The 57,671-nt window shown below is 43.0% G+C and carries 57 protein-coding genes, 1 pseudogene and 1 other annotated feature; of the genes and pseudogenes, 43 read left to right on the plus strand and 15 right to left on the minus strand.

The features are described 5' to 3' along the window. The first annotated feature begins 770 nt into the window (after positions 1-770). Both HCJ66_RS11475 and HCJ66_RS16350 read left to right on the plus strand, forming a co-directional pair. Positions 771-1,403 (plus strand): NlpC/P60 family protein, encoded by a 633-nt coding sequence (locus HCJ66_RS11475; protein ID WP_181676619.1) that lies wholly within the window; start codon positions 771-773, stop codon positions 1,401-1,403. Between the two features lie 225 nt (positions 1,404-1,628). Beyond that, complete coding sequence (locus tag HCJ66_RS16350; protein ID WP_281384420.1) at positions 1,629-1,751, plus strand: hypothetical protein; 123 nt, start codon at positions 1,629-1,631, stop codon at positions 1,749-1,751. A 23-nt stretch (positions 1,752-1,774) separates the two neighbouring features. Here HCJ66_RS16350 and HCJ66_RS11480 read toward each other — a convergent pair whose 3' ends face one another. From HCJ66_RS11480 to HCJ66_RS11490, 3 genes are all read right to left on the minus strand, one after another. Next, positions 1,775-3,430, minus strand: a complete 1,656-nt coding sequence (locus HCJ66_RS11480; protein WP_187133254.1) for a peptide ABC transporter substrate-binding protein — start codon at positions 3,428-3,430, stop codon at positions 1,775-1,777. 442 nt (positions 3,431-3,872) lie between these two features. Next, positions 3,873-5,582 (minus strand): aminodeoxychorismate synthase component I, encoded by a 1,710-nt coding sequence (gene pabB / locus HCJ66_RS11485; protein WP_187133255.1) that lies wholly within the window; start codon positions 5,580-5,582, stop codon positions 3,873-3,875. Then, on the minus strand, positions 5,560-6,162 hold the full coding sequence (locus HCJ66_RS11490; RefSeq protein WP_187133256.1) for a glutamine amidotransferase-related protein: 603 nt from the start codon (positions 6,160-6,162) through the stop codon (positions 5,560-5,562). The genes pabB and HCJ66_RS11490 overlap by 23 nt, the downstream gene beginning before the upstream one ends. A gap of 485 nt (positions 6,163-6,647) precedes the next feature. After that, positions 6,648-6,864 (plus strand) — a binding site (T-box leader). 255 nt (positions 6,865-7,119) lie between these two features. On the opposite strand from HCJ66_RS11490, the gene serS reads away from it, so the two are divergent. From serS to HCJ66_RS11515, 5 genes are all read left to right on the plus strand, one after another. Further along, complete coding sequence (gene serS / locus HCJ66_RS11495; RefSeq protein WP_187133257.1) at positions 7,120-8,406, plus strand: serine--tRNA ligase; 1,287 nt, start codon at positions 7,120-7,122, stop codon at positions 8,404-8,406. Positions 8,407-8,970: 564 nt separating this feature from the next. Then, positions 8,971-9,624, plus strand: coding sequence for an HI_0552 family protein (locus HCJ66_RS11500; protein ID WP_187133258.1), 654 nt, complete (start codon positions 8,971-8,973; stop codon positions 9,622-9,624). 180 nt (positions 9,625-9,804) lie between these two features. Continuing rightward, positions 9,805-10,650: a BglG family transcription antiterminator LicT gene (licT, locus tag HCJ66_RS11505; RefSeq protein WP_187133259.1), complete on the plus strand. Its 846-nt coding sequence runs from the start codon at positions 9,805-9,807 to the stop codon at positions 10,648-10,650. A gap of 282 nt (positions 10,651-10,932) precedes the next feature. After that, on the plus strand, positions 10,933-11,652 hold the full coding sequence (locus HCJ66_RS11510) for a glucosamine-6-phosphate deaminase (RefSeq protein WP_281384421.1): 720 nt from the start codon (positions 10,933-10,935) through the stop codon (positions 11,650-11,652). 21 nt (positions 11,653-11,673) lie between these two features. Next, positions 11,674-13,107, plus strand: a complete 1,434-nt coding sequence (locus tag HCJ66_RS11515; protein WP_187133261.1) for a 6-phospho-beta-glucosidase — start codon at positions 11,674-11,676, stop codon at positions 13,105-13,107. 60 nt (positions 13,108-13,167) lie between these two features. Here HCJ66_RS11515 and HCJ66_RS11520 read toward each other — a convergent pair whose 3' ends face one another. Continuing rightward, positions 13,168-14,337, minus strand: a complete 1,170-nt coding sequence (locus tag HCJ66_RS11520) for a DUF262 domain-containing protein (protein ID WP_222717487.1) — start codon at positions 14,335-14,337, stop codon at positions 13,168-13,170. Positions 14,338-14,558: 221 nt separating this feature from the next. Here HCJ66_RS11520 and HCJ66_RS11525 point away from each other — a divergent pair, with 221 nt between their 5' ends. From HCJ66_RS11525 to HCJ66_RS11580, 12 genes are all read left to right on the plus strand, one after another. Then, positions 14,559-16,019 (plus strand): glycoside hydrolase family 1 protein, encoded by a 1,461-nt coding sequence (locus HCJ66_RS11525; RefSeq protein WP_187133262.1) that lies wholly within the window; start codon positions 14,559-14,561, stop codon positions 16,017-16,019. 110 nt (positions 16,020-16,129) lie between these two features. Continuing rightward, positions 16,130-16,657: a TetR/AcrR family transcriptional regulator gene (locus HCJ66_RS11530; protein WP_187133263.1), complete on the plus strand. Its 528-nt coding sequence runs from the start codon at positions 16,130-16,132 to the stop codon at positions 16,655-16,657. Between the two features lie 54 nt (positions 16,658-16,711). Then, entirely contained in the window at positions 16,712-17,128 is a 417-nt protein-coding gene (locus HCJ66_RS11535; protein WP_181676565.1) for a MarR family winged helix-turn-helix transcriptional regulator, read from the plus strand. 14 nt (positions 17,129-17,142) lie between these two features. Beyond that, complete coding sequence (locus HCJ66_RS11540; RefSeq protein WP_187133264.1) at positions 17,143-18,102, plus strand: ring-cleaving dioxygenase; 960 nt, start codon at positions 17,143-17,145, stop codon at positions 18,100-18,102. A gap of 66 nt (positions 18,103-18,168) precedes the next feature. Next, the gene (locus HCJ66_RS11545) at positions 18,169-18,939 is read left to right on the plus strand and encodes an alpha/beta hydrolase (protein ID WP_181676567.1); all 771 of its coding nucleotides are present in this window, start codon (positions 18,169-18,171) and stop codon (positions 18,937-18,939) included. Between the two features lie 58 nt (positions 18,940-18,997). Then, the gene (locus tag HCJ66_RS11550; protein WP_220132291.1) at positions 18,998-19,642 is read left to right on the plus strand and encodes a histidine phosphatase family protein; all 645 of its coding nucleotides are present in this window, start codon (positions 18,998-19,000) and stop codon (positions 19,640-19,642) included. A 3-nt stretch (positions 19,643-19,645) separates the two neighbouring features. Further along, a complete protein-coding gene (gene yidA / locus HCJ66_RS11555) occupies positions 19,646-20,458 on the plus strand; it encodes a sugar-phosphatase (protein ID WP_181676568.1) in 813 nt (270 codons plus the stop codon). A 9-nt stretch (positions 20,459-20,467) separates the two neighbouring features. Then, the gene (locus HCJ66_RS11560; RefSeq protein ID WP_181676569.1) at positions 20,468-20,695 is read left to right on the plus strand and encodes a (4Fe-4S)-binding protein; all 228 of its coding nucleotides are present in this window, start codon (positions 20,468-20,470) and stop codon (positions 20,693-20,695) included. Positions 20,696-20,707: 12 nt separating this feature from the next. Further along, complete coding sequence (locus tag HCJ66_RS11565) at positions 20,708-20,983, plus strand: GNAT family N-acetyltransferase (RefSeq protein ID WP_187133265.1); 276 nt, start codon at positions 20,708-20,710, stop codon at positions 20,981-20,983. Positions 20,984-21,117: 134 nt separating this feature from the next. After that, positions 21,118-22,554: a glycoside hydrolase family 1 protein gene (locus HCJ66_RS11570; RefSeq protein WP_187133266.1), complete on the plus strand. Its 1,437-nt coding sequence runs from the start codon at positions 21,118-21,120 to the stop codon at positions 22,552-22,554. A gap of 195 nt (positions 22,555-22,749) precedes the next feature. Next, positions 22,750-23,133: a dsRNA-binding motif domain-containing protein gene (locus HCJ66_RS11575; RefSeq protein WP_187133267.1), complete on the plus strand. Its 384-nt coding sequence runs from the start codon at positions 22,750-22,752 to the stop codon at positions 23,131-23,133. 4 nt (positions 23,134-23,137) lie between these two features. After that, on the plus strand, positions 23,138-23,710 hold the full coding sequence (locus tag HCJ66_RS11580; protein ID WP_187133268.1) for a VanZ family protein: 573 nt from the start codon (positions 23,138-23,140) through the stop codon (positions 23,708-23,710). Positions 23,711-23,875: 165 nt separating this feature from the next. On the opposite strand, the gene HCJ66_RS11585 is transcribed toward HCJ66_RS11580, so the two are convergent. Further along, the gene (locus tag HCJ66_RS11585; RefSeq protein WP_187133269.1) at positions 23,876-24,757 is read right to left on the minus strand and encodes a hypothetical protein; all 882 of its coding nucleotides are present in this window, start codon (positions 24,755-24,757) and stop codon (positions 23,876-23,878) included. Positions 24,758-25,168: 411 nt separating this feature from the next. On the opposite strand from HCJ66_RS11585, the gene HCJ66_RS11590 reads away from it, so the two are divergent. The 3 genes from HCJ66_RS11590 to HCJ66_RS11600 all read left to right on the plus strand — a co-directional run bounded on the left by HCJ66_RS11590 (position 25,169) and on the right by HCJ66_RS11600 (position 27,385). Next, positions 25,169-26,242 (plus strand): chitinase, encoded by a 1,074-nt coding sequence (locus tag HCJ66_RS11590; protein ID WP_187133270.1) that lies wholly within the window; start codon positions 25,169-25,171, stop codon positions 26,240-26,242. Between the two features lie 210 nt (positions 26,243-26,452). After that, a complete protein-coding gene (locus tag HCJ66_RS11595; protein ID WP_187133271.1) occupies positions 26,453-26,755 on the plus strand; it encodes a DUF3116 family protein in 303 nt (100 codons plus the stop codon). A 105-nt stretch (positions 26,756-26,860) separates the two neighbouring features. Next, positions 26,861-27,385: an HdeD family acid-resistance protein gene (locus HCJ66_RS11600; RefSeq protein WP_187133272.1), complete on the plus strand. Its 525-nt coding sequence runs from the start codon at positions 26,861-26,863 to the stop codon at positions 27,383-27,385. A 199-nt stretch (positions 27,386-27,584) separates the two neighbouring features. Here HCJ66_RS11600 and HCJ66_RS16490 read toward each other — a convergent pair whose 3' ends face one another. Beyond that, positions 27,585-27,695, minus strand: a complete 111-nt coding sequence (locus HCJ66_RS16490) for a putative holin-like toxin (protein WP_281384422.1) — start codon at positions 27,693-27,695, stop codon at positions 27,585-27,587. Positions 27,696-27,862: 167 nt separating this feature from the next. Here HCJ66_RS16490 and HCJ66_RS11610 point away from each other — a divergent pair, with 167 nt between their 5' ends. From HCJ66_RS11610 to crcB (HCJ66_RS11620), 3 genes are read left to right on the plus strand one after another with little or no spacing between them, the layout of a single operon-like run. Continuing rightward, positions 27,863-28,663, plus strand: a complete 801-nt coding sequence (locus HCJ66_RS11610) for a ChbG/HpnK family deacetylase (RefSeq protein ID WP_187133274.1) — start codon at positions 27,863-27,865, stop codon at positions 28,661-28,663. Beyond that, entirely contained in the window at positions 28,660-29,073 is a 414-nt protein-coding gene (gene crcB / locus HCJ66_RS11615) for a fluoride efflux transporter CrcB (RefSeq protein WP_187133275.1), read from the plus strand. The genes HCJ66_RS11610 and crcB (HCJ66_RS11615) overlap by 4 nt, the downstream gene beginning before the upstream one ends. After that, positions 29,073-29,435: a fluoride efflux transporter CrcB gene (gene crcB, locus HCJ66_RS11620; RefSeq protein ID WP_222717492.1), complete on the plus strand. Its 363-nt coding sequence runs from the start codon at positions 29,073-29,075 to the stop codon at positions 29,433-29,435. The genes crcB (HCJ66_RS11615) and crcB (HCJ66_RS11620) overlap by 1 nt, the downstream gene beginning before the upstream one ends. Before the next feature lie 21 nt (positions 29,436-29,456). On the opposite strand, the pseudogene HCJ66_RS11625 reads toward crcB (HCJ66_RS11620), so the two are convergent. Further along, positions 29,457-29,608: pseudogene (locus tag HCJ66_RS11625) on the minus strand (IS3 family transposase); the annotation flags it as partial. A gap of 209 nt (positions 29,609-29,817) precedes the next feature. Between HCJ66_RS11625 and HCJ66_RS11630 the strand changes: the two are divergent. Continuing rightward, the gene (locus HCJ66_RS11630; protein ID WP_187133278.1) at positions 29,818-30,033 is read left to right on the plus strand and encodes a hypothetical protein; all 216 of its coding nucleotides are present in this window, start codon (positions 29,818-29,820) and stop codon (positions 30,031-30,033) included. A 64-nt stretch (positions 30,034-30,097) separates the two neighbouring features. On the opposite strand, the gene HCJ66_RS11635 is transcribed toward HCJ66_RS11630, so the two are convergent. Then, positions 30,098-30,436 carry a DUF1622 domain-containing protein gene (locus tag HCJ66_RS11635; RefSeq protein WP_187133279.1) on the minus strand — a complete coding sequence of 113 codons (339 nt, stop codon included), beginning with the start codon at positions 30,434-30,436 and terminating at the stop codon, positions 30,098-30,100. A gap of 199 nt (positions 30,437-30,635) precedes the next feature. Here HCJ66_RS11635 and HCJ66_RS11640 point away from each other — a divergent pair, with 199 nt between their 5' ends. Further along, positions 30,636-34,142, plus strand: a complete 3,507-nt coding sequence (locus HCJ66_RS11640) for a pectate lyase-like adhesive domain-containing protein (protein WP_187133280.1) — start codon at positions 30,636-30,638, stop codon at positions 34,140-34,142. Positions 34,143-34,458: 316 nt separating this feature from the next. Here the strand turns inward: HCJ66_RS11640 and HCJ66_RS11645 are convergent, their stop codons facing one another. The 3 genes from HCJ66_RS11645 to HCJ66_RS11655 are packed head-to-tail and all read right to left on the minus strand — an operon-like array spanning position 34,459 to position 37,977. Continuing rightward, the gene (locus tag HCJ66_RS11645) at positions 34,459-35,508 is read right to left on the minus strand and encodes a sensor histidine kinase (protein WP_187133281.1); all 1,050 of its coding nucleotides are present in this window, start codon (positions 35,506-35,508) and stop codon (positions 34,459-34,461) included. Further along, positions 35,509-36,180, minus strand: coding sequence for a response regulator transcription factor (locus HCJ66_RS11650; protein ID WP_187133282.1), 672 nt, complete (start codon positions 36,178-36,180; stop codon positions 35,509-35,511). Positions 36,181-36,234: 54 nt separating this feature from the next. Continuing rightward, entirely contained in the window at positions 36,235-37,977 is a 1,743-nt protein-coding gene (locus HCJ66_RS11655; RefSeq protein WP_187133283.1) for an ABC transporter ATP-binding protein, read from the minus strand. Positions 37,978-38,311: 334 nt separating this feature from the next. Here HCJ66_RS11655 and HCJ66_RS11660 point away from each other — a divergent pair, with 334 nt between their 5' ends. From HCJ66_RS11660 to HCJ66_RS11670, 3 genes are all read left to right on the plus strand, one after another. Next, positions 38,312-38,986, plus strand: coding sequence for a Crp/Fnr family transcriptional regulator (locus HCJ66_RS11660; RefSeq protein ID WP_187133284.1), 675 nt, complete (start codon positions 38,312-38,314; stop codon positions 38,984-38,986). Positions 38,987-39,120: 134 nt separating this feature from the next. Further along, positions 39,121-39,765, plus strand: coding sequence for a fructose-6-phosphate aldolase (fsa, locus tag HCJ66_RS11665; RefSeq protein ID WP_187133285.1), 645 nt, complete (start codon positions 39,121-39,123; stop codon positions 39,763-39,765). After that, positions 39,765-40,109, plus strand: coding sequence for an SH3 domain-containing protein (locus tag HCJ66_RS11670; RefSeq protein WP_187133286.1), 345 nt, complete (start codon positions 39,765-39,767; stop codon positions 40,107-40,109). Before fsa ends, HCJ66_RS11670 begins: the two co-directional genes overlap by 1 nt. A 21-nt stretch (positions 40,110-40,130) precedes the next feature. On the opposite strand, the gene HCJ66_RS11675 is transcribed toward HCJ66_RS11670, so the two are convergent. Beyond that, entirely contained in the window at positions 40,131-41,030 is a 900-nt protein-coding gene (locus tag HCJ66_RS11675; RefSeq protein WP_187133287.1) for an alpha/beta hydrolase fold domain-containing protein, read from the minus strand. An 80-nt stretch (positions 41,031-41,110) separates the two neighbouring features. Between HCJ66_RS11675 and HCJ66_RS11680 the strand changes: the two genes are divergently transcribed. The 7 genes from HCJ66_RS11680 (at position 41,111) to HCJ66_RS11710 (ending at position 46,597) form a co-directional block, all read left to right on the plus strand. Then, entirely contained in the window at positions 41,111-41,383 is a 273-nt protein-coding gene (locus tag HCJ66_RS11680; protein WP_187133288.1) for a helix-hairpin-helix domain-containing protein, read from the plus strand. After that, positions 41,383-42,078 (plus strand): NAD-dependent protein deacylase, encoded by a 696-nt coding sequence (locus HCJ66_RS11685; protein WP_187133315.1) that lies wholly within the window; start codon positions 41,383-41,385, stop codon positions 42,076-42,078. Before HCJ66_RS11680 ends, HCJ66_RS11685 begins: the two co-directional genes overlap by 1 nt. A gap of 154 nt (positions 42,079-42,232) precedes the next feature. Next, positions 42,233-43,570 (plus strand): hemolysin family protein, encoded by a 1,338-nt coding sequence (locus HCJ66_RS11690; protein ID WP_187133289.1) that lies wholly within the window; start codon positions 42,233-42,235, stop codon positions 43,568-43,570. 72 nt (positions 43,571-43,642) lie between these two features. After that, positions 43,643-44,488 (plus strand): RCC1 domain-containing protein, encoded by an 846-nt coding sequence (locus tag HCJ66_RS11695; protein ID WP_246438659.1) that lies wholly within the window; start codon positions 43,643-43,645, stop codon positions 44,486-44,488. A 93-nt stretch (positions 44,489-44,581) separates the two neighbouring features. Beyond that, entirely contained in the window at positions 44,582-45,535 is a 954-nt protein-coding gene (locus HCJ66_RS11700) for a LacI family DNA-binding transcriptional regulator (protein ID WP_187133291.1), read from the plus strand. 64 nt (positions 45,536-45,599) lie between these two features. After that, on the plus strand, positions 45,600-45,968 hold the full coding sequence (locus HCJ66_RS11705) for a hypothetical protein (RefSeq protein ID WP_187133292.1): 369 nt from the start codon (positions 45,600-45,602) through the stop codon (positions 45,966-45,968). 20 nt (positions 45,969-45,988) lie between these two features. Next, complete coding sequence (locus HCJ66_RS11710) at positions 45,989-46,597, plus strand: HAD family hydrolase (protein ID WP_187133293.1); 609 nt, start codon at positions 45,989-45,991, stop codon at positions 46,595-46,597. Between the two features lie 40 nt (positions 46,598-46,637). Here HCJ66_RS11710 and HCJ66_RS11715 read toward each other — a convergent pair whose 3' ends face one another. Both HCJ66_RS11715 and HCJ66_RS11720 read right to left on the minus strand, forming a co-directional pair. Beyond that, positions 46,638-47,453 carry an aldo/keto reductase gene (locus HCJ66_RS11715; RefSeq protein WP_187133294.1) on the minus strand — a complete coding sequence of 272 codons (816 nt, stop codon included), beginning with the start codon at positions 47,451-47,453 and terminating at the stop codon, positions 46,638-46,640. A 2-nt stretch (positions 47,454-47,455) separates the two neighbouring features. Beyond that, the gene (locus HCJ66_RS11720; protein WP_187133295.1) at positions 47,456-48,637 is read right to left on the minus strand and encodes an MFS transporter; all 1,182 of its coding nucleotides are present in this window, start codon (positions 48,635-48,637) and stop codon (positions 47,456-47,458) included. Between the two features lie 131 nt (positions 48,638-48,768). Between HCJ66_RS11720 and HCJ66_RS11725 the strand changes: the two genes are divergently transcribed. Continuing rightward, positions 48,769-49,128: a winged helix-turn-helix transcriptional regulator gene (locus HCJ66_RS11725; protein WP_187133296.1), complete on the plus strand. Its 360-nt coding sequence runs from the start codon at positions 48,769-48,771 to the stop codon at positions 49,126-49,128. A 49-nt stretch (positions 49,129-49,177) separates the two neighbouring features. Here the strand turns inward: HCJ66_RS11725 and HCJ66_RS11730 are convergent, their stop codons facing one another. Continuing rightward, entirely contained in the window at positions 49,178-50,290 is a 1,113-nt protein-coding gene (locus HCJ66_RS11730) for an ABC transporter ATP-binding protein (protein ID WP_187133297.1), read from the minus strand. Between the two features lie 458 nt (positions 50,291-50,748). Between HCJ66_RS11730 and HCJ66_RS11735 the strand changes: the two genes are divergently transcribed. The 5 genes from HCJ66_RS11735 to HCJ66_RS11755 all read left to right on the plus strand — a co-directional run bounded on the left by HCJ66_RS11735 (position 50,749) and on the right by HCJ66_RS11755 (position 57,603). Then, positions 50,749-53,565: an Ig-like domain-containing protein gene (locus tag HCJ66_RS11735; protein ID WP_187133298.1), complete on the plus strand. Its 2,817-nt coding sequence runs from the start codon at positions 50,749-50,751 to the stop codon at positions 53,563-53,565. A 133-nt stretch (positions 53,566-53,698) separates the two neighbouring features. After that, positions 53,699-54,439 (plus strand): WxL domain-containing protein, encoded by a 741-nt coding sequence (locus tag HCJ66_RS11740; protein ID WP_036059005.1) that lies wholly within the window; start codon positions 53,699-53,701, stop codon positions 54,437-54,439. Between the two features lie 333 nt (positions 54,440-54,772). Then, positions 54,773-55,336: an alkyl hydroperoxide reductase subunit C gene (gene ahpC / locus HCJ66_RS11745; RefSeq protein WP_187133299.1), complete on the plus strand. Its 564-nt coding sequence runs from the start codon at positions 54,773-54,775 to the stop codon at positions 55,334-55,336. 2 nt (positions 55,337-55,338) lie between these two features. Continuing rightward, positions 55,339-56,868, plus strand: coding sequence for an alkyl hydroperoxide reductase subunit F (ahpF, locus tag HCJ66_RS11750; protein WP_187133300.1), 1,530 nt, complete (start codon positions 55,339-55,341; stop codon positions 56,866-56,868). Positions 56,869-56,985: 117 nt separating this feature from the next. After that, positions 56,986-57,603 (plus strand): acetyltransferase, encoded by a 618-nt coding sequence (locus HCJ66_RS11755; RefSeq protein WP_187133301.1) that lies wholly within the window; start codon positions 56,986-56,988, stop codon positions 57,601-57,603. The last annotated feature ends 68 nt before the right edge of the window (positions 57,604-57,671 follow it).

Below are 57,671 nucleotides of genomic sequence, written 5' to 3' on the forward strand. Positions count from 1 at the left end.
ATACAAAAAACTCCCTTATAAAGTAGATTTGGAATTTTTGTTTTTTCCATTGTCTACTCTATAGGGAGCATATCATTTTCATCTTTTTGCTCCTTTTTTTGTTAAAATTTTATCTCGACAGCTGAGGGCAACTGTTGAAAACTAGAAATACTGGTCAAAAAAAGAAACCCAAACGGATTCGAGGAGGCATCAAAAAAAGACGCGACTTCAAATCCACTTAGGTTATGCCCGAATAAACGGTAACAATCCTTGAAAGGAAATGTATTATTAATTACGGAATTTTACTAGGTCTAATATAACATGAATTGAAAACGGTTTCAAGTTAATTATAAAAAATTTTTTCCGAATATAAAAACCACAGTATGCTCCGCTTCGGTACGCGCTTTTGCCTAGGATCTGAGCATTTGTCGCTCCGCTGAGGTTTGGAGGGTCCTTCTGTATTAGGAAATTAGACAACAATTTCTAAAAACATAATAAAAAACCACCGCGGAAAAGGGAGTAACCGCGGTGGTCAAAAAGGGAGTTTGGGATTTTCATTCTTTAGGGAAAGTATGAAAATTTATTTGCTTGTTGTTAGCTTATAAACATATAATAAACGTTGGAGAAAAAAATTTGCTGTGAGTTAGATTAGAATTTGATGAAAAATAACTTTTGGATTTAAAGGGATTGACGCGGGATTGTCGCTTCTTTGTAATATGCGTTTGGTAAGATGGGTTGCAAATGGGGAAAAGGGAGTGCATGTTTTGACGTTGAAATCTAGTAAGAAATGTATGGCTATGTTACTTGTAATCATTCTGGCAGTAAGTGTCTTGATATTACCGAAGTCTGGGGAAGCGGCAACAACTTACAAAATGACCACAACTGTAGAGAGCAATATTCGAACTGGGGACAGCGTAAAGTATGCAATTATTGGATATTACAAAGCAGGGACAACAGTTACATTTAACGCCAAAACTAAAAATAACTGGTACCGTATTACATACAAAGGCAAAGTGGGCTATGTATCGGGGAAATGCTTAGCGCCATATAAAGCACAGTCATTTACCGCACTGAATGTCGAAGCAAAAAAACACTTAGGCAAAAAATATAAATGGGGCGCAACTGGTCCAACTTCATTTGATTGTTCTGGCTACACAAGCTACGTTTTCAAACAATCGATCAACAAAGTGATTCCACGTACAGCGAAGCAACAATACAATGCATCTACTAAAATTAAAGCGAATCAGTTAAAAGCAGGCGATTTAGTGTTCTTCAATTACGGTAGTGGCATCGCGCATGTCGGTATCTACGTTGGCAGTGGTAAAATGATTAACGCACAAAATAATGGTGTGAAGTACGATAACATTTCAAGTGGTTATTGGAAAAGGTATATCGCAGGATACGGTCGCGTAGTTAATTTTTAAAAAATAAGAGGTTTGGAGAATTCTCCAAGCCTCTTATTTGCGTTCAGCGAAGCGACAACCCCAATATGCAGGAAAACAAAGTGAGCCTGTAATCCATGCCTAGGATCTAAGCATTTGTCGCTTCGCTGAGGTTTGGTGGTTCCGTCAAAGTTAAGAATTAAGAGACATATAAAAATACTTAAATAAAAACACAAAAAAACCACCGTGGAAAAGGGAGGAACCACGATGGTCAAAAAGGGAGTTTTACGAGCTTTCATCCAAAAAGGGGGAAAGAATGAAAGTTCGTTTGTTGTTGTTAGCTTATACTTACATATTAACGGTCGGGAAGGAAAACTTGCTGTGAGTTAAATGAGAAATTGGTGAATGTTTTCCTAGTTTTTTGCCATTTCAATGAATTTATAACTGTATGGTGAGCCGAAAGCGTGTTTTTGAACGCCTGTTACTTTTGGATTTTGTAAAACGGCTGTCTGGTGTTGATATAGTGGCAGGATTGCGGCGTCATCGTCAAGTAGTACTTTTTCTGAGTCGACAAAGGCATTCCATCTTGCAGTTGGCTCTGTGGCTAGTGTTGTATCTGTTGATTTGACGAGCTGATCGTATTTGGGACTGTTGTAATTCATACTGTTGTTGTAGTAATCGGATAGGAAAAGACTGCTATACGTCCAAGGATCCTTAAAGTCAGGCATCCAAGCCGCTAGGGAAAGGTCGTAATTGCTAGTTCGAGTCAGCTCAGTCGCGCTCTTTGCAGGCATTGTTTTAATATTTATCGTCACACCAGGTAGATTCTTCTCAAATTGATCTTTTAGGAAGGTAAAAATCGTTTTTGTCGTATCTTGGTCATCGCCTAGGAGTTCCAGCGTGATTGTATCGGTTCCTAGTTCTTTTTTTGCTTGGGCTAAATATTTGCTCGCTTCGACTTTATTAAAAGTGAGATGATCCCCGCTGTCGGCTCGAAAATCAGCACCAGTTTCTGGATTTTGTACGAAGTCTTTTGGCAATAAACCGTTCGCAGGAAACGATCCGTCGCCTAGTATTTCGCTTGTTAGTGCTTTTTTATCCACTGCTAAATTGAGTGCATGGCGCAGGGCATTATTGGCAAGTGGTGTGGCTTTGCCGTCACGTTTTTGATTTAGACGTAAGTAGCTGATGAGTGCGTCTTTTTCGGTTAGAAAATCAGAACGGTCCTTATACTGTTTCGCGTATTCGCCGGAGAGGGGTGCACGATCGGCTTCTTTTGTTGTGTATAGATTTACTCCAGCATTAATGTCTTTTGCCACCTGTACAGAGATTTCATCAATGGCTACTTGTTTTTTATCCCAGTATTCGTCATTTTTCGCATAGGTCCATTTTTTTGCGGTATTTCCATCCCAGTTTTTCATAATGAAGGGCCCATTATACAATGTGTGTGCTGCATCTGTGCCATACTTGTCGCCCTGCTTCTCGACAAAAGCTTGTTTTTGCGGTAAAAAAGTTTCGAATGATAGTAGAGATATGAAGTAAGGCACTGGTTTTTTGAGTGTTATTTTTAAGGTTTCGTTGTCTGGCGCAGTAACGCCGAGTTCTGATACAGGCAGCTTACCTTCGTGAATTTCCGTTGCATTTTTAATAGAATCTTTAAAAAGAGCCGCATAACTTGGTGCTGTTTTTGGATCGACTGCGCGTTGCCATGCATATACAAAATCATTCGCGGTGACTTGCGAGCCATCAGACCATTTTGCGTTATCTCTCAATTTTATCGTATATTCCGTCTGGTCTTTGCTAATTACTGGCATGCTTGCTGCAACGCCAGGCACGAAACTATCTTTCTTATCCAGCGTATAAAGGCCTTCAAATACTTGGTTTTGCGCAGTGAAACTAACAAAGTCTTCCTCCGCAGTCGTATTGAGTGTGAGTAATTCCCCAGTTTCTAAAAAGTTAATTTGGTCTGACGCCTTTTCATTTGTTTTGCCTGCGCTATCTCCGCAAGCTGCTAAAAATAGAACGCTTACTATTGAAATTGTTACAAATGTCATTTTTGTGAAATGCATGTTGTTCCTCCTTTTTTCTGACTATTTTTATTAAGTATATGTATTCCTATCGGATATGTCAACATTCAGCGAAGCGACAAATGCTCATCTCCGTCGTTAAAAGCTGTGTTCCGATGCTCACATACTCTAGTATGCTCCGCTTCGGTACGCGCTTTTGCCTAGGATCTAAGCATTTGTCGCTTCGCTGAGGTTTGGTGGTGCCTTCAAGGTTGGGAATTAAGAGACATATAAAAATACTTAAATCTAAACACAAAAAAAACCACCGTGGAAAAGGGAGGAACCACGGTGGTCAAAAAGGGAGTTTTACGAGCTTTCATCCAAAAAGGGGGAAAGAATGAAAGTTCGTTTGTTGTTAGCTTATACTTATATAATAACGGTCGGGAAGGAAAGCTTGCTGTGAGTTAAATGAGAAATTGATGAATGTTTGGCGAACTTTTTTTCATTAATGTAAATCGATGTTGACCCAGCCGCGGACGCTATTGATTAGCCAGGTTTTTGTGGCTTTTAGTAGGTCATTGCGGTGTAGGACGCGCTCTGTAATCGTGTTTTCTGTTAGGAGAGTTTCGCGCATGGTGCCCCCTAGTAAGCCGGATGATTGTTTTGGCGTGACCAGCTGCCCGTCTATTTCTGCGACTAGATTGCCATTGATGAATTCTGTAATCTCGCCGCGTTCATTCCATAGTAATGTTTCATCATAGTCAATCCGGCGTCGTTTTTCATACATCGTTCGGTTGGTCGTTTTGTGATAGAGAAATGGGTCGGTGCTATTGATGGATTTGTCGGCAAAATGGGCGGTCCATGTAATCGGGTCGGAAATGATGAGTGTGCCTTCCACAGTAATGTCGCCAGTTTTACTTGAGAGCAGGCGAACTTTCCAAATGTCGCTGGGATGTTCTTTTGCGAACGCTTCTAGAGCCTCATTTGCAGCGTCAATGTTCCACGTGAAACCAAAATAATGGGCACTTTTTTCGATGCGCTTTAGATGTAAATCGGTGCGATAATAGGTACCATCTTCTAAGCGTAGGCTTTCTAATAGTTCAAATTTTGGTAAATAGGTGGTCAGAAGAGCCGCTTTTGCTTGGACTTCCTCATACTCAGCGCCGCTACGTGAATCCCAAACAATGCCGCCGCCAACGCCGTATTCCGCTGTTTTTTCTTCGGTATCGACAACAACAGTTCGGATGGGTACGTTAAAAATGGCTTCCTTATGAGGTGTGACGTAGCCGATCGCGCCACAGTAAACATTGCGGGGAGAGGTTTCTGATTCGGCAATAAGTTGCATCGTTTTTACTTTCGGTGCGCCTGTGATGGAACCACATGGGAAAAGTGCTTCGAAAATAGCTGTTAAATGGACTTCTGGTAATGTTTCAGCAACTACTGTCGAGGTCATCTGCCAAACGGTTGGGTAGCGTTCGACGTCAAATAGACGGGGAACTTTAACAGAACCTGGTTTGGCGATTTGGCCAAGGTCATTGCGTAATAAATCTACGATCATCACGTTTTCAGCTTGATTTTTAGCGGAAGCTGCGAGCCAGTCACGTGCGTTGAAATCTTCTTCCAGTGTCATACCGCGTTTTGCAGTACCTTTCATCGGCTTGGTTTGGATGATGCCGTCTTTCCAATGGAAGAAAAGTTCGGGCGAGGCGGATAAAATGTGAAACCTGCCAGTTGATAAGTACGCTGAATAATCCGCTTGTTGCGCTATTTTCAGTTGCTCATAGAAATTCTCGTCTTCATCTGTGAAATCACTTTGCAATCGGATTGTATAATTAGTCTGATATGTATTCCCTGCTGCAATTTGTTCTCGAATAAAATGGATACCTTTTGCATAGGAACTGTAATCGGTAGTTGGTTGCCAGTCTAATTTCAGCGCTTGTGAAAGAGGCGTTGTTGTTTGCTCAATTTCGCGCATTTCACGAAAAACACCAAACCAAAGAAGCGGCATTTTACCATGTGGGTGCGTGGTTAGATTTTTATTGAAGGCAGCAGCTGCTTCATAACCAATGTACCCGGCGACATAATAACCGAGATCGACAGCTTGTTCGACTTGTTGCATTCGTTCCATCACGTCATCTAACTTATCGGTTTGAATAATGGCTTCGGGGGACGAGAATAGTTGTGTTTTTCCTTTAAAATCGAACTGCATTTTCATTTTCGTAGCTCCGTTCCGTTAGTTTTACAAAGTTCTCCAAGATTTCGTGTCCGTGTTCGGAAAGAATGGCTTCGGGATGGAATTGAACTCCTTCTACTAAGAATTTGCGGTGACGAACGGCCATGATAAGGTCATCCTCGGTTTTTGCGGTGATGGTTAATTCATTCGGAAAATGGGATTCTGCGGCTATGAGTGAATGATATCTGGTCACAGAAAAACGCGCGCTTAAGCTTGTAAACACGCCTTCTTGGTCATTTGTAATTATCGATGTTTTGCCGTGAACGGGTTCAGGAGCGCGAATGATTTCACCACCAAATGCTTGAACGATAGCTTGGTGACCCAAACAGATGCCAAGAATAGGGATTTTGCTAGCAAATTCGCGGATGACGGCTAGACTGATTCCCGCGTCATCGGGTGTACCGGGTCCAGGTGAAATGACAATTGATTCGGGATTTATTTCACAAACTTCGGCTACAGTTATTTGATCATTTTTCACAACGCGTACTTGTTTGCCGAGCTCTAATAAATATTGATATAAGTTGTATGTAAACGAGTCGTAATTATCGATTAACAGGATCACAATATCACTCCTAAATGGAATTTCAATGGATATACGTCCACCCTATTTATAGCAAAATAGTGGCAGTTTGTCCAATAAGCAGACTTGTGATTTCACAAACTTTGTTGGGTTGAAATTCGGGGGTGAGGGATTGTTATAATGAATGAGAAAGGGAAGACATACGACCAACATGTTTTCCTGATACAAACACCATTTAAGATGGTGACAGCCTGAATATTTCAAGAGCCACTAAGCCGTCAAGCGTATAAAGTGGCTTTTATTTTTTGTCATCTTTACTGTTCATTATCATCACAATAAGCCCCGCAAATGCGATTGTTGTAGTCCATCTCAATCATGACTCGAATACAGTCACGCGTTTTCAGGGTTTATCTGATGATTGTGTAATGCAATTTTTAGATGGATATTACAAATTTTGAATGGTGGGAAGTTTTCTGTTTTGGCTTGCTAATTCTGGGGTTATGGGGTAGAATGTTCTTACATAATGAATTAAAACGTTGACAAGAGCTAGTAGTAGAAGTTGTGCTTTTTAGAGAGCTGATGGTTGGTGGGAATCAGTAGGAACGCTTTTATGAATCCGTCTTGGAGTGAGCAGAGGAAATGTGAGTAATCTGCTTCGGTGGAAACCGTTATATCAATTGAGCTGGAGTTTGGGATGTTTCTCGGACTCAATTAGGGTGGCAACGCGGTACTTCCGTCCCTTTCCATGTATTTATTTGGGGAGAGATTTGGGGGTCTTTTTTTCGTTCACAGAAAGTATAGTATGCTTTCTGTGAACGAAAAAAGCCTAGCGACAAACAGTCATCTGCGTTGTTAAAGCTTCCGTTCCAGTGCTCATGTACAAGTCGTACACTCCGCGCTGGTACTCGGCTTTGCCTAGCATCTAACCATTTGTCGCTAGGCTGGTCGAACTAAAACTAAATAAAAAACGAGATTATCATTTTGTGAGGAGGAAAAGATATGTTGGATGTTAAGTTATTACGTGAGGATTTTGAAGGTGTGAAGGCGAAGTTATCGCATCGTGGGGAAGAACTTGGGGAATTTGAGAAGTTTGGTGCGTTGGATACGCGGCGTCGGACGTTGATTATTGAAGTGGAGACGCTTAAAAGTCAACGCAATGAGGTTTCGCAAGAGATTGCTCAGTTGAAGCGTGATAAACAGGATGCGGACGAGAAAATTGAGGAAATGCGTGTTGTTGGGGATCGGATTAAGACGTTTGATATTGAGTTGAACGAGATTGATGAGAAGTTGCGTAATATTTTGATGGCGATTCCGAATATCCCGCATGAGTCTACGCCGATTGGTGATACGGAAGATGATAATGTGGAGGTTCGCAAATGGGGCGAGGTTCGGACGTTTGATTTTGAGCCAAAAGCACATTGGGATTTGGGTACAGATTTAGGAATTTTGGATTTTGAGAATGCGGCGAAGGTTGCGGGAAGCCGGTTTGTTTTTTATAAGAAACTGGGTGCTAGACTGGAGCGGGCGTTGATTAATTTTATGATGGATTTGCATGCGACGGAGCACGGGTATGATGAGATGTTGCCGCCGTACATGGTGAATCGCGATAGTATGACGGGTACGGGGCAGTTGCCGAAGTTCGAAGAGGATGCGTTCTTGATTGAGAAGGAGGACTATTTCTTGATTCCGACGGCGGAGGTTCCAGTGACGAACTATCATCGTGATCAGATTATGAATGTGGATGATCTTCCGCAAAAATACACGGCTTACAGTGCGTGCTTCCGTTCTGAGGCGGGTTCTGCGGGGCGCGATACGCGTGGCTTGATTCGCCAACATCAGTTTAATAAAGTGGAAATGGTTCAGTTTGTGAAACCTGAGGATTCGTATGCGGCGCTCGAGGCTTTGACGGATAATGCGGAGGAAGTGTTGCGTCTGTTGGAATTGCCGTATCGTGTGCTTAGCATGTGTACTGCTGATTTAGGGTTCACGGCTGCGAAAAAATATGATATCGAAGTGTGGATTCCGAGTGGTGACAGCTACCGCGAGATTTCTTCTTGTAGTAATTTTGAGGCGTTCCAAGCGCGTCGTGCGAATATTCGTTTCCGCCGCGAGCCAGGTGGCAAGCCTGAATTTGTGCACACGCTGAACGGTTCTGGACTTGCGATTGGTCGTACTGTTGCGGCGATTTTGGAAAATTATCAGTTGGCTGACGGTTCTGTCGCGGTTCCAAAAGTATTGCAAAATTATATGGGTGGCGTGGAAGTTATTACGGCACCAAAAAAATAAATAGATTATGTGAAAAGGGCTTTTCTCTGAATGTGGAGGAGAGTCTTTTTTATGTGGTTTTTAAATGTAACGGATTTGCCTTATTTTTGTTTGGAATGGTATCCGATGAGGAGAAATTTTGTATTTATTTACGGTTCTTTTCTGTTACGCTAGGTTTGGTAGGGTTACTTTAAAATGATGTTATCAAATTTATGAGTAAGGGAGATTGGAATGAGTTATGGAATCGTTTGTGTTGTATAGTAACAGTATAGTAGCTATTCTGTTAGGAATCTCAACTCTATCAAAAAAAAATAGATATATAAAATTTTGTACACTGTTGAAAAAAACAATATATATCTTTTTTCCAATTCAAGTGATATTGCTGATAATCTTAGTGACATGGTTTTTCAAGCAATAATTTTAAATTTGCGAGACTAGGAAAATTATCGGGAATGGAGAATACAGCGGTATTAAACTCCTAGATTTACCTAGATGTATTGAAAAATTTCACTTTAAGGCTTGTTTTCATGCAAGCCTTTTTGGGGTATAATGGCATACAAAGATTAGATAAAGGAGTATGGCATAATGCGATTTTATGAGGAAGATTTTGCGCTTTTTGATCGGGATTATTTTCAGTTTCGGCAAATGAAGGAGTTTACGCCAACGCTTGTGGCGAGTGTGAAGGCGGAATATAGGGCTAGGTGGGATGTTTGGAAGGAGTTTGCGTTGTTGTGTCAGCGGGAAACGGTGGGTTTTGGGAAGCCGAAAGTGGAGAGTTGGACGAATGGATGGCAGGTTCGGTCGCATTTTTGGGCGTATTATAAGGGATTGTCACGGCAGGATTCGGCGAGTATGATTGCGATTTTGCTCAAAAAGGATAGTTTTCGGATTTATTTGGAGTGGCATGCGTATCGGAGTTCGGATTCGGTGACGAGTTATGAGGATCACGCGAAATGGGTGAAATTTTTGCCGGAGTGGGTTCGGGAATTGGGGATCGATGTGCGGGAGTATTGGGTGTGGACGTCGTATGAGGATGAACCGGATAATTTCGTGATGTTGGCGGATTATTTGGAGGACCCGGAGCCGGTTCATGCGCTCTTGGAAAACTCGAAAAAATGGCTTCGAATTGGGCGGGTTATTCCAAAAGAGGAAGCTGTGCAATGTGTTGCTATGGAAGAGATTGTAAGGGAAACGATGATGGAACTTTCTTACTTGTATAGCAAAACGGAAGAGCTGTAAAATGGGATGAAAAATCTTGTTGACAGCGCTTTCGATAAGGTGCTATACTTAGCCTTAGGAAAAGGATTGTTACTGATTCGATCAGGCATTACCAACATCGACGGGGAAGCACGTATTTGAGTACGTGTAGCTGCGTGTGATATTGGTATTTTTTTCGTCCATGAAAGCGAGGAGGCTTCTATGAAGATTATTAAAGCGATTAATAATAATGTTGCTCTGGCGGTGAATGAGCAGGGACATGAGCTCGTGATAATGGGCAAGGGTGTTGGATTCCAGAAGAAGTTGGATGATATTATTGATGATGCGGTGATTGAGAAGGTTTTTGTTTTGGAAACGGACGAATTGTCTGAGAAATTGATGGATTTACTTGGCGAAATTCCAGCAATTCACTTGGAAATAGCAGATGAGATTGTGAATTATGCGAAGGAAACTTTTGATGCGAAAATCAGTGATAATGTGTATTTAACGCTCACGGATCATATCAGTTTTGCGATTGCGCGGCATGAAAAAGGTATGCTGATTCGCAATGTGATGTTGTGGGAAATTAAGAAGTTTTACAAGGATGAGTTTAAGATTGGTCTGAAGGCGCTGGATATTATTAAGGAGCGGCTTGGGATTCAGCTTGGTGAGGATGAGGCTGGATTTATTGCGCTTCATATTGTGAATGCGCGGACGGACGGTCAGGCGATGAAGACAACGGTTGATATGACACAGGTTGTGCAGGATGTGCTGAACATTGTGACGTATCATTTTAATGTGGTGTTGGATGAATCGTCGCTGAATTATACGCGTTTTGTGACGCATTTACAGTATTTTGCGCAGCGGCTTTTGCGGAATGAGATTGTGGATTCTGGCGATGACTTTCTTTTTGATCAGGTGCAGGTGAAATATCCGGAGAGTTTTGAATGTACGGGAAAAATTGATGCGTATTTGCAAAAGGCGCACCATGCAACGCTTACGAAGGATGAACGGGTGTATTTGACGCTTCATATTCATCGGGTGACGGAGCGGAATCGGACAATTTGAATAGTAAAGTGATTAATAATGGATTGTTGTTGTGGCTCTTATGAAGTGTTTTTTGCTGAATTAGAGCCTCAATATGAGTGGGAGCGAAGCGAGCATTCGTTCCTCAAAAAGTTCTTATAGGTTAAACAATGAATAAGAGTTGGAATAATCGGATATTGATATTTGAAAAGACGAAATATAATAATGTGGAATGAATTTTTGCGCAGCTATATGCTTGACCTGTAATGCATTACACAGGTTACATTTGATTTAGGATATAAAATATAGATGGGAGCTGATTTTTTGAAATTTATTGTCACAGATTCATATGAAGAAATGAGTACGGTTGCAGGGCAGCATTTATTGGGCTACATGTATCAGGATTGCCGCGTGAATATGTCGATTACGGCTGGGAATACGCCACTTCGGATGTATGAGCAACTTGTTCCGCAGGTGAAGGGGAAATCTTATTTTGATAATGTTCACTATTATAATTTCGATGAGATTCCGCTAAAAGGAACTGGTGAGCCGGGTGTGACGATTAGCAATTTGGCAAAGTCGTTTTTCACGCCAGCTGGGATTCCGACAGAGCAGATTCATGTGTTGGATGAAACGAATTACGAGACGCATGACGCGAGGTTGAAAGTGGATGGCGGACTTGATGTGATGTTGCTTGGTATCGGCGCGGACGGTCATTTTTGTGGGAATTTGCCGGATACAACAGATGTTCATGATGAGACGGTTGCGGTTCCGACGACGCCTGAAATGAAGGAGATTTTGCTTGGTGAGGTTGGCGGAGATGCGTCGAAGGTTCCAGATTTTTATGTGACAATGGGGCCGAAAGCGGTGATGCAGGCGAAAAATATTATTATGTTTGCAAATGGGAAGCATAAAGCGGAAATCGTGAAAAAAGCCTTTTTCGGTGAAGTAACGAACGCTGTGCCATCTTCCATTTTACAATTGCATCCATCGATTACAGTTATTTTGGATAAAGAAGCAGCGTCATTGCTGCCAAACTTATAAATAGAGAGGAAGAAAATTATTATGACAAAATCACCATTTCCAGAAGGATTTTTATGGGGTGGCGCGGTTGCTGCCAATCAATGTGAGGGCGCGTATTTAGAGGATGGCAAGGGATTATCGCCTGTCGATGTTTTACCATCTGTTGAAGGAGGGCGTTGGGATGCGGTTATGAATCCGACGAAAGCGCTTGAAACGAAATATGATTATTATCCGAGTCATGAGTCGATCGATTTTTATCACCGCTATAAAGAGGATATTGCGTTGTTTGCGGAAATGGGATTCAAGTCGTTCCGTTTGTCGATTAGCTGGCCGCGTATTTTCCCAAATGGCGACGATGCGACGCCGAATGAGGCGGGTCTGGAGTTTTATGATCGTGTTTTTGCGGAGTGTGCGAAATATGGCATTGAGCCTGTCGTGACGATTAACCACTTTGATACGCCGGTGGAACTTTTCAAAAATTATGGTGGTTGGAAGAATCGCAAATGTATTGATTTTTACATGAATTTCTGTGAGGTTATTTTTAATCGGTATAAAGGAAAAGTGAAGTATTGGATGACGTTTAACGAGATTAATATGATTTTGCATCTGCCGTTTTTCGGTGGTGGCATGGATGTGAATGGGGAAGCGAACCCGGAAGAGGCGAAGTATCAAGCGGCGCATCACCAGTTGGTGGCTTCTGCAATGGCGACGAAATTGGCGCATGAGATTGATCCGGAAAACCAAGTTGGTTGTATGTTGGCGGCAGGCGCGACGTATGCATTCTCGTGTGATCCGAAAGATGTGTGGAAAGCAATGCAAGCTGATCGTGAGGGTTATTTCTTCATTGATGTGCAGGCGCGCGGCTACTACCCAAGTTACAGCAAGCGTTTCTTCAAGGAGCACAACATTAATTTAGTGATAGAAGATGGCGATTTAGACGTTCTGAAAAATCATACGGTAGATTATGTGGCGTTTAGTTATTATTCTTCTCGCCTAACAAGTGCAGATCCTGAAGTGATGAAGGAGACAGAAGGTAATGTTTTTGCGACATTGCGTAATCCGAATTTGGAAGCGAGCGAATGGGGTTGGCAAATCGATCCACTTGGTCTGCGTATCACAATGAACGCGATTTACGATCGTTATCAAAAACCACTTTTCGTTGTGGAAAATGGTCTGGGCGCAGTGGATACGGTTGAGGCTGATGGCTCGATTAATGATGATTACCGGATTGATTACATGCGTGAGCACGTGCGCGAAATGGGCGAAGCAATCGAGGACGGCGTGGATTTGATTGGCTATACGCCTTGGGGTTGTATCGACCTTGTCAGCGCTGGTTCTGGCGAGATGAAGAAGCGTTACGGTTTCATCTATGTTGACCGCGATAATGAAGGTAAAGGTACCTTGAATCGTTCTAAGAAGAAGTCGTTCCATTGGTATAAAAAAGTGATTGAGAGTAATGGTAGTGATTTGGCATAATATCATAGGCAAATAGGAGCAGACTCGACGTCTTACACGAGTGTCTACTCCTATTGTTGTTTAGGAAACTAGAGTGCGGATATTAAGTAAGTCACTAAACATTTCGCGTCGTTCAGAATTACTTTTATTAGTGAAATCAACGTTGTTGTACCAATCTATTAGTGCTTCTGAGTCTAGTTCATCAAAAGTATCAGTATTAAATACATATAGCCCTGTTAAGTAATTAATGTAATCTATTCGAGAAGGTTCTTTTAAATCATTGTCTTTTATAAAATTGATTGCAGAGTCTAGTGCATTTAAGGTAATAGAGAAACATAGCTCAATATTTTCAGGTGCTAAGTTACATAGCTGATTTTCTTTGGTATCAGAGGGAATAGGAGCATAATTATTTGAATGAACTCTATTCATGACTACTTCATAGGAAGGATTTAGTGTAGCTACAGGATAAGAAACGCCTGTTGAATGTGGGGAGAACAAATGGTCATACCCTGATTCACTTAGTTTATCCTTATATTTATGCGTGTACTGCACATAAATATCTATGCCGTGAAATTTTAATTTTGAGAAACGCATTTCCAATGCACTAACCCTGCTACCAGCATTATTTAAAACTTCAAACCATTCGATTTGTTCATCTTCAGTTAGGTTCTCTGCGATATTTATTGTATAATTATAATTTTTTATCTTACTACGTATTTGGAGTAATGCTGAGTATACCTCGTTCTTCTTAAGTAATGGAATATCATTGATGTAATTAAAAAATTCTTCATCTTTCTCATTAAGAAGAAATCCAACAGGGATTTGAGAATTTCTAATGGCCCCCTCTACGGAAATAAATTTAGCTCTTCCTATATCTAAAACTATATTTCGGAAATCCTCATGATTAGAGAAGGCTTTAAAATTTGTAGATAGGCGTTGTTGCCCATCAACAACAGATTGTTGGCCAGAGGATATATCAATTAGAATTTCTCTATCAATAAAAGATACTTGAGGTACAATAACGTCTTCAATGATATTGAGGGATATAGGCGATACGGGTGCTTTACCAAAAAGTTGATAGTTTAATAACTCTACAGATTTTTGTAAATTCCAACTTAAATCTCTTTGGTATAGCGGTAAGGATATTTTATTGGCTTTAATTTTGTCGCACATCTCAAAAACAGTCATTTGATGGCTTTTTTTGGTAGGGTTAAACTCACCAGCTTTTTTTAGTTTTTCGCTAATTCTCATAAATACCTCTTTCTGTTGATTTAACAACTGGATAATATTTCAATTGTAAACGTTTTCTGTATTTTGGTCAAGTTATTTTCACGGTGATAACTTTGGATTTGCTAAAAGACGAGCAATTTGTACGCTTATAACTAAAAAAATTCAGCATTTCGCTTGCTCTGTAATGCATTACATGAAGTATACTAAAAATGTAAACAAGATTGAGAGGAGCGAATAAACAAATGACAGAGATCAAAAAGCAATTTCCAGATGGATTTTTATGGGGTGGCGCAACGGCTGCGAACCAAGTTGAGGGTGGCTTTGACTTAGATGGTAAGGGTCTTTCAACGGCTGATATGGTGAAGTTTGTTCCGAAAGATGAGCGTGGAAATGGGCATGCGCTGGACGTGAGTTCGGCTGAGATTGAGGAGATTTTGGCGGGGAAATCGAAGGCTCGTTTTCCGAAGCGTGATGGTGTTGATTTTTATCATCGTTATAAAGAGGATATTGCGTTGTTTGCGGAAATGGGATTCAAGACGTTTCGGTTGTCGTTTAACTGGGCGCGGATTTTCCCGAATGGTGATGATTTAACGCCGAACGAGGCTGGCTTGAAATTTTACGATAATGTGATTGATGAGTTGGTGAAGTATGGTATTGAGCCGCTCGTGACGTTGTCGCATTATGAGACGCCGCTTGGTTTGACGCAGAAATATAATGGTTGGGCGAGTCGCGAGGTTATCGATCATTATGTGCGTTATGCGGAGACGGTGATGACGCGTTACAAGGATAAAGTGAAGTATTGGCTGACTTTCAATGAGATTAATATCATCGCGATTAGCCCGTACACTGGTGGTGGCGTGGTTATTGATCGTGTGGAAAATCCGCTGGAAGTATCTTATCAGGCGGCGCACCATCAATTCGTTGCGAGTTCGAAGGTTGTAAAATTAGGGCATGAAATTAATCCAGACTTCGAAATTGGTTGTATGTTGGCGCGTATGGAAACGTATCCTGCGACGAATAATCCAGATGATATCTTGCTTGCTCAGCACCAAAATCAGATGAATCTATTTTTCACGGATGTTCAAGTTGGCGGTTACTATCCTGGTTTTATCAAGCGCTATTTCGCGGAAAACGACATCACGATCAAAATGGAAGACGGCGATTTGGAACTTTTGAAAAATTATCCAGTGGACTACTTGTCGTTTAGTTATTACATGACGTTATCCGTTTCGGCAGATCCAAACCGCGATCAAACGGGTGGAAATTTCATGGGTGGCGTGAAAAATGAATACTTGGAAAGCTCGGATTGGGGCTGGCAAATTGATCCTAAGGGCTTACGTGTGGCGCTGAACGGGTTATATGATCGCTATAGAGTACCACTTTTCATCGTGGAGAATGGCTTGGGTGCATATGATACGGTTGAGGCGGATGGCGCGATTCATGATCCTTACCGCATTGATTATTTGCGTCAACATATCGAGCAGATGGCAGAAGCGATTGCGGACGGCGTTGATTTAATTGGTTACACGAGTTGGGGACCAATTGACCTTATTAGTGCATCTACGAGTGAAATGTCCAAGCGTTACGGTTTCATTTATGTGGACCAAGATGATGATGGAAATGGGACGCTTGATCGGTCACGTAAGGATTCCTTCTTCTGGTATAAGAAAGTGATTGCGACGAATGGTGAAGATTTAGCTTAAAATCGGAAAAGAGGTTGGCTTGTTTTGAGGCTGATCTCTTTTTTGCCTTGATTAATGGTTGCGTTTGCGTTACATTGAACATAATAGCGCAACGGAAAGCAGGGTTTGGAATGAAGAGACAGGAACTAATTGATGCAGCAATACAGGTAATTCAGGAAGATGGTATTCATCAGCTAAGTTTGGCTAAAATCGCTGAAAAAGTCGGAATCACAAAACCTGCCATCTTTTATCATTTTAAAAATAAACAGGATTTAATGATGGCCTTGACGTATTTCACAGTTGGTGAGTATGAACAAACCATCGCGGAAGAGTTCGAAAAAATACCTGAAAACGATGCTTTGCGTCACGTTCATGCTTTTTTGAAGGGGAATTTGCGTCAACTAAATGATTCTGAGTTGATTAAGGTGCACGCGGCTTCGATGGAGGTTCTCGTTTCGAATGATGAGGCGACGGCGGTTTGGCGAGATGTGTATAATCGGGAACTGGAGAAAATGACACCAGAGATTGGCGTTGTGAAGGCGGATTTGCTCAGTGTGGCGCTGGATGGCATGTGGTATGGGGCTATGTGCGGGGTTTGGGAGGCAAAGCGTGCGGAGGCGGTTGTTACATATTTGGAGGAAATCGTGAATCAGGGTTAAATAGTTGCTTTTTCTATAGTTTAGAACTAAACTAATGATGAGGAGGGGATTCCCTTGGTGAAAAAAGAGCAACGATTAGGCGTATTACTCTGGTTTAGACTTAGCCGGTTTTACAATCGCAATATTAAATTGACGAACCAAAATCTCAAAAAAGCGAATCTCTCGATGGCGCAGTTTGACGTGATTGCTCAAATTGGTTTGGAGGGTGAAAGTACACAGAAATCGCTTGCGGACCGGCTTGTGGTGACAAAAGGGAATATTACGCAATTGCTCGTGAAGTTGGAAGAGCAGGGTTTGATTTGTAGGCGAAAGCAGGGCAAGGAAAAATACATTGCTTTGACGGAGCTGGGTAAGGCGTGCTATTTGGAAAATGTACCAGCACAAGAAGCATTTCAGCAGGAACAGTTCGGTAAGTTGACACGAGATGAGCAGAAACAGTTACTGAGTTTATTAAAAAAATTAGATGATTAGTGAGGAGTGGCGAAATGGAATTAAGAGGAATACATCATATTTCGATTATCACGGAGAATGCGCGGGCTAATTTTGATTTTTATACGAAGGTTTTGGGATTGCGATTAGTGAAGAAAACGGTGAATCAGGATGATCCGTACACATATCATTTGTATTATGCGGATGAGATTGGAAATCCTGGCACAACGGTTACTTTTTTTGAAATTCCGCGGGCGAATCGGGGAAGTAAGGGGTATAATTCGATTGCGCGAATGGGGCTACGAGTGCCAAATGATGCGGCGCTGGCTTATTGGGAAGAGCGGTTAACAATGTTTCACGTGAAACATGAGGGTGTTTATGAGCAGTTTGATCGGAAGGTTTTGGATTTTGAAGATGTGGATGGACTTTCGATTCAGCTCATTTCGGATCAGCGTGATAAGGGCGTTGCTGGAGGGAATCCGTGGGTGGATAGTCCGGTTCCAGTAGAACACGCAATTATCGGATTGGGTCCAGTATTATTTTCGACGCTGAAAAAAGAGAAGACGGATCGTGTGTTGACGAAGATTCTAGGGTTCCACCGAGTTGGTGCGTATGAGGATGATGAGCGTTTAGTTACTGTATTTCAAGGTGGTGAAGGCGGATCTGGCGCGGAGGTTCAGTTGGAGGCTAATTTCAAGGATCCGCATGCGGTGGAGGGAATTGGTAGTGTGCATCATGTGGCGTTCCGTGTGGCTGACGATGCAGAATTGCGTGATTGGATTACGTATATTCAAGATTTAGGATATCCGAATTCAGGTTTTGTGGATCGTCATTATTTCCACTCGTTCTATTTTAGAGAGGAAAATGGTATTTTGATTGAGCTTGCGACGGATGGACCGGGCTTTAAGACGGATTTTGCGAAGGAGCATGGCACATATGTAGAGCTTCCACCTGCATTGGAAGAGCGCCGGGCAGATATCGAGGCACATTTGACAGAGCTTGATAGTGATAAATAATAATGGTAAAAGACAGCGGTATCTATTATGATAGGGGTAACATAATAATAGGCGGTGAAAACAATTATGATGGAAAACAGGTATGAAGGCATAGCCAACAAGGACTGTCCTAATTTAGAGCGATTTTTAGTATCTAGTAAGCATGATGTTCCAGCAATGTTGATTTTTCAGGGCGGTGGTTATGGAAATCGGACGGAGCGTGAGGGGAAGCCTGTAGTGGAATGGTTGAATAGTATTGGTATTGCAGCGTTTATCGTGAATTATCGGGTTGCGCCGCATAAACATCCTGTTCCTTTGGAGGATGCGAAATGGGCGATACGAATGGTGCGGCATCGGGCAGAGGAATGGGGCGTTGATCCGAATCGGATTGGTGCCATCGGTTTCTCGGCTGGTGGGCACTTGGCTTCGACTTTGGCGACGCATGTGGAGGATGGACAACCGGATGCGGAAGATCCGATGCATCAATATAGTACGCGTCCCGATGTGTTGATATTGGCGTATCCGGTTATCACGATGCGAGCGCAGACGCATAAAGGCAGTTTGTATAATTTGTTAGGAGAAACGCCGACGAAGCAGCAAATTTTGGAGCTTTCGAATGAGTTACATGTGACGAATCACACACCACCAACTTTTCTATGGCATACAGAAGAGGATCAGATGGTGCCAGTGGACAATAGTTTTATTTTTGCGGCGGCGCTTAGAAGGCATAATGTTCCACACTCGGTTCATACGTTTGAGCAAGGTAGGCATGGACTTGGAATGGCGCGGGATAATCAGGAGGCGAGAATTTGGCCGGAACTATGTGAAAATTGGTTAAAAGTGCGAAACTTCATTTAATTTTCCGTGAAACAGTGGTACAATTTTAGAGGAGAGTTAATTTGGAGGAGGCAATATTTTGGGTAAACGCACTTTTTATTTTGTACGTCATGGTAAAACGGAATGGAACTTGGCTAGAAGAATGCAGGGTTGGGGCGATTCACCATTGATTGAAGAAGGCGTTAATGGTGCGATTGCAACTGGTGAAGCACTCGCGAATGTGGACTTTACGGCTGTTTATTCTAGCCCAAGTAAGCGAACGGTAGACACGACTGGTTATATTATTGGTGATCGAGATATAGATGTTAAGACGCTTGATGGTCTTCGCGAAATGAGTTTTGGAATTTGGGAAGGCGAGCGTTTTGTTGATATTACGGAGAATTATGGGGAAGAGTACGCGATGATGCTGGATAATCCGGCAAAGTATGAGGCGAATGTGAGCAAGGGCGAGACTTACTACCAAGTGAAGGAGCGCACAAAACAAGCAGTGGAGCAGATTTTGGAGGAGCAACCGGAGGGCAATATTTTGGTTGTTTCACACGGAATGGCTTTGCGAGTATTGATATTCGTTGCTTTGCAGGGAGCAGATTTACAGACGCATCGTACGGAAACACCGCATATTTTGAACACGAGTGTCACGGTTGTGGAATACGAAAACGGCGAGTTCCGGGTAGTTACGGCAAATGATACCGCTCATCTTGAGGGTATAGTTGAAGGAGTTTAGAGGATGATAAAATTAGTAGCGATCGATATAGATGGAACATTACTCAACGATAAGCATGAAATCACGCCTGAGGTCCACGCCGCGATTCATAAAGCGAAGGCCCAAGGTGTCAAAATTGTCTTGTGTACAGGGCGCCCAATTACTGGTGTGCAGCAGTATTTGTCGGACTTGGAGTTGAAGCGTGAAGGTGACTACGTGATTACGTTCAACGGTGCGATGGTGCAAGATACATTTACAAAAGAGGTCATCTCACATTTGACGCTTACTCATGCAAATATTATGGATATTTATGAAATGAGCCGCGAGCTTGGTTTGCATATGCATTTCAATGATATGAGCAATCTGTATACGCCAAATCGTGATGTTGGCAAGTACACGGTTTATGAGTCTTATTTGACAAATACACCGCTGTTTTACACGCCGATGAATGAGGTTGCCGAGGATATTATGGTTTCTAAGGCGATGTTTATTGATGAGGAAGAAATTTTAGCACCAGCTATTGCGAAAATTCCAGCGAGTTTTGGCGAAAAGTATAACTTGGTTCGGAGTTCGCCATTCTTCTTGGAGGTTTTGAATCCTGAGGCGAGCAAAGGAAATGCGGTTCATGGTTTAGCGCAGAAGCTTGGAATTAAGCAGAGTGAAGTCATGTGTATCGGTGATCAAGAGAACGATTCAACGATGATTGAGTACGCAGGTGTTGGCGTTGCAATGGAAAATGCGATTGATAAAATTAAAGCGATGGCTGATTTTATTACGCTTTCCAATGAAGAAAGTGGCGTTGCGCATGCGATCAATAAATTTGTTTTAGAAGGATAGGTGCGGCTGATGAGTGATTGGATAGAGAAGGGTTATCGTGAGTACCGAGGCGAGAAGATCGATGTTTATTTTAATACGGCGATTTGTGAACATGCAGCGGAATGTGTGAAAGGTGACCCAGCTGTGTTCGATACAAGTCGTAAACCGTGGATAGTGCCTGATAATGCGACACCAGAGAAGGTTCAAGAAGTCATACATCGCTGTCCAAGTGGTGCTCTGAAGTATCGAGTAAAGTAGGAGGTTATGATGATGGAATTTGTTAAAGGTGAAAATCGTTTTTTCAAGGAAGATGCGAACGGAAAATTGATTGCGGAAGTAACGTGGGTTCCGAGTGGGGATTCGCTTGTAATTTTGGATCATACGTTTGTTGATGAGAGTCTCCGTGGTCAAGGAATCGCATCGGAGTTAGTGGAGAAAGTAGCAGAGACGATGCGTGCGGAAGGTAAGAAAATTACGCCGACTTGTCCATTTGCAAAAGCTGAGTTTGAGCGTAAACCTGAGAAATATGATGATGTGAAAGCATAATGAGAGGAAACCCGTTTGCAAATCTGCGCGGGTTTTCATTATTTCCCGGGAAATAATGAGCTTTTGCTACCAATTTAAAAGAATATACTTTAAAATGAAGAAGAGTAGATTTTACCTAAATGGAGGTTTTAATAATGGAGCACAAAAAGCATACCGATTTTCCGAAAGATTTTTTATGGGGTTCTGCCTCGGCGGCGTATCAAATTGAGGGTGCGTGGGACGCGGATGGCAAAGGGCCTTCTGTTTGGGACAATTTTGTGAAGATTCCTGGGACGACATATGAGGGCACGAATGGTGATGTGGCGGTGGATCATTATCATCGTTATAAGGAAGACGTGAAGTTGATGGCGGATGCTGGCTTGAAGGCGTACCGTTTTTCGATTGCTTGGAGTCGTATTTTCCCGACTGGTAAGGGTGAGGTGAATGAGGCAGGATTGAAGTTCTATGATGATCTTATCGATGAGTTGTTGAAGTACGATATTGAGCCGCTTGTGACGCTATATCATTGGGATATTCCGCAGGCGTTGATGGACGAGTATGGTGGCTGGGAATCGCGCCAAGTGGTGGAGGATTTCACGAACTATTCAGTCGCGTTATTTAAGCGTTACGGGGACCGTGTGAAGTATTGGGTTTCCCTGAACGAGCAGAATATTTTTGTGTCGCTTGGTTATTCGATGGCGCTTCACCCACCGAAAGTGACAGACGATAAGCGGATGTATCAGGTGAATCATATTGCGAACTTGGCGAATGCTAGTGTTATCAATGCGTTCCATGAGATCGTGAAGGATGGTAAAATTGGGCCGAGTTTTGCGTATACACCGTATTATCCGGTTGATACGGACCCGAAAAACGTGCTTGCTGCGGAGAATGCGGAAGATTTGAACGGCTATTTCTGGATGGATATGTATGCGTGGGGCGTTTATCCGAAGGCGGTTTGGCGTTATTTGGAAGAGAATGATTTGGCACCGACGATTGAGCCTGGCGATATGGAATTGCTTGCGTCTGCGAAACCGGATTTCATGGGCTTGAACTACTATCAATCTGCGACGGCGGCTCATAATCCGTTAGATGGCGTTGGTCAAAGCAATACGTTTAACACGACCGGTAAAAAAGGAACGGCGGAGGAAACGGGGATTCCTGGTTTGTATAAGAAAGTGAAGAATCCTTACGTGAAAACCACGGACTGGGATTGGACGATTGATCCTGAGGGGCTTCACATTGCGCTTCGCCGTATTAATAGCCGCTACCAATTACCGATTTTGATTACGGAAAATGGTTTGGGTGCGTTTGATAAGTTGGAAGATGGCGAGGTTCATGATGCGTATCGTATTGATTACCTAAGCTCGCATGTTGGCGCTATTCAGTCGGCAATCGATGATGGTGTTGATATGCTCGGCTATTGCACATGGTCGTTCACGGATCTTCTGAGCTGGCTGAATGGCTATCAAAAACGTTATGGTTTTGTTTATGTCGATCGTGATATTTCTGATGATGCACCAATGACGCGGATTCCGAAAGATAGTTATTATTGGTATAAGAAAGTGATTGAGACGAACGGGAAAGAGTTGTAATAATATAGAAGGAGCCGTTTTCCATGTTTAGCTTTTGCTAGGATGGAAAACGGCTTTTTATATGTTTTTAACCAGTAGTGAGTAGAGAAAATAATCGGTTTTAAGCATTTTAGAAAGAGGAGTTAATTTTTAACGATTTATTCAACTCGTTTTGTGTGTTGTTGTTTAAATACATTAAAAAGGAGTTGGTTTTTTGTGGCGAAAAAAATGAAGTATTGTGCTGTAGCTTTTGTATTTTCTCTAGGTTTACTTATTCCGCTAACCGCTTATGCTGCGATTAATAACGTATCGTATGATTTCAAGCATATGGTTCCCGTTAGTGGTAAGATGACTGCAACAAAAGCTACCTTGTCGGGAAGTGTTAGTGTGAATAATTGGGGTAAAGACAATTCGTTCGGTGTGAAATTATTTAAACATCGAGTAATATTGAATGATATTTATAAAGGTGGAACGTATTTCTCACCAACAGGCAATAAGAAATTCTCCTACACAGTGGCAAAAGGCAAATCTTATTGTGCAGAATTCTGGAAGACCCAAAACGGCAAATATATAAAAGGAAAAGCTAGTTTTAGCTACTAAGCCTATGTTGAAATTTATTTTTCCGTTATTGATTATGGTCATTATATTCGCAACGATCCTGATTATGTATAAGAAATTGGTGGACAAGAAAACAAATAGAGAGCTTATTCTGATCTCGATCTTTGCCCTGTACATCATGGCTGTCATCTGCGTAGTCCTGTTCCCACTACCAGTGCAAAAAGAATACATAATGGACATGATTAAGTATAATCAAGGGGTATCGAATAATCTGATTCCGTTCATGGCTTGGGTAGATGCGGTGAATGACATGCGCTATGTCGGTGTATTGCAGGCTTTTTATCAACCGATTGCAAATATGATTTTATTTTTTCCACTTGGATTCTATTTACCGCTTATTTTGCCTAAATGGAGATTCAAAAAAATTATCCTTGTGGCTTTTTTATCTTCGTTGAGTATTGAGTTGACCCAAGAGTTCATTAACTTAATCTTGGGCTTTAATTATCGCGCGTTTGATGTGGATGATCTTATATGTAATACTGTTGGTGTTGCAATGGGCTACCTATTTTATAGATGTGTTGTTAAGATAGTCCTTATTTCTAAAGAAGAGCTTTATTAGAGCCTAACTAAATCATAAAAAGAGCCGTTTCCCATGATCAGGATGAACGACTCTTCTATGTGTTATGGAGGTAATATTATTACTAGCTTCATGGAGTCTTTATTTGAGCTACATAATTTGCCTTCGATGTTATGGTAACGCTAATAAAGCAAGTATATAAGTTGCTTATTTTCCTACTGTATAAGTGATAACGCCTTTTAGGTTTTGTGTATCAGCAATAGAAATTTGTTGTCCTGCTTTAAGAGCGTTTCCAGCAGGTACTATGAAGCTGTAAGTTCCGTCAGCAGCAATGCGCAATGCATTTCCAGTAGCTAGAACTGTCTGTGTTGAAAGGTTCCCGATGTTTAGGTAATGACCAGGGATACCTGTACCAGTAATGCGAACATCGCCAGCGCTTATAGGATTTACACTAAGGTTGCCACTTTGAACTGTAAAAATAGTATTACCTTTTAGATTTTGTGAATCAGCGATAGCAATTTGTTGTCCTGTTTTAAGAGCACTTCCTGCTGGTAATGTGAAGCTGAAAGTTCCATCAGCAGCGATACGCACTGTATTCCCAGTAGCTAGAACAACGTGTGTTGAAAGGTTGTTGATGTTTAGGTAATGACCAGGAATACCTGTACCAGTAATTGTAGTAGCGCCTGAAACTAAAGGATTAACATTGAAGCCACTACCTTGAACGGTATAATTAGCAACTGTACCTTTTAAGTCTGATGAATCGCTTATTGCAAAAACTTGATTAGTTGTAAGAGCACTTGGTAGTGTGAAGCTGAAAGTTCCGTTAGCAGGTACTTTGAAAGCATTACCAGTAGCTAACACGGCTTTTGTAGACAAGTTCGTGATATTAAGGTAGTGACCAGGAACGCCTGTACCAGTAATAGTTTTAACTCCAGTAAATAAAGGATTAACTTGAAGAATGCTATTTGTGCTTGCTTGTGTTATGCTTGCTTGTGCTTCACCTGGTGAAGATGTTACGTATACCCCACCTAAAAATGCTGTTGCAACTAATGCAACCCCTACTCTTTTTAATGTCGTTTTTTTATTCATTAGTGTAATCTCCTTTTTTATATGAAAATGATGATAGACAAAAGCATAGCGAAATAATGATTCCATGAAACCTAGTGCTAATATTAGCATATATAATAGGCATAAACGCGGGAATTTTGGACGGATTCTGCTTTTTTTGATGGAGAAGTTGTGTCTATTACTAGATGGCTTTTTATGATATACGAAAAATAGCCCAATTTTATTTTTGTTAAAATCTAAACAAAGCGGTCGGTCGTGAAAGCGTTGACAAATCAAGCGAATCTATCAAATTGGTATAGACCCTTTACATTTTGAACCAATTATTTCCGAGGTTTTACTTTTAAAGAGCTCGGGTACTTGCTTAGTGTCAGAGCTATTGACAAGAAGTAAAAACGCTTGAATGAAAGCGTAAACAATGAGGGGGATTTACTAATGGTAGATTGGAAGAACACGAAAAAATGGGTAGCAGGCGGAGTTTTGACAGCGGCGGTTGCAGTTGGGGTTTCTTTAACGGGAGGAACACAGGCTCATGCGGCGGTCGATGATGCAACACCAATGCCTAGCATTCAAGGGAAACAGGTTCTAGTCGGTTATTGGCATAGTTGGAAATCCACGGGCAGAGATGGTTATAAGCAAGGTACTTCGGCTGATATTGCGCTAAAAGATGTAAACGCGGCGTATAATGTGGTTCCGGTCTCCTTCATGAAGGGCGATGGCATAAATCGTATTCCAACGTTCAAGCCGGTTGGGTTAACGGATAGTGAGTTCCGCGCACAAGTTGGGGCTTTAAATAAACAAGGACGTAGCGTGCTGCTTGCGCTTGGTGGTGCGGATGGGCATGTTCAACTGCAAACCGGGGATGAGCAAGCGTTCGCCAATGAAATTATTCGCCAAGTAGAGACGTATGGTTTTGACGGTTTAGATATTGATTTGGAGCAAACGGCGATTACGGCTGGGAACAACCAAACGGTGATTCCTGCGGCGCTTAAAATTGTGAAAAATCATTATGCTGCGGAAGGTAAGAACTTCCTAATTACGATGGCGCCGGAATTCCCATATTTGAAGCCGGGTGCTGCGTATCAAAGCTACATTACGTCGCTAACTGGTTACTATGACTATATCGCGCCTCAATTTTATAACCAAGGTGGCGATGGTGTCTGGGTTGACGAAACGAACCAATGGATTGCGCAAAACAATGATACGCTGAAAAAAGAGTTCATTTATTACATGGCGGATTCGTTAATTCACGGTACGCGTGGTTATCTACAAATTCCGGCTGACAAGCTAGTTATTGGTTTACCAACGAATAATGATGCGGCGGCAACGGGATATGTGATTAATCCGCAAAATGTTTTCGATGCTTTCAATATGTTGAAAAATGCGGGAACTCCGCTTAAAGGTATCATGACATGGTCTGCGAACTGGGATGCTGGTAAGAGTAGCGCCGGGGTTTCTTATAATAATGCGTTTGCGAACACATATGGTCCATTCTTAGGTACAAAATAAATCATAAACGTCGCCCTGCCGAAAATTGGTGGGGCGATTTTTGACGTGTTTGAAGTCCGTTACATAGGAGTAAATAGCAAAACGTACGAAAATGTTCACAAAAAAGATGTGAAAATGGTAAATAGACACAATGCCAAATAAAGCAACCTGCTATACTTGTACAATGGAATACTGTGTTGGATTTGAGAACCTCAAGAAAAGATGCAGATTTTGTACAGAGGAGGCGATCTTATCAAAGGACCTCAAAATGATGAGATTAAATATGTTTTAAAACTTGTTGCGGATCCCGGTTTCTCGTTTATGACGCTGGAATTAGACAAAGGTTATGCTATTACAATTACGCGGAATACGCTATATATGACGTTATATTGGCTAGAAATGAAACAGCTTATTTATAGGAAAACGAACATTAAACGAGGGCAAAAAAAGTATTTTTTGACGCAATATGGAGAAGAATTGATGGGAAATGTTGAAATGTTAGAGAAGATGCTGGACAATTTACAACTAGAATGAAGTGTTTTTTAAAATAAGTGTGCTTAAAACTAGATTCAAGCATGATTCTTAGGGTATAGTTAAGTAGCAATATTTTTGCATTACTATCAGGGGAGGAATGGAATCATGCGTAAATTTTATTTGTATTTTATTTTAGTAATGGGACTTGTTATGATTGGGCTGGGACTTTGGTTTGTATTTAATCCAAGTACGTCGCTTGCGGCTTTCACATTTGTAATTGGGATTGTGTTATTACTAAACGGTTTGAACGAGATTATTTCTTATTTCAAAGGTCGGAAGGTTTTGAAAATCTCGAACTGGATCCTTTTGGACGGGGCTTTATCGTTCTTAGCCGGTTTAATTATTCTGATTAACAACAACATTGGTGAAAAATTCATCGTGCTAATTTTCGTTATTTGGGTACTTGCTTCGGCAATTCTGAATATCATCATGGCATTCTCGGTGAAAGGCTCGAAAGGCTGGATTTTCATTATGATCGTTGGGATTATCGGTGCTTTGATTGCGATTTTCTCGCTATTTAGTTCGGCAATCGTGGCAGTGACAGTAGGCTTGATTCTTGGCGCGTTCTTTATTTTCCAAGGGATTGCGTGTTTGTTACTGTTTAATGGGATTCGTAAGCAAATGAAATAATGGAAAAGCTCCTTGTGGATGTGTTCATGGGGAGCTTTTTTCGTGTGCATTGAATATCTTTTTGGTGTGTGTTAGAATGGAATAGAAAAGGAAGCCATGCGTCAACATGACTTCCTTAAGTAGAGCCGTTGAAAAGACGATGGCTTCATAATTTTGTTGCAACCATCTAACCTTTTCGCGAAAAAAGTGAGTTAGATGGTTATTTTTTGTCTTTTTTTACTGATTTGATGAGCATCACGACAAAGCCAAGGAGTGATACAGTAAATGTACCAAGCCCGAGCATAAGTGTTAGTGTCTCAGCAACAGACATCAATTAGGCGTTTCCTTTCTACAGATTTTAGTACCTATTTGCATAAGCACCACCACCTCTCGATTAGATCGGCCACCATCTTTTCACTTCTCTACAGGGTTAGTATATCAGAAATAGCATAGCAGTGCGGTGTAACTTATTTCAATGTTGGGAGGAGACGATGTTTTATGCAGAAAATAATTATTAATGCGGATGATTTCGGGATGTCGAAAGGGATTAATTATGGTGTTATGGAGGCATATTTGAACGGGATTGTGAGTTCGACGCTGTTGATGCCGAATTTGGAGGCTGCGGAACATGCGGTGAAGTTGGCGAAAGCGGCATGCCCTGATTTATTTATTGGGCAACATACGAATTTTTTACTTGGGAAACCGTGTTCTGATCCTGCTAAAATTCCTTCGATGGTTGATAAAAACGGGGATTTTCATCGCTCGGCGTATTATCGGAGTGGAAAAGGGCATTTTGTGTATGATGAGGTATGCTTGGAAACGATTGCGCAGATGGGGCGTTTTAAGGAGTTGCTTGGTCATTTTCCAGAGCATATTGATTGTCATGCAGTTGGTGACGAGGTTGTGGATCAGGCGTTTTATGATATTGCGCTGGAATATGGGATACATACGACATTGAAATATAGCGGTGACAAGGTTTGGCCGTCATTGCCGGGATATGTGGAAACGGGATTGCTTTTGGAGGTTAATGGGTTGCCGTTTATTGAGAATGGGACGCTGGTGGAGAATTTTTTGCGGGATGATTTTGGGCTGCTTAGGCAGGATTCGGAAAAAGTGATTGAGATGCATTTTGATGCGGGATTTTTGGATCAGTTTGTGCTGGATAATTCGTCCATGACGACGCCGAGATGTCGGGAGCTTGCGACACTTTGTGATCCGCGGGTTCGTGAGTGGTTCGATGTGAACGGACTCGAGCGGATTCATTTTGGGGACTTGAAATTGGGTGATTTTAGCGGATGAAGCGGTTTTTGATGATTGGTGTTGCGGGAATGGCGGGTGCGCTGTGTCGCTATTTTGTTGGAATGGGGATTGGTGTGTTTTGGGGAGCTGATTTTCCGCTGGGGACGTTGATTGTGAATCTGAGTGGGTGTTTTGTGCTTGGATTTTTCACGACGTATTTGTTTCGGTTGACGATTTTGAATACGGATTTGGTGATTGCGATTGGAACGGGATTTTTAGGGGCGTATACGACTTTTTCGACGTTTAGTTTGGAGACGGTACGGTTGTTTGAGTCGGGAGATGCGATATTGGCGGTTACATATTTAGGGTTGAGTTTTCTCGGCGGGAACTTGTTGTCGTGGCTGGGTTTTACGCTCGGTGAACGGCGATTCGTGCGCAAAAGAGAAGCGGTCAAGGAGGGCGATTTGTGATGTGGATGGATGTGATTTCCATTGCGATTGGTGCTTTCTTTGGAGCGAATGCGCGATATTGGCTATCAACTTGGATAAAAAACCGTGTAAAATGGGATTTTCCGATGGCGACGTTGCTTATTAATTTGGCGGGTGCATTTGTGCTGGGCTTTGTCGTGCAGTTGCAGTTGTCGTTTGATTGGAATTTGCTATGGACGACGGGATTTTTAGGGGCGTTTACGACTTTTTCGACGTTTAAATTGGAAAGTGTGCAGTTACACGCTGAGCGAAAGTGGAAAAAAGCGATTTTGTACCAAGTCGTGACGTATTCGGCGGGCTTGGCGCTGGTCGTTGCGGGGATGTTTTTAGGATCGATATTATAACAAAGAAGTGTGCGCTAATCATCACTGTAAGGTGGTACCAATGTCAAGGACACTTGTAAAAAAGAATGAAGCACTTGCTAGAAGATGGTTTCTGTATTGTACAGGAGCCATCTTTTTGAGATTCCATTGATAGCGATAATTATTATAGTAAATCATATAGTGTCTATTTTCGATTTCAGGTGGCTAGGGGTATCAAAGGAACGAGAATCAATGTCATCTTTAAAATGGCCTAAGTAGTGGTATTTTTTAAGAGTTTTTGATAGATAGAGCTAGTGTAATGGCTTCTTTGATCGGAGTGAATAAAGGCGTCTGTGTGTAAGTTATGTTTCCGTTTTTTGAATTTTTTAATCGGTTGTATCGCAATGGTTTGAAGGAGGTGCCAGTGGAGATTGATTACGTGGCGACGAGTCCAAAACGTTTATACAGTAAAATGTATGAAAAGCGTCATTTATCGCGGGCGGATGAGGTTCGGGTTGTGATGGATGGCGGATTTAATATGTTGGAAACGATTAGTCAACTTGGAAAATTAGATGCGGAACGTGGCGAGAATAAGTGGTCGCTGAGTATTCAGACGCATAAATTAGCGGGTATTGAATAAATTATAAAAATAAAGCTTATCCTGAGGAGCGCTGAAATTTGCGTTAAGGATAAGCTTTGTTTTTTTATGCCTCATTTTCGTCTTGTTCCAGCTCTAGGTTGAGGAAATATGAAATAACGGTTCGGATAATAACGATTAGTGCTAGACTAAATAAGTCTTGGATTGTGGGTTTGAGAATAGATTCGATGATGTCGGAAACGATGAGGATTTCTAAGCTGAATAAAATGTAGCTACTAAGATCATTTTTGGTTTTGAAAATGGCTTTTTTCAAATTAGGTGTTCTCCGAAGCGTCAAGCGAATGACTTTGACGATGCATAGTACGACACCTAAAAGTAGAAGAAGCATAGCTAGGATATCGAGTCCTTGTGTTATTATTTCAAAAAATGGATAGAAAAAGTTCATTTTGCGCACCCCCTTTTGTTTTTGTTGTATAACTAGTATATCCTATTTTTGATGGGAACCTTGCTTTGTGGAATCATTTATTTCTGATAGGTAGAAACTTTTGATAAAATAGCGTTATTTAGCAAGTGAGCGTGTAGTATAGAGGTGTAGCTAGATGTATGGACGTGTGCCTTTATGAGATATGAGAGGAGTGTTTTGAATGATGAAAAAAAGAATGAAGATGCCATTTGTTATTCTTCTGATTTTTACGATTACGATGATTGGACCGATAAATAGTGCGGGGCTTGGTAGTTGGTTTTCGACTGAGGTTTCGGCTGGGACTGGGTTATCGCTTGTGGTGGATAAGCCGAAGCAGACGGAGAATCGCCAGTTTAGTTTGACTGTAAAAGACGATACGGCGCTGAGTTATTCGGATGATCCGCCGAGTGATGAGGATGCGGTGAATGCTGTTTCTATTGCGATTCCGGTTGGGATGGTTTTGGATTTGGCGGCAACGCAGGAGCATAATGCTGCGAAAAATGCGGCGACGCTTGATTTTGATGAGGAGTCTGGGATAGCTCAGGTGACTTGGAATAGTGAAGCGACGGAGCATGTCTATGACTTACTTTTGACGGCTGAAAAGGCGCAGAGTTATGCGATGCAGGCGGTGAGATATGATGCAGAGGGTAATGAAGTGGAGTCGGGCGTTGTGACGGTTGCTGTTGAGCCAGAACAGGTGGAAGCGGTGACGCCGAAAGTAGAGGAAGAAGAGGCTGTGGCGTCGGTAATTCCAAAAGTAGCGCCAAGAATTGCGGAGGAAATAGTGACTTTTGCTGATGCTGAGGACCCGAGTGTGGCGAATGTGAGCACGCTGACGGAGTTTCATAATGCGATGATGAATAAGGATATTGCGACGATTAACGTTTTAGCGGATATTAATTATGCGGCGTTTTCTGCGGCAGATGCGAGTCCAACGAATACGGGTGCTTACTATCAAAGGATGCCAGAACGTCCGTTTACGATAAATGGGAATGGGCACACGATTGATTTTAGAAACCAGTCTTATGCACCGACAGACACGTATTCTTTGCCAAAAGTGGTGACGTTTAATGATTTGAATACGTATGGGAAAAATTACTATGGATTTTATACGGATAATTCAGCTGGTGGAACGAATGCTACGAATACGATTGTTTATAATAATGTGAACTATCGTGGTTCTCAAGCGATTCATGCTCCAGCGACCACGACTAAAATTTCTGGGAAATCATCTTTTGCGCAGACGAATAGTTATGTGAGTCCTTTTGATGGTGTGAGCTATACGACACTTGCGAATCAGACGACGTTTGCGGTCGGTGATATGAATATATTAGAGGGCGCGGATGTGAAAGTAACGAATGAATCGAGTGGCGCGATGTATATTTATACGGGCGGAACGGTAGATATTGCGGAGAACTCGGTTTTGGATATTTATACGTCGGGAACGAATTCTACGGTCGCGGATGGTGCGGTTTCAGGAATCACTAGTTACGGAAATATCAATGTACGTAATGGCGCGACGCTGAAGATGGATAATGAGGTTCCTGCAGCTGGGAAAACGGCGGTTGGCGGGATTTGGATGAACGCTGGTACGTTTAGTGTTTCTAATAATGCGAAAGTGGACATTAAGGCTCGTGGCGCGATGTATTACGGTAGCCCGTTTTATATTTATGGTGCGGGCGTCCTAAATGTTAGTGATAATGCGGAGTTTAAGCTGGAAGCGACGGATACTGGGACTTCTACGCAGGATGTTTTCAGTACGGGAACTGGTACGATTTTGATTGGCAAAGATGGTGTGTTTGATGTTAGTGCGGATGGGACGGGTGCTAAAAACCTGGTTTATCTGCGTGGAACTTCAAAATTCCAATTTGCGAATGCGAAACGTGTGGATATTAGATTTAATAATGCGAATCCCGCTGCGACGGCTCGTTTGTTGCGGATGGCGGGGAATTTGGATGTAGATGTTCAGTCGATTCAAGCCTGGAATACAAAAACTTGGACGGATGGTATGGACGATAATTCTAGTTTTCTTTGGAATCCGATGTTTCAAGTGAAAGTGACATATAGTGCGGCGAACGTAACGGCTGCAACGGGTCAATCGGTAAATGCGGCGACTAAGAATAGTTTTACAACGAACTTTAGAACGCAAAATTTCAAGCGTGTCCTTTTTGAAGGGATTCCGGATGTGGAAGTAACGATTGGGAATTTGAGTGATAATGAGGAGCGCGAAAATAGCCGAGTGATTACTGGGAAAGCGAATCCGGGTGCTTCGGTGCAACTTTCAGGTGATCCTGCGATTCCTGTTGGTACGATTGATTCACCGAATGAGGAAAACAAGACGACGAAGTTTCATTTGATTGCTGATAATGATGGGAATTATCGTTATGAGTTGCCTGCGGGGTCGTTTTTGACGGCTGGTAATACGGTGCAGATTTATGCTTTCTTGAACGGAAAGGATGCTTCGGCGCAGACGGTTGTTCAAGATGGTACGGCTCCTGAGGTACCCATTTTGGCCGCGATGAAAGATGTCGATGTGGCGGTTAGTGGGCAAGCGGAGGCTGGCACAACGGTGACGATTTATGACGCGGAGGATGATAGTGCTTTTGTGAGCGGTGTGACGAACGGGACTGGTACTTTTGCAATAACGGTTCCTGCTGAAAAACGCCCGATGACGCCGAATAAGGTATATTATGCGGTGGCGAAGGATGGGACTGGAAACACAAGTGTTGCGTCCAATCGGATGACTGTGGCGGATACAACGGCTCCGACGGCGGATGTGATTAGGCAGTTTGTAACGCTTGGTGATAAGTTCACGACGAATCCGAAGAATCTGGTGGAAAATGTGGCAGATAACGCTGGAAACGGCGATGATAATATTAGTTATGCGATTACAGAAGTACCCGATGTTTCTAAAATTGGCTATACGACGGCGACGGTGACGTTGACGGATGATGCTGGGAATGCCGCGGATTTTGTGATTCCAGTTTTCGTGCAAAATGATAGCTCGATCAAGGATGAAAATTCTTTCTTGCATGCAAATGATTTCACGGTAGCGACAGCAGACGTGCCTGTGACATCAGCTGCATTGAAAGATATGGTTTTAGAAATGGCCAATGTACAGGCGTACTTTATTCCAACGGGTGAGAGCGTGATGGCTTTTGTTCAGATGACTGGATTTGAGGCGATTACATCGACGCCTGGAAAGTATCAAGTAAAAGTAACGTTGGGTGAGTTAGAGCGTGAGATTACTGTCACGGTTTTGGCCGGAACGTTACAATTTAAATCAGCGACACCGGAAATTTCATTTGGGACGGCGGCTATTAGTTCACGCGAGCAGTTTTTGAAGCCGCAAGATGATGTGAAGTTAACGGTTGAAGATACGCGTTCGGAAGGGACTAACTGGAAACTGACGGCGCAACTTGTTTCTCCACTGGCAACGGCGGACGGTAAGGAATTAATCAATAGCTTGTTTGTTAGAAATCAGCAAGATGGGACTGTGATTATGACCCCGCTAAATGGTGTGGCAAATGAAATTTTCTCGAATACGTCGGGTTCAGATGGCGTAACGGAGATTGATTTAAATACGGCGGATGCTTCTGAGTTAGTACTCAATGTTCGTCCAGGAACGGCGCGTGCGAACAAGGAATACAGCACAACGATTCATTGGACATTGGAAGATACGCCTTGATATAGATATAAAATAGCAAAGAGTCTGGGACATAACTCAGATAAATCGGCGAAAAGCGCTCGCATTCAGGGGATTTGGCGGACTTCCGGTTCGGCTACGCAATACTTGCTACGCTTAACTTCTTACATGGTCGAGGAAACTACCCTCTCCCTGTTTTCAGTCATCACATACACCAGTATGCTCCGCTTCCGGCTTCCACCAAATCCCCTGAATACAAACGCTTTCGCTCGATTTGTATAAAGCAAAATTTTTCGTCCTACCCGAAGAAATGGGAGGGCGCTTTTGCTTTATATTGAGTTTTGTCCCAGCTTCTTTGCTATTTTGGTAGTTGAATGCTTATTTTTGTTCCCTGGCCTTCGCTGCTATCAACAGCAATCGTCATTTCGTGAAGATCGGCAATTCGTTTCACAATAGAGAGTCCAAGCCCACTACCGCCGATTTTGGCTTGACGCGAGTGGTCGGCTTTGTAAAAGCGTTCAAAAATGCGTAATTGGTCTTCTTGGGAAATGCCGATGCCGCTGTCTTGGATGGTTATTTCGGTTTGGTCGTTTTTATTTTTGGCGAGTGTCACTTGGATTGTGCCATTTTCTGGTGTGAATTTGATCGCGTTATGAAAAAGATTTTGCCAAACTTGGTAGAGTAGGGATTCATCGCCGTATATTTTGGTTGGTGTGAGATCGACAATGACGTCTAGTTGCTTGTTTTGCCACTGGGGTTCAGCGGTTAGGATCATGTCGCGGATCTGGTAGTCTAGCCGGAACTCCGTGGGATTGAGTTTGTAATCGTTTTTTTCTAGCGCGGTTAATTTGAGTAGGTTCTCGCTGATTTTGGAGAGTCTGCTCGTTTCTGCTTGGATGATTTCTAGGTAGTGGGTGCGTTTTTCGGTGCTTAGGCTGTTGTCTTGGAGTAGTTTGGTGAAGCCAGAAATCGATGTGAGTGGTGATTGGATTTCGTGGGAAACGTTGGCGATGAAGTCTTGCCGTAATGTCTCCATTTCACCGAGTTGTTCCGCCATTTTTTCGACTTGAAAAACGGTGTCGCGGATATTGCCGTCGTCCATGCGTTGTAAGGGAATTAATAGTTCGCTGACTTGAAAATTACCGCGTCCGATTTCTTCTAAGACCGAGCGGAAAATTTTGAAGTATGTTCGTTCGTGTCGGAAAAAGTAGCGACTAAGAATGAATCCGATACCAACCATGATAATGATTCCACCGGCTGCAATCGTAGCTTGTTCCCAGATAGTTGGCCAAGAGAAGTTGAATGTTGCCTTTAACCAAATGAAGATGGCGTAGGAGGCAAGATTAGACAGGACGAAAAAAGTCCCAACTAGGAGGCTGCTGCCAATTCTTTTTAGTTTCTGGATCATTTAGGATTCCTCCAAGCGATAACCAAGGCCACGAATGGTTCGGATAGAAAAACCGGAAATGTCGGTTGGAAATTTCTCGCGGAGGCGCTTGATATGGACGTCTACTGTGCGTTCGTCGCCTTCGTAATCGTAACCCCAGATTTCTTCGATGAGTTGCTCTCTTGAAAAGGTTTTATCGGGATAGCCGGCAAGACGAAATAGCAGTTGGAATTCTTTTAGCGGTAGCGTGATAGCACGGTTTTGCAGCATGACGAGCATCTCTTTTTCGTTAAGTGAGATGTTGCCGATGCGGATTTCTTGGGTCGCTAGGATTTGGTAGCGTTTCAGAAGGACGCGGATTCTTGCGACTAGTTCTTCTGGTGCAAAAGGTTTGACGACATAATCATCGGCACCGAGGCTAAATCCCTTGATTTTCTGCTCGATTTCGCCACGTGCGGTCAGAAAAATGACGGGAATTTCTTGAAAGTTTTTGATGGCGCTACATAGTTCCCAGCCGTCCATGTTTGGCATCATAATATCGATTATCGCCAAGTCGACCGTCGTTTTTTCAAGGACAGCAAGCGCATCGACTCCATCCTCTGCATTGAAAACGGTGAAGCCTTCTTTCTCTAAAAAAATGGTGACAAGTTCGCGAATATTGCTATCGTCATCTACCATCAAAATACGGTTCATTGTTTCCACCTCCAAAGTAGCGATATTTCCCGGGAAATATCGCTACATTTTTATTTAAGTCAATTGTTGTTCTGCGAATGTTGCGTATAGTGGGTGACTGGCAACGAGTTCGCTATGTGTTCCGCGGCCTGTGATTTCGCCGTGTTCGATAAATAGAATTTGATTCGCATTTACTATTGTGGATAGGCGATGGGCAATCACGAATGTTGTCCGGCCTTCCATCAAGTTCGCCAAGGCTTGTTGGACGATGCGTTCGGATTGGCTATCAAGGCTCGCTGTAGCTTCATCCAGCATCAAGATTTTTGGATCGCGAAGGAAAGCTCGAGCAATCGCGATACGTTGACGCTGACCGCCGGAAAGTTTCACGCCGCGTTCGCCGACTTCGGTATCTAGTTGGTTTGGCAGTTTTGCAATGAAGGTATCAGCGTAGGCTAGTTTGGTAACCGCCCACAGATCGTCATCGCTGAATTCTTTATCTAAACCATAACATAAATTGTCGCGAATGGTGCCTGAAAGCATCGCGCTTTCTTGGGAAACATAGCCGATTTGACTACGCCAAGAATGAATCGAAATCTCGTTCAACGGTTGGTCACCAACTAGGATTTCACCAGAACTTGTCTTATAGTAACGTTCGAGAATCGCGAATAAGGTTGATTTACCGCCACCACTTGGTCCAGCAAACGCGATAACTTCGCCAGGTCTGGTCTCAAATGAGATATCTTGCAAAATAGGTTCCTCTTCATTATAGGAGAAAAAGAGATTATTTGCAGTAATTTTCTGGCCGCTAACATCAACTGTATCGCCATCATAAATATTTTCTTCTTCGTGATCCAAAATTTCAGAGATACGTTCTGTGGCACCTTTTGATTTTTGGAGTTGGGTGAAGAAGGTGACGAAAGATGTGACGGGAACGATAATTTGGAACAAGTAAAGCAGGAACGCAATCAGTGTACCAGTAGAAAGTGTGCCGGCTGAGACGCGAATACCGCCGTAGCCGATGATTCCAACGATGACACCCATCACGACGAATAGCATCAACGGTCCGATGACAGCTGTTACTTTGGCTTCGCGGACGCCGAATCTTAGTAAGCGCGTGATGCCAGATGTGCCGTCATTGATTTCTTTTGCTTCTGCATTAGACGATTTGACAAGGCGTACTTCGGATAATGTTTGGCTAATAGAGCCCGTGAAGTCGGCGGTTTCTTTTTGCATACCGCGGGATATTTTGAACATTTTTTGGCCAAGTGGTGCGATAATAACGGCTGTAATTGGAACGGCAACGATGAGTAGCAATGTCATTTTCCAGTCCATGACGAACAGGATGGCGATAGCGCCGATAACAGAGATGACGCCGGTTACGAATTGCGGCAGGCTGTCAGCGATGAGCTCTTTGATAACAACTGTATCGTTAATCATCCGGCTGACCATTTCACCAGACTTAGTATTGTCAAAATAGGATACTGGCAAATTGAGCGTTTTTTTCCATAGTTTCTCACGCATCGATGCGACCATTTTTTGACCCATTAAGTTGAGTAGGAAAATTGCAAAACCGTTTGTCACGGCTTGGAGTATAAAGACGGCGACGATGGTTGCAATCATTTGCCAACTCAGTGAGGATGGTGAAAAACCGTCAATCAGATTTTTTGTGAATAGCGGGATTAGTAGTCCAGCCGCGGTTGTGACTAGACTTGCTAAAAAGCCACCGATAATGACTGCTTTTGACGGTCTAGTTGAGATGAGTAGTTGGAAAAACTGTTTCCAGCTATAGGATGACTTTGATTTTGATTTCTTTTTCATGTTTTTTCCATTCCTTTCGATGTTACGGTATCTTTGTGAGGTTTCCCTCCTGCCACTCTAATATAAAGCATGATTGTGAATGGAATATGAACAACTTCGAATGTGATAAAAACTACATTTATTGTGCAATATCATAATTGTTAATAAAATGAACTAAAATTCTTGTTTTGGGATTTTGTATGGCATATATTTTACTAATCAGGCTCTAAAATCATCTTTTTGATGGATAATGTGTCTAAAATATAAAGTTTTCAGCGGTAATATGGTGGTCATTTTTAGTTATCATATGTTATAATTCAGAGATACATCGATTGGAAAGTGAGAAGGAGAGCCTATGCTATTTCTAAAAGAAGGAAAATCAAGTATTACTGTAACTAAATTAATAGAGTACTGTTTTGAGCATCCGGATTATAATAAATATTGTTCCGTAAGTCGGACGAAAAAAGGCGATATTTTACGAAATAAGCAAGACAAAGAATTCAAAATATACTTTATTTTGAGTGGTATTTATGGCGTGGTGATACAGGATGAGAAGCCAAAAGGTGGTATTACGCGTTTTCTAGGGAAGTATGCTTGTTTCGGGTTGCACCATATCTATTATGAGAATTGGGAGCCGAGTCAAATGTTGCTGAGCTTGGGACATGGTGAAATTATGGAAGTGGATAGTACATTTTTGTTTTCAATTTTAGACGAACATGAACAAGAAGGCACGTTCTTCATGGCGCAGTATTTGGCGGAAGAGCTACAGGAATATCAATTTTTCTGCAAACTTACTTTTTTAAAGAAGGAAGAGCGGATTAGGAAGGTCTTGCTGAAAACGGGGCTTGAGCTGGGAACGGAAACTGAGGATGGTATTATTTTGCCGAGGCAGCTTACGCAAGAAATTCTGGGAAGATATACGAATACGTCGCGTGAATATGTGGCGCATACGGTGATGAATCTGATTGAGGCGGGAATTCTCCGCAATCGGCCGAAGCCATTACTTATCGTAGACAAAAGTAAATTATAGAACGTTGCTGGGCATGACGCGAATGTTGTGCCTATTTTTTTGAGGAAAAGACAGTTTATGAGACATTTAGTGGTAAAAGGTATACAATAAAGTGGAAGTTATGAAAGCGCTTGATGCGTATGAGGAGGATGAACATGAAATTTTTTATTGATACTGCAAATGTAGAGGAAATCCGCAAGGCTAACCGAATGGGATTCATTGCTGGGGTAACGACAAATCCGTCATTGATAGCGAAGGAAGGTCGGGATTTTAACCAAGTTATTGAGGAAATTACGTCGATTGTGGACGGGCCAATTAGTGGTGAAGTCGTGAGTTTGGAAGCGGACAAAATGATTGAAGAAGGTCGCGTGATTGCGAAAATCCATCCGAATATGGTGGTTAAGATTCCGATGACGGGTGAAGGTTTGGCTGCGGTTGCGGTGCTGAATAAGGAAGGTATTAAGACGAACGTGACGCTTGTTTTCTCGGCAGCACAGGCTCTACTTGCGGCACGAGCGGGTGCTACATATGTTTCGCCGTTTTTGGGACGCTTGGACGATATTGGCTCGGATGGCTTGATTTTGATTCGCGATATTGCAGAAATTTTTGAGGTACATGATATTGATACGGAGATTATTTCGGCGAGTGTGCGTCATCCGATTCATGTGATTGAGTGCGCGCGTGCAGGGGCGGACATTGCGACGATACCGTTTAAAGTATATGAGCAAATGTTGAAGCATCCACTTACTGATTCAGGAATTGAGAAATTTTTGGCGGATTGGGAAGCGACGCAGAAATAATGAATAAACAGTATAACGTGAAAGTAGCGCATCAACCGACGGATACAAGTCCACTATTTGTGAATAAAAATGAGGATTTGTGGATTGGCGAGCGTGATGGGAATACCGGCTGGGTTTCTTGCACGACAAAAATGTCTGGGAAAACTGGTTGGGTTCCTGAGCAGATTTTATCGCGTGCCAGCGCAGATTCTAAATCAGGGACAGCAAAAGAAGATTATTCGGCGCGTGAGTTGGTGGTGAAGGCTGGCGACAAAGTGGAGAGTAATCGCGAGCTAAACGGCTGGGCGTGGTGTATTGATGAGGATGGCAATGCAGGGTGGTTGCCACTTGAAAAACTGAATTAAAAATGAAGAACAAGCCGCGGATCAGGATGGCTTGTTCTTCGTTTTGAGATGGGAGATAATTTTGCGACGGGCATCTTCGCCTTCTGGAATCGGATATAGCGGGAAGATGTGAGGATAGCTTGGATACTCGTAGTAAGTGGTGTTTTCTGTGTTTTTCTCGGCAAAAAGGCGCGTGTCAGGATTCGTTAAATCACCTGTGCTACTAAAAATGATGCATGGTGCGGTGTGTGTGAAATCGCCGAAAAGTGGGCTGATAATAGGACTTTGTAACGTGTGGGTGCCGCGATACCATTCGCCGATTTCTTTTAGAGCGGGTGTGCCAACAATATAGTCTTTTTCCTCGATGGAAGCAATGTCGGGGTTCGTGAGGTTGAGATCGACGACTGGTGAAATCGCGATGATTTGTTTTGGTTGTGGCAGGTCTAATGTTTGCAAATAGTCGCTGAAGGTTAGCGCAATATTGCCGCCAGCAGAGTCGCCCATGATGGTGATTGTTTCTGGTTGCTGGTCTTTTAGAGCATTTTTATAAATGGTTGTGAGGTATTGCATAACAGTGTCGACATGGTACGCTGGTGCTAACGGATAAAGTGGAACGATGGCTTTGCTGTGCGTTTCTTCGACTAGTAGCTGGATGAAGTCCCAGTGTAAAGAGCTGATGGGAAGCACGAAGCCGCCACCTGCAAGATAGATAATGAGGTTTGTCGTATCGGATTTTGGAGATATCTCGTATACATCGAAGCTTTCGACTTGATGGGAAGTCACCACGCAAGATTCACGCAATTTTTTGGATGGGCGGGCTAATTTGCTTTGTTTTTTGGCGATTGCGGTTTTGAGCGCAGGGCCTCGGAGATACCAGAGCTTGTTTATTTTGCCTACTTTTGCGATGGTTTGGATCATTTTTAGTTGGATGCTGGTTTTCATTGGGGTTACGCTCCTTTAAATGTTTGGTAGTTAGTATAGCACGCGTGGTAGAATAGAAGCAAGGAACGGAGGCGGTCAGGATGAAGGACGAATTACTGCAAATACCTGGGATCGGCAAGCGCTTGAGTGAGGCGCTACACAATATTGGTGTTTCTAAAATAGCGGATTTGAGAGGGAAGAACCCACTGCATTTGTATGAATTGATGTGTGAATTTGAGGGCGAGCGGGTCGATCGATGCGTACTGTACACGTTTCGCTGTGCGGTTTATTTTGTGGAGACGGAAGATCCCGATCCGGCGCTTTTGAAGTGGTGGAATTGGAAGGATCGCGTGTATCCTGGGGAGGTGGAATGATGGGAACCTTAGCAGAAAGCTTGACGAGCAGCGAACGAATTGTGTTTTTGACAGGTGCCGGTGTTTCGGTACCATCGGGAATCCCGGATTATCGCTCGAAAAATGGACTTTATACGGGGCGGGAAAATCCGGAGTATCTGCTGAGTGCGACGTGTTTATTGAACGAGCCCGATAAATTTTATACATTTGTGCGGGATAATATGTACTATCCAGACGCCGAGCCGAATGCGATTCATGAAAAAATGGCGGAGATTGAGCGTCGCGCGGGAAAACAAGTGACGATTGTGACGCAAAATATCGACGGTCTCCATGCAAAAGCGGGATCGCGCAACGTGGTGGAATTTCACGGCAGTTTATATCGCTGCCACTGCCAGAAATGTGGTATGACGGTGCGCCCAGAGCAATACTTGGAATTAGATAAACACGAAAACTGCGGCGGCATCATTCGCCCAGAAGTCGTACTATACGAAGAAAACTTGCCAGAAGACGCAATAAATGGCGCGCTAGCAGCAATCACAAAAGCAGATTTGATCGTCATTGTAGGAACCTCATTCAAAGTGAGCCCATTCTGCAATCTAACAGACTATCGCAAAAGCGGAAGCACGGTGTTCGCAGTAAATCAAGAGCTACTACACCTACCATTCCAATACACAATGATCCAAGACGACGCTGTCAGTATTTTTAAAGAATTATGATTTCTTGCAGAACCCTAGCGAATCATGGTAAAATTTTAAAAGTACGGACAAACTCGAAATGAAACTGGGTTAATGTTTTTATCTTTTTGGGTAGAAACAAGACTACGCTTTACTTCGGGTATGCGCCGCATTAAGAAAAGGAGTGGATGGTTGGATGAACCCTGACCCCGAGAGTCAGCAGATTATTGTACAATTAATTCTTATTTTGGTGTTGACGTTACTAAATGCGTTTTTTGCTTCGGCGGAAATGGCTTTGGTATCGCTTAACAAAAACCGCGTCAGATCACAGGCGGAGCAAGGGGATAAGAAGGCCCAGTTGCTTGTGAAAATGATAGATGATCCGAGCCGATTTATCGCGACAATTCAAGTTGGTATTACGCTTGCTGGATTCTTTTCCAGTGCGGCGGCAGCGACGAGTATTGCCTCAGTTCTAGGAACGCGATTTGGTGGGACTGCTTTTGCAAATGAGATGGCTGTAGTCGTTGTGACGATTATTTTATCTTATATCACGCTTGTATTCGGTGAGCTTTATCCGAAGCGCCTTGCCTTGCAAAAAGCGGAAACGATATCTCGTTTTTCAGTACGGCCAATCATGATTATCAGCACTGTTTTAGCACCTTTCGTTAAATTTTTGTCGTTCTCAACGAATGTTCTTGTGAAAATAACGCGCATGGACAAAAATGAGAACACGGAAAAAATGACGCGTGAGGAAATGCAGCTGATTATTGAGACTGGTAGACGTGATGGTGCCATTGAAAAAGCGGAACTCGACATGCTTCGTGGTGTTTTTGAAATGGACACGATTTATGCGAAAGAAGTTATGGTGCCGCGGACGGATAGCTTTATGATCGATGCGAATGAGGATTCTGGCATATTGGTCGATAAACTTTTGGAGCGTAATTATTCGCGTATTCCGGTTTATTTGGATGATATGGACTCGGTGTATGGTATTCTGCATATGAAAGATTTATTTTTGGCGGCGAGGAAGCAAGGTTTTGAGAATATCGACGTGAAACAGTTAGTAAAAGAGGCTTTTTTTGTGCCAGAGACGATTTTTGTGGATGATTTATTGAAAGCAATGCAAAAATCGCATAACCAAATGGCAATTTTGATGGATGAGTATGGCGGAGTTGCGGGTATCGTGACGGTGGAGGATTTATTGGAGGAGATTGTTGGCGAGATTGATGATGAATTTGATGCGTTGTCTGACGAGGTGAAGCAGTTGGATGAGCACACATTTATTGTTGAGGGACGTATGCCGATTGATGATTTCAATGAATTGTTTCACGTGGAACTTCCTGATAAGGGGATAGATACGGTTGCGGGCTTTGTTTTGACGCAGTTAAAGACGATTCCAGATGATGGTGAAGAGGCTGTTTTGGAATATGAGAATTTAACTTTTGTTGTGACGGAGATTAAGGATTCACGTGTCGTCACAATACGAGTGGAGATAGAAAAAGACAAAATCACAGAGCAAGAAGAAGATAAGTAATAAGGAGTGCGTTTCAGGGTGATGTCCCAGAGACGCCTTTTTTAGTCCAGACAGATGGGAGGAATGGTTAAAATGGGAACTTTAGTTGGTGGTAGTCGGCATACGGTTGGGTTGCAAGTGGATGGGGCTGTTGTTGCGACTGGTGATAATAAATTTGGACAATGTACGCTTGAGAAATGGCGTCATATCGTGGATGTTGCAGCGGGGAATGTACATCGGGCAACTAATACCGGCAATACTCATACTGTTGGGCTAAAATCAGATGGTAGCGTGATTGCGGCTGGGTGGGATAAGCATGGACAATGTGCTGTTGATGACTGGCGTGATATTTCAGCAGTGGCGGCTGGATGGTGTCGAACCATTGGTCTGAGGCGTGATGGGAGTGTGATTGCTATTGGGCGAAATAATGAGGGCGAGTGTGACACATCTAGTTGGCAGAACATCATCGCTATTTCGGCTGGCGACTGGCATACTGTTGGACTTGCGAGAACTGGCTCTGTGGTGGCTATTGGTAATAATCGATATAAACAGTGTTCGGTGCTTGATTGGAAAAATATCATAGCTATTGATGCGGGGTACCTTCATACGGTGGGCTTGCGCAGAGATGGTACGGTCATAGCTACTGGGCAGAATACGGATGGTCAATGTGATGTAGCGGATTGGCGTAGCATCGTGGCGATAGCTGTTGGAAGTAAGCATACGGTTGGGATTCAGGAGGATGGTACTGTTGTTGCGGTTGGCGATAATCGATTTGGCCAGTGTGATGTCATTAGTTGGCGCGATATCGTGGCGATAGCAGCTGGTTGTGGACATACGGTGGGTTTGAAAAAAGATGGTACACTGTTGGCTATCGGTGATAATAGTTATGGGCAATGTGGTGTAGGGGGGTGGCATAATATCCAAATGCCGATTGTATAGTTCGTTGCTCCATCTAAATGACATTTTTGGGACTTGAGAAGTGCTTATATTATCGGTATGATGATGGTATAGATGAAAACGGAGGTGCGTGGCTTGTCGAATATTAAGGATATTGCAAAATTGGCGGGGGTTTCGGTGACGACGGTTTCGCGGGTTTTGAATGAACATCCGTATGTAGCGGAGGAAAAACGTAAGCGTGTTCAAGAGGTGATGGTGAAGCTTGATTATAGCCCGAATCGGAATGCGGTAGATCTGAGTCGTGGACGGACGAATACAATTGGTTTTGTGTTGCCGTATAATGATCATCCGTGGTTTGATAAGGTGATGAATGGTGTGCTGGAAGCGGCTTTTTCGAAATGTTATTCGGTTGTGATTTGTCCGACGGGATATGATCGGGGCGAGGAGGAGCGGTATTTGCGGATGCTAAAAACGAAGCGGATTGATGGGCTGATTATTGCGTCACGGGCGAATGATTGGGACACGATTGCGCCGTATGCGAATTATGGGTCGATTGTGGCTTGTGAATACATAAATAATCCGCTGATTTCGTGTGCGTACGTGGATCAGTTACAGGCGTACACGGATGGATTTCAGATTTTGAAGGACGCGGGGCACGTGCGTGTGGGATTTACGGTTGGGCGTGAGGAGCAGTGGAGCAATAGTACGAAGCTGAAAATGATGGCGTATGAGACGGTTTTCGGGGAGCTGGATGCGGCGCTTGTTTTGCAGGCTTGTTATGATGTAGCGGACGGGAAACGTGCGGCGGAGGCATTTTTGGCTTTGGCGGAACCTCCGACGGCGATGTATGCGAATGGGGATGAGGTTGCGGCTGGGATGCATTATTATGTGACACATCGGGGTCTGGACGTGCCGCGGGATATCGCGATTTTAGGTGAGGAGAATTTGGCAATTGCGGATGTGCTGGATATTTCGACGGTGGATAAGAATTTGCGGGAGATTGGAAAGTGCGCTGTAGAGCTATTTTTGAGTGGAAAAGTGGAGAAAAAACTGGTGGAGCACAAAATTATTATGCGAAATTCGATATAATGGCTTGACCTGAAACGCATTTCATCGTTTATCTTTAGTGTAGAGATTAGAGGAGGCGATTGGGATGCGTGTGGAAGGTATGTGTAAGGTGACGGCGAATTTTGGGATGGAGTTTCAGTACGGGGAATTTTATTTGGAACGGGATTATCTTGTTTTTGATCGGAATTATAGCTTGGGCTTGAAAAAGCGGCAGACGTTTCCGATTGTGAAATTGACGGATATTGTGGTTACTCCGCAAGATGGACGGCTGTACGTGACGTTTGCGTGTGGGGATATGAGTTTTGAGTTGGATGAGGCTGTGGACGGTGATTTGGCTATGTTTGCACGCGAATTAAGGACGGCGCGTTATGGTGTGAAACCGGAAGTGCAGCGTTTTAAATATGAGAAGAGACGGCAGTATACGACGCATCACCAGTATCATTTTGTGGAGTGAGCGGCGAGAGGAGCGGTATTTTGGTCTATAAAACGGTGATTTTTGATGTGGATGGGACGCTTTTGGATACGGAACGTGTTGTTTTACAGGCATTACGTGCGGCTTTAGGGAATGTTGGCTTGCATTATGAGTTGGATGATTTGCGATTTGCGCTTGGGATTACAGGTGAGAAGGCATTGGAGCAACTGGATGTGAACAATCGGGATACGGTGATGGCGGACTGGTTTGCGATGGAGGCGAGGCTGAATGAGGAGGTTGAAATTTTCGACGGAATTGTGGAGGTTTTGGCTGAGTTGGACGGGATTGGAGTGGTGACTTCGAAAAATGCGGGCGAGATGGAGACGGGGTTTTATCCGTTTGATTTGGCGCAGTATTTTGACGCGATTGTTTGCGCGAGTGATACGGAGAATCATAAACCGCATCCTGATCCACTTTTGCGATGTATGGAATTGCTTGGCGCTGATCCGGCGACGACGCTTTATGTTGGGGATGCTACATATGATATGAGATGTGCGCACGCGGCGGGTGCAGATTTCGGGCTGGCGTTGTGGGGTGCGAAGAAGACGGATGGTTTTGCGAACGCGAATATTGTTTTGGAGAAGCCAAGTGATATTTTGAAGTATGTATGATATAAAAAAGCTAAGGCGTGCCTTAGCTTTTTTTGTGTGTCTAGAAATCGATGTTATCTGGATCTGGGCCGACGCGGAGGTTTTGATTGAGGGCATCGATTTTTGTGAGTTCTTCAGGGGTTAATTCGAAGTCAAAGATATCCATGTTTTCGGCGATGCGGTGGGCTTTTGTTGATTTTGGGATGACGATGATGTCGTTTTGTAAGTCCCAACGTAGGATGACTTGGGCGACGGTTTTGCCGTGATGCGACGCGATTTCTTGGAGTGTTGGGTTGTCGAACAGGCCGCCTTGCATGAGTGGGGACCAGGCTTCGACGCGGATGTTGTTTTCGGCGCAATACGCGATGAGGTCTTTTTGTGTGAGTTGTGGATGGAGCTCGATTTGATTGATGACGGGCATGATGGTGGCGTGTTTTTTGAGCGTTTCGAGATGGTGAATCTGGAAGTTGCTGACGCCGATTGCGCGGATGCGGCCGTCTTTGTGGAGTTTTTCAAGGGCGCGCCAGGCGTCGATGTATTTGCCTTCCACTGGCCAGTGAATGAGATAGAGGTCGAGATAGTCGAGTTCCATTTTGCGCAGGGTTTCATCGAATGCGGCGAGTGTTTCGTCGTAGCCGAGATCGGCGTTCCAGACTTTGGATGTGATGAAAAGTTCTTCGCGTGGGACGCCGGATTCGCGGATGCCTTGCGCGGTGCTTGCTTCGTTGCCGTAGATGGCTGCTGTGTCGATGCTGCGGTAGCCGAGTTGGATGGCTTCTTTGACGGCGGACACGAGTTCTGCGCCTTCTTCTACTTTAAATACGCCGAGTCCGAGGACGGGCATGTCGATTCCATTTGCTAATTTGACTGTTTTCATTTTTAAACTTCCTCCTGTTTTGTTTCTAATTTTTTACTCCATGCGGTTAGGGCAACGGCGATTAGGACCATGATCATGCCGATCCAGGTGGTGTCGATGATTCGCATGTGGGTGATGACGAGGCCGCCGAGATAGGATCCGAGCGCGATTCCGGCGTTGAAGGCTGCGATGTTAAGGGCGGACGCGATGTCGACGCCTTTTGGGACGAATTTCTCGGCTAGAATCACGACGTAGACTTGTAAACCGGGCACGTTCATGAAGGCAAACACGCCCATGAGCAGGATCGTTGCGAGTCCGAAAATCTTGGATGGGGCGGTGAAGTAGAGTAGGCCGAGCACGATGGCTTGCGCGATGAACATGTAGAATAGGGCTTGGATTGGCCGTTTGTTCGCGACTTTACCGCCGATCATGTTGCCGACCGCGATGGCAATTCCGTAGATGAAAAGGAGAATCGCGATGGAGCTCGTTTGGAAGCCGGTGACTTGTTCGAGAAGCGGTGTTAGATAGGTGAACACGACGAAGGTTCCGCCGTAGCCTAGTGCTGTGATGGCGAACACGAGTAGTAGCGGGCCATTTGTGAGTACTTTGACTTGGTCGCCGAGCGTCATTTTGGTGCCGGGACGCAGGTTTTTCGGGATCAGGATGAGATTCGCGATAAGGGCGATGATGCCGATTGCTGCGATGCCAAAGAACGCGACGCGCCAGCCGAATTGTTGCCCGATGAGTGTGCCGATTGGGACGCCGGTCACGGTTGCGATGGTTAGGCCGGTGAACATGATGGAGATGGCGCTTGCCCGCTTGTTTGGCGGGACAAGGTCAGCCGCGATGGTGGACCCGATGGACATGAAGACGCCATGCGCAAAGGCAGATACGACGCGGGCGATGAGTAGTAGCGCGATTGTTGTGGAGAACGCCGCGGCTAAGTTGCCGAGTATGAATACGATCATGATGGTAAGTAATAGCGTTTTGCGATTCATGCGTGATGTCAGTGCGGTCAGGATTGGTGCGCCGAACATGACGCCAACTGCATAAAGCGAGACGGTCAGCCCCGCGGTACTCACTGGTATTGCTAAGTCTTCGGCGATGAGTGGCAACAACCCGACACTAATAAATTCAGTCGTTCCAATCGCAAAAGCACTAACTGCCAAAGCTAATAATGCAAAAATATTTCGATTCCCTTTCAAAGTTAAGCCCTCCTAAATTCTGCTTGCTTTTTTGATGACAAATGTTATTATGATACTAACAGGCAATTAAAACAAGTACGTACTTTTTTGTAATGTAGGCACTTTTTAGTACCTATAGAAAGGAGCGAAACATGCAGAAAAAATATAATATCTCTGTCGAGGCGACGCTTGAGGTACTCGGCGGTAAGTGGAAATGTGTGATTCTATGCCATTTAACGCACGGGAAAAAACGGACAAGCGAGTTGAAACGCCTTATTCCATCGATCACGCAAAAAATGCTCACGCAACAGTTGCGAGAGTTAGAGCAAGATGGAATTATTAATCGGATTGTATATAATCAAGTACCGCCGAAAGTGGAATATGAACTGAGCGAGTACGGAAAATCATTGGAAAGCATTTTGACGGCTTTATGTAATTGGGGAGATGTCCATATTGAACGGATGTGTGGGGATCGAGCAGATTTTTTGGAAGAAAGTATTTTAAATAAGTGAACATGAAAATCCCTGTGGAAAACGCTCCACGGGGATTTTGCAATATTTCTTAGTCGCGACCGTCTTCCACAATCGAAAGTTCATTATCTACATCGAAGAAATGCGATTTAGACATCTCAAACGCGTATTGAATTTTCTCGAATGGTTCGTGGTTCGAACGCGAGTCAACACGTGCTACAAATTCGTGTGATCCAACTTTAGAGTGGAGCATGAACTCAGCGCCTGTAAGCTCGGCAACGATAATTTCAGCGTTAAAAGTAGAACCTGGATTTACTTCGATAACAAGCGGCTCATCGTGAATATCTTCTGGACGAATACCAAAAACGATATCTTTGCCAGCATAGCCTTTGTCATTCAACACTTTCAGCTTGCCTTCTGGAACTTCAATCGTGAAATCATCACCGACAAATTGTGTTCCGTTTAGTTTACCTTTAAAGAAGTTCATCGCTGGGCTTCCGATAAAGCCGGCAACGAACATGTTTACTGGGTGATCGTATACTTGTTTTGGTGAACCGACTTGTTGGATAACGCCGTCTTTCATAATAACGATACGCGTCGCCATTGTCATCGCTTCGGTTTGGTCATGGGTTACATAGATCATTGTTGTATTTAATTGTAAATGTAGTTTTGTGATTTCGGCACGCATTTGTACACGTAGTTTCGCGTCTAGATTCGATAATGGCTCATCCATTAGGAAGACTTTCGCGTCACGAACGATGGCACGGCCTAAAGCTACACGTTGGCGTTGTCCACCAGATAGTGCGCTTGGTTTACGTTTTAAGTACTCAGTTAGGCCTAAGATATTGGCAGCGTGCTCTACGCGTGTTTGAATTTCGGCTTTTGGCATTTTGCGGAGTTTTAGACCGAATGCCATGTTGTCGTATACTGTCATATGTGGATATAGTGCGTAGTTTTGGAAAACCATCGCGATGTCGCGGTCTTTCGGTGCGACGTTATTCATTACTTTACCGTCAATGCTTAACTCGCCTTTTGAAATTTCTTCAAGCCCTGCGATCATGCGGAGTGTCGTTGATTTACCGCAACCAGATGGTCCAACGAAAACGATGAATTCCTTGTCCGCGATCTCCAAGTTGAAGTCCTCTACTGCTGTTACTTTGTTATCGTATATTTTATAAATGTGCTCGAGTGATAGTTGTGCCATGTTTAGTTACTCCCCCATCAAATTGTTTTTAGTGTTGAGTTCATTGTATATGAAAACGCTTTATGGAGATATGTCAGGTTGCACAAAGAATGAAAATTTTTGTTGGGCAGGTTGCATAATCGTTATCGTGAAGGAGAAATGTATTAGTCTAATTTTTTGATGTTGTTCTAGAAGAATAAGCAAACAGGAAAAAGAGTCTCAGTAGAATAGAGAAATACTGATATAGATTTTTCAAATGTTCATCATTATGGCACATATAAAGACAGAGAGGCCCATTAATAGTATGAATATAACGTATATTATCTACTAGAAGAATATATATACTGCAGATATTCATGTAGTACCTTTTGTAAATAGTCCGGATCAAAAAACAGTTTTAGCAGAGAGCGGTATAATAATCACGTACTTAAGAAACAGACAAACAATACGCACCACAAAATAGATGAGAAGGTGATGTCATGAAAAAGAAAATAGTAGCCATTGCGCTCACAATCATGATGCCAGCACCGATGTTCGCAGGAGTTGCTCAAGCAGAAGTCATAAAGGAGCCCGTGAAAGTAAGTCAAACTTTAAAAACAGGTGCTATGTTAGGTGCCACGATTCAAACAAAGAATTTATTTAAAGATACGGGTTTCACACTTTTTGGAAGTCAAGGGAATGTAGGTTGGCTATATTCACAAGCCGGTTTGTTCGATAATAGTTTAGCATTGAATCGATTCATGGAAAAAACCGGTGATGAATACAAAATCACGAATCCAATAGATTACCAAGTATTTGCTAAGCCATTAATGATCGGTAATGAAGCTGCCATTCAAATGAGATCCATAACAGAAGCAGGGACCACAGCGAAAGTAAATAGCAGTTTTGGACAACAATTATATGGACTTACACCAGGTAAAGAGTATACTGTTTCGACAGATTATCGCGTTGCTTCAAGCAATGTGACAGATGGCAAAAATGAGTTATATTTTACAATCGGAAAACTAGGTGGCAGTGGCGGGCTCACGACAGATAAATCACTAGAAAATACGAGTGTGACGATTGCGAACGATGATACAACTTGGAAACACTATTCGAAAACATTTGTAGCGGGTAGCAGTACACAAGTCGTTGTTTTCGGCCAATTTCCCAACTCAACAGATGCAGGACAACAGTTAGTAACACAATATAAAAACCTGCAACTAGTTGACGCGGACCAAACACCACCAGAAGCGCCTACCGCATCGAAGGTTTATCCAACATCAAACACCATAACTGGTAAAACAGAAGCTGGCGCCAAAGTCTCCATCAAAGTAAACGGTACAGAAATTGGAACAACGACAGCAAACGGATCAGGCGATTACATCGTTACCATCCCAGTTCAACCGAAAGATACAGTTCTTGAAATTACAGCCCAAGATGCTTCTGGAAATATAAGTGACGCAACACAAGTAACAGTGAAAGAGGAAGTATTCGCCGTTGCAAATCCGCAAACTTTCATATTAGGAACCGATATTTCAAAAATAGATCCAAAAGCATTTTTAACAGATATTAAAAATGATGGAACTAACATGAAAATAGAATACGTCACAAAAGCAAGAACGGATCAAGTTGGAGTAAGTAACACGAGTATTAAAGTGACAGATCTCAGCACCCAAGTAGCACAAACCATCGTAGTTCCAACTACAGCCCAGTTCGGAGATACAATCTTCTCTTCGGGTATTGGATACCAAGGTGCCTCTGGAAATCGAGGAATCGCAGCGATTACAATTCATCATGGGGAACATCCATATTTGACAGATACTCCTGGAATTGATGCGGATTACGCATACGGGAAAATGCATTCCTACTTCTCTACAACTTACTACTCTAACAAGATTATGAAAGTAACTGATGAACATGAGCTAGGCGCTGCTTATTTTGATAAATCATCCGCAGGAACAGGAATTGTAAGTGATTTTATGAACGCATATGGTACACCGAGCGTTGATTACGGAGATATTATCGAAGTTTACCAACCCGAAGCAAGGGTTTTTCTAACTCAACCGACAGCAACATCATTAGATGGAGCGGAGAATTTGCCAAAAGGATATAACTATTTTGAAATTACGCCAAATGGCTACAAACGAGTGCTCCAAGATAATATCACAACAAAAAATGTAACCATAAATACCGGTGATACAGTGAAAACGAGTGATTTTGTCAATTTGCCAGCAGGTGGTGGATTGAAAGTAGCAGATAATTTTGTCCAAGCACCAAATCTATCTAAAGTAGGTACAAGCACCGTTCAAGTTGAGGTCGATCAGCAATTGAATTCAGGTAAATACCTCAAACGTACCTTTACAAGCACGATAACCGTGAAAGATACAATTGCTCCAACAGCAGATACGATAACACAAACGCTCGATAAAGGCGCATCTATTCCGGCCGCAAGTACTTTCCTGACAAACGTACACGATAATGCAGACGCGGATGTAGCCAATAATATTTCGATAAGCTACGTCACACCACCAACAACGGCCACAATCGGCGTGAGAACGGCTCAAATTGCTATCCAAGATAAAGCTGGAAATAAAACGATAAAAAATGTAACGTACAGCGTTAAAGATGAGAACACCAAGATACAAGATAACTATATGTTGCATAGTGGCGATGCGCAGTTAAACACGAGTGATCTCGAAGGAAAGACGTCCGAACAAGTAGCAACCCTTCTACGCCAACAAGCAAAAGTGCAAGGTTGGGATATGACATCAGGAGCCGATTTGACGAACCAAGTCACATTAGAATCACCAGTACCGACCACATCAGGAACATACACGTTGACTTACAAATTAGGAACAGCGACAGCGACTTCACACGTTGAAATCAAAGATAATACAACTTTTGGCTTCACAGAAACACCGTCAGTACTTGGATTTAATACGACAGAAATTAAATCAAGTGAAACAACAATTGATCGTGAAAAAACCGATTGGAACGTTGGCGTGACAGATGCGAGAAATAACGGCGACCAATGGGCTGTAACAGCGACAGTGAACGGACCTTTTGAGAATATGACAGACCCGACAGCTAAAAAACTAACGAACGCCTTCACTTTCACAAAAGGCACAACAGAAACGCGAATCTTAGACAATGAAGCTTTTACCATCTATGAAGGCAAATCCGACACAGAAACGAACAAAAATATTCAGTGGGCGAAAGATCAAGGCTTGCGCATGAAAGTCAATACAACCGGCGTCAAAGCAGATGAAGATTATCAAACAAGTATCACCTGGACATTGAACGATACACCTTAATAAAAATAACGATAAAGGATGTGGTGATAAGAGAATCGCAGGATATTTCTTAACATGGCAGAACACGAGCAAGGCCAAGTGATCTCGGGATAGCCCCATCAAATCCTGGCACTTCAAAGGAGAACAATTTCACATGACAATCAAAAAATATGCAGTAATCGGTTTAGTAACAATCTCAGCAGTAGCAGCAACTTTCGGTATGGGTCACCAAGCATCCGCAGCAGAAGTTGGCTCGTTAACAACAGACAGCAAAGTAAGCTTCACGAAACAAGCAGAAGAAACGATTATTCCTCCAGTCAATCCACTTGATCCGGACCAACCACTTGATCCAGATGCAGGCGTAAACCCAGGTACAGGCGGCCCATTAAGCATTGGCTACGTATCCGAATTTGATTTTGGTACCCAAGAAATTTCTGGGGAAACGAAAACATATAATGCCAAACTAGACAAAGTTAAAGTTGGCGGTGAATATGTAGACGCACCAAACAACGTGCAAGTAACCGATAACCGTGGGAATAACGCTGGTTGGAACCTGACAGTAGCGCAAAATGGCCAATTAAAAGACGGCTCAGCACGTGACCTTGAAGGCGCAGAAATCGCGATTACAAAAGGAACTGCGATAACAAAAACTGGCGCAGGCGTAACAGCACCAACTGTGAATCAACAAATCAAATTGAACCCGAATGGTACAGCATCCATGGTTATGAACGCAACAGCCAATCAAGGTATGGGTCAATGGGTAGACAAATTTGGAGCAGATAACACTGCAGCAGCAGATGCCGTAACGCTAACAGTTCCAGGTAAGAGCGCGAAATATGCCGATTCTGATTATGCAACAACATTAACATGGACACTTTCTGATACACCACAATAATTTAATACGAGACTAAACTAGAAAATGCGTATTCAAAATCTAAGTCAGATTTTGGATGCGCATTTTCCTGTTTGAACACAGAAGTTGGTATACATATAATTGAGAATATGAGTTATAATTGATAAAAATAAAAAGTATACAAAAAAATAATAGTATAGCTAAAATTAAATCCGTTGATATAGAATGGTTTCTAGTGATTCGAACAACGCTATGTAAATTTATAGTGACTTCAAAACAATAAACATTATAATTAACTGTTGACAATCTCACGAAACAAGGCGATAATTTTAAGTGTGTAGTTTCACATACTAGAAGATTTAGGGAGGAATAATAATGTCATTAATAGGTAAAGAAATAGAAGAGTTTGCTGCAAAAGCTTTCCATCAAGGTGAATTTATAGATGTTTCATCAGAAAATTTCAAAGGAAAATGGAGTGTTGTCTGCTTTTACCCTGCCGATTTCACATTTGTTTGCCCAACGGAACTAGAAGATTTGCAAGACCAATATAAGACACTGCAAGATTTAGACGTAGAAGTTTACTCTGTTTCAACAGACACACATTTCACGCATAAAGCATGGCACGACGCTTCAGACGCTATTGGCAAAATCGAATACATCATGATTGGCGATCCAACGCACAAAATCTCACGTATTTTTGATGTGCTAGATGAAGAAGAAGGCTTAGCGAATCGTGGAACATTTATTATTGATCCAAACGGTGTGGTGCAAACAATCGAAATTAACGCAGACGGTATTGGTCGCGACGCCAGTACTTTAGTTGATAAAATTCGCGCGGCACAATACGTACGCAACAATCCAGGCGAAGTTTGTCCGGCGAAATGGAAAGAAGGCGCGGATACACTGAAACCAAGCCTAGACTTAGTAGGTAAAATCTAAAAATGGCATTAGATCAACAAATCAAAGAACAACTAGCGGGCTATCTGGATTTACTGGAACAAAACATTGTTCTAAAAGTAAGCGTCGCAACAGATGAAAACTCGCAAAAGTTACTCGAATTCGTCACGGAAATCGCGGAAATGTCTCCAAAAATCCGTTTAGAGCAAAGCACGCTTACAAGAACACCGAGCTTTAGTGTCGAACGTGAAGATACCGACTTTGGCATTGCATTCGCCGGGATTCCGCTTGGACATGAATTTACTTCACTGATCTTAGCATTACTACAAGTAAGTGGCCGTCCACCGAAAATCAGTGATGACGTCGTAGCTCAGATCAAAAAAATCAACACACCACATCATTTTGAGACTTACGTAAGTTTGATGTGCCATAACTGCCCGGACATCGTGCAGGCGCTCAATATCATGAGTGTATTGAACCCGAATATCACGCATACAATGATCGAAGGCGGCATGTTTAAAGACGAAGTAGAAGCCAAAAACATCATGGCTGTACCGACTATTTTTGAAAATGGTTCCCTATTTGGGAGTGGCCGCATGACTATCGAGCAAATCCTCACAAACATCGTGGGTGAAGCAGATGCCTCTGAATTTGAAGATAAAGAACCTTTCGATGTCCTTGTAATTGGTGGCGGTCCAGCGGGTGCAAGTGCTGCGATTTATGCCGCTCGTAAAGGGATTCGCACGGGGATTGTCGCAGATACATTCGGCGGTCAAGTTCTAGAAACGCTGAGCATCGAAAACGTGATCGGAACGAAATACACAGAAGGTCCAAAACTGATCGCGCAGATTGAGGAGCACGTGAACGAATACGGCGTTGATGTGATGAAGCAAGTACGTGCAAAAAGTATTGAGAAGAAAGAAAACGTGGAAGTCACGCTAGAAAATGGCGCTGTTTTAACGACTAAAACGGCGATTATCTCAACGGGTGCAAGATGGCGCAATATCGGCGTTCCTGGCGAACAGGAATTCAAAAATAAAGGCGTCGCATATTGCCCACACTGTGACGGTCCACTTTTTGAAGGGAAGAATGTCGCGGTTGTTGGCGGTGGAAACTCTGGTATTGAAGCAGCGATTGACCTTGCTGGTACCGTGAAGCATGTGACTGTGCTTGAGTTTATGCCGGAATTAAAAGCCGATGACGTTTTGCAGAAGCGCCTTTACTCCTTACCGAATGTCACTGTCTTGAAAAATGTACAAACAAAAGAAATCACAGGGCAGGACAAAGTGAGTGGCGTTACTTACGTGAACCGCGAAACGGGCGAAGAAGTTCATGTGGATGTAGAGGGAGTCTTCATTTTGATTGGTTTAGCGCCGAACACAGAATGGCTTGGCGACGGTATCGAACGCAATAAAATGGGCGAGATTATAACGAATAAACATGGCGAGACAAGCGTTCCCGGCATATTCGCAGCTGGGGATTGCACAGACAGCGCCTACAAACAAATCATTATTTCGATGGGCTCTGGGGCTACAGCAGCACTTGGCGCGTTTGATTATATGATTCGCAACTAAAAAAGCTATCGATCTGCAACGTTTTTAAGTTGTAGGTCGGTAGCTTTTTTGTGGTTCTCTGAAAGCGGGATATCGTGGTATACTGAATAAAAATGTATCAGTTAAAGGAGACGCGAGATGGCAGATGTAATTATAGTTGGAGACGGCGGGCATAGCAAGGTTGTTCGAGAATGCTTGGAGCAACAAGGTGTGGATACCATTATCGGTGTTTTAGATAATAAATATACAAGTTATGAAAAACAGGGGGCGCAATTCCGAGCTCCATTTGACGATTTTGAGCTGTATAAAAAAGATACGGTATTGTGGTTCATCGCTATTGGTGATAATAAGGCGCGTGCGGGGGTTGCGGCTAAATTGGGCGATGTGCGGTATGCAACGATTATACATCCGACGGCGATTGTTTCGAAGGCGGCGACGATTGAACCGGGCAGTGTTATTATGCCGTTAGCGGTGGTCCAGCCAGATAGCGTTATTGGCGCGCATACGATTATTAATACAGGCGCGATTGTTGAGCATGACGTGATTATTTCCGAGGTAGCTCACGTTTCACCAAGGGCTACGGTAACTGGTGGTGTTAAAATTGGTACGGGTGTTCATGTTGGGGCTTCGGCGGTTGTGAATCCGGGGGTAGATTTAGGCGCGTATTCTGTGATTGGCGCGGGCGCGGTGGTGGTTGGTGATACGGAGGCTGGGATGGCATATGTTGGGGTGCCGGCGAGGAAGTTGGAGAAGTGATGGGCTTCTGTATGTATGAGAACGAAGTAAGTATATAATTTATATTACTGTTGTCTAGTTTAGTATAA

It is taken from the genome of Paenilisteria portnoyi (assembly GCF_014322795.1).
GTDB classification, from domain to species: domain Bacteria; phylum Bacillota; class Bacilli; order Lactobacillales; family Listeriaceae; genus Listeria_A; species Listeria_A portnoyi.

Bases quoted from the DNA above. Each gene is read 5' to 3' on its own strand.
- HCJ66_RS11475 (WP_181676619.1), top strand. From the start codon at position 771: ATGGCTATGTTACTTGTAATCATTCTGGCAGTAAGTGTCTTGATATTA.
- HCJ66_RS16350 (WP_281384420.1), top strand. From the start codon at position 1,629: ATGGTCAAAAAGGGAGTTTTACGAGCTTTCATCCAAAAAGGGGGAAAG.
- HCJ66_RS11480 (WP_187133254.1), bottom strand. From the start codon at position 3,430: ATGCATTTCACAAAAATGACATTTGTAACAATTTCAATAGTAAGCGTT.
- pabB (WP_187133255.1), bottom strand. From the start codon at position 5,582: ATGAAAATGCAGTTCGATTTTAAAGGAAAAACACAACTATTCTCGTCC.
- serS (WP_187133257.1), top strand. From the start codon at position 7,120: ATGTTGGATGTTAAGTTATTACGTGAGGATTTTGAAGGTGTGAAGGCG.
- HCJ66_RS11500 (WP_187133258.1), top strand. From the start codon at position 8,971: ATGCGATTTTATGAGGAAGATTTTGCGCTTTTTGATCGGGATTATTTT.
- licT (WP_187133259.1), top strand. From the start codon at position 9,805: ATGAAGATTATTAAAGCGATTAATAATAATGTTGCTCTGGCGGTGAAT.
- HCJ66_RS11515 (WP_187133261.1), top strand. From the start codon at position 11,674: ATGACAAAATCACCATTTCCAGAAGGATTTTTATGGGGTGGCGCGGTT.
- HCJ66_RS11520 (WP_222717487.1), bottom strand. From the start codon at position 14,337: ATGAGAATTAGCGAAAAACTAAAAAAAGCTGGTGAGTTTAACCCTACC.
- HCJ66_RS11525 (WP_187133262.1), top strand. From the start codon at position 14,559: ATGACAGAGATCAAAAAGCAATTTCCAGATGGATTTTTATGGGGTGGC.
- HCJ66_RS11530 (WP_187133263.1), top strand. From the start codon at position 16,130: ATGAAGAGACAGGAACTAATTGATGCAGCAATACAGGTAATTCAGGAA.
- HCJ66_RS11540 (WP_187133264.1), top strand. From the start codon at position 17,143: ATGGAATTAAGAGGAATACATCATATTTCGATTATCACGGAGAATGCG.
- HCJ66_RS11545 (WP_181676567.1), top strand. From the start codon at position 18,169: ATGATGGAAAACAGGTATGAAGGCATAGCCAACAAGGACTGTCCTAAT.
- yidA (WP_181676568.1), top strand. From the start codon at position 19,646: ATGATAAAATTAGTAGCGATCGATATAGATGGAACATTACTCAACGAT.
- HCJ66_RS11560 (WP_181676569.1), top strand. From the start codon at position 20,468: ATGAGTGATTGGATAGAGAAGGGTTATCGTGAGTACCGAGGCGAGAAG.
- HCJ66_RS11565 (WP_187133265.1), top strand. From the start codon at position 20,708: ATGGAATTTGTTAAAGGTGAAAATCGTTTTTTCAAGGAAGATGCGAAC.
- HCJ66_RS11570 (WP_187133266.1), top strand. From the start codon at position 21,118: ATGGAGCACAAAAAGCATACCGATTTTCCGAAAGATTTTTTATGGGGT.
- HCJ66_RS11580 (WP_187133268.1), top strand. From the start codon at position 23,138: ATGTTGAAATTTATTTTTCCGTTATTGATTATGGTCATTATATTCGCA.
- HCJ66_RS11585 (WP_187133269.1), bottom strand. From the start codon at position 24,757: ATGAATAAAAAAACGACATTAAAAAGAGTAGGGGTTGCATTAGTTGCA.
- HCJ66_RS11590 (WP_187133270.1), top strand. From the start codon at position 25,169: ATGGTAGATTGGAAGAACACGAAAAAATGGGTAGCAGGCGGAGTTTTG.
- HCJ66_RS11600 (WP_187133272.1), top strand. From the start codon at position 26,861: ATGCGTAAATTTTATTTGTATTTTATTTTAGTAATGGGACTTGTTATG.
- HCJ66_RS16490 (WP_281384422.1), bottom strand. From the start codon at position 27,695: ATGTCTGTTGCTGAGACACTAACACTTATGCTCGGGCTTGGTACATTT.
- HCJ66_RS11610 (WP_187133274.1), top strand. From the start codon at position 27,863: ATGCAGAAAATAATTATTAATGCGGATGATTTCGGGATGTCGAAAGGG.
- crcB (WP_187133275.1), top strand. From the start codon at position 28,660: ATGAAGCGGTTTTTGATGATTGGTGTTGCGGGAATGGCGGGTGCGCTG.
- crcB (WP_222717492.1), top strand. From the start codon at position 29,073: ATGTGGATGGATGTGATTTCCATTGCGATTGGTGCTTTCTTTGGAGCG.
- HCJ66_RS11635 (WP_187133279.1), bottom strand. From the start codon at position 30,436: ATGAACTTTTTCTATCCATTTTTTGAAATAATAACACAAGGACTCGAT.
- HCJ66_RS11640 (WP_187133280.1), top strand. From the start codon at position 30,636: ATGATGAAAAAAAGAATGAAGATGCCATTTGTTATTCTTCTGATTTTT.
- HCJ66_RS11645 (WP_187133281.1), bottom strand. From the start codon at position 35,508: ATGATCCAGAAACTAAAAAGAATTGGCAGCAGCCTCCTAGTTGGGACT.
- HCJ66_RS11650 (WP_187133282.1), bottom strand. From the start codon at position 36,180: ATGAACCGTATTTTGATGGTAGATGACGATAGCAATATTCGCGAACTT.
- HCJ66_RS11655 (WP_187133283.1), bottom strand. From the start codon at position 37,977: ATGAAAAAGAAATCAAAATCAAAGTCATCCTATAGCTGGAAACAGTTT.
- HCJ66_RS11660 (WP_187133284.1), top strand. From the start codon at position 38,312: ATGCTATTTCTAAAAGAAGGAAAATCAAGTATTACTGTAACTAAATTA.
- fsa (WP_187133285.1), top strand. From the start codon at position 39,121: ATGAAATTTTTTATTGATACTGCAAATGTAGAGGAAATCCGCAAGGCT.
- HCJ66_RS11670 (WP_187133286.1), top strand. From the start codon at position 39,765: ATGAATAAACAGTATAACGTGAAAGTAGCGCATCAACCGACGGATACA.
- HCJ66_RS11675 (WP_187133287.1), bottom strand. From the start codon at position 41,030: ATGAAAACCAGCATCCAACTAAAAATGATCCAAACCATCGCAAAAGTA.
- HCJ66_RS11680 (WP_187133288.1), top strand. From the start codon at position 41,111: ATGAAGGACGAATTACTGCAAATACCTGGGATCGGCAAGCGCTTGAGT.
- HCJ66_RS11685 (WP_187133315.1), top strand. From the start codon at position 41,383: ATGGGAACCTTAGCAGAAAGCTTGACGAGCAGCGAACGAATTGTGTTT.
- HCJ66_RS11690 (WP_187133289.1), top strand. From the start codon at position 42,233: ATGAACCCTGACCCCGAGAGTCAGCAGATTATTGTACAATTAATTCTT.
- HCJ66_RS11695 (WP_246438659.1), top strand. From the start codon at position 43,643: ATGGGAACTTTAGTTGGTGGTAGTCGGCATACGGTTGGGTTGCAAGTG.
- HCJ66_RS11705 (WP_187133292.1), top strand. From the start codon at position 45,600: ATGCGTGTGGAAGGTATGTGTAAGGTGACGGCGAATTTTGGGATGGAG.
- HCJ66_RS11715 (WP_187133294.1), bottom strand. From the start codon at position 47,453: ATGAAAACAGTCAAATTAGCAAATGGAATCGACATGCCCGTCCTCGGA.
- HCJ66_RS11725 (WP_187133296.1), top strand. From the start codon at position 48,769: ATGCAGAAAAAATATAATATCTCTGTCGAGGCGACGCTTGAGGTACTC.
- HCJ66_RS11730 (WP_187133297.1), bottom strand. From the start codon at position 50,290: ATGGCACAACTATCACTCGAGCACATTTATAAAATATACGATAACAAA.
- HCJ66_RS11735 (WP_187133298.1), top strand. From the start codon at position 50,749: ATGAAAAAGAAAATAGTAGCCATTGCGCTCACAATCATGATGCCAGCA.
- HCJ66_RS11740 (WP_036059005.1), top strand. From the start codon at position 53,699: ATGACAATCAAAAAATATGCAGTAATCGGTTTAGTAACAATCTCAGCA.
- ahpC (WP_187133299.1), top strand. From the start codon at position 54,773: ATGTCATTAATAGGTAAAGAAATAGAAGAGTTTGCTGCAAAAGCTTTC.
- ahpF (WP_187133300.1), top strand. From the start codon at position 55,339: ATGGCATTAGATCAACAAATCAAAGAACAACTAGCGGGCTATCTGGAT.
- HCJ66_RS11755 (WP_187133301.1), top strand. From the start codon at position 56,986: ATGGCAGATGTAATTATAGTTGGAGACGGCGGGCATAGCAAGGTTGTT.